The organism is Henriciella aquimarina (assembly GCF_002088975.1).
GTDB classification, from domain to species: Bacteria; Pseudomonadota; Alphaproteobacteria; order Caulobacterales; family Hyphomonadaceae; genus Henriciella; species Henriciella aquimarina.
In genome coordinates, this window is record NZ_NCST01000041.1 from 1 (window position 1) to 55,512 (window position 55,512).

59 protein-coding genes (1 of these 59 only partly in view) are annotated in these 55,512 nt (G+C 62.7%); 36 read left to right on the forward strand and 23 right to left on the reverse strand.

Features of this window, described 5'->3' with window-relative positions:
• From B8784_RS06330 to aat, 3 genes are all read left to right on the forward strand, one after another.
• Positions 1-162: acetyl-CoA carboxylase biotin carboxyl carrier protein (locus B8784_RS06330; protein ID WP_407646472.1), on the forward strand; the 162-nt coding region annotated here is incomplete at its 5' end.
• A gap of 10 nt (positions 163-172) precedes the next feature.
• Positions 173-1,513, forward strand: coding sequence for an acetyl-CoA carboxylase biotin carboxylase subunit (accC, locus tag B8784_RS06335; RefSeq protein ID WP_084396758.1), 1,341 nt, complete (start codon positions 173-175; stop codon positions 1,511-1,513).
• A 12-nt stretch (positions 1,514-1,525) separates the two neighbouring features.
• Positions 1,526-2,194 (forward strand): leucyl/phenylalanyl-tRNA--protein transferase, encoded by a 669-nt coding sequence (aat, locus tag B8784_RS06340; RefSeq protein ID WP_084396759.1) that lies wholly within the window; start codon positions 1,526-1,528, stop codon positions 2,192-2,194.
• On the opposite strand, the gene B8784_RS21870 is transcribed toward aat, so the two are convergent.
• The 3 genes from B8784_RS21870 to B8784_RS06355 are packed head-to-tail and all read right to left on the reverse strand — an operon-like array spanning position 2,119 to position 3,906.
• Positions 2,119-2,808 carry a DUF2155 domain-containing protein gene (locus tag B8784_RS21870; RefSeq protein WP_233356001.1) on the reverse strand — a complete coding sequence of 230 codons (690 nt, stop codon included), beginning with the start codon at positions 2,806-2,808 and terminating at the stop codon, positions 2,119-2,121. The genes aat and B8784_RS21870 overlap by 76 nt on opposite strands.
• On the reverse strand, positions 2,805-3,524 hold the full coding sequence (mlaD, locus tag B8784_RS06350) for an outer membrane lipid asymmetry maintenance protein MlaD (protein WP_084396760.1): 720 nt from the start codon (positions 3,522-3,524) through the stop codon (positions 2,805-2,807). The genes B8784_RS21870 and mlaD overlap by 4 nt, the downstream gene beginning before the upstream one ends.
• On the reverse strand, positions 3,517-3,906 hold the full coding sequence (locus tag B8784_RS06355) for an NADH:ubiquinone oxidoreductase subunit NDUFA12 (RefSeq protein ID WP_084396761.1): 390 nt from the start codon (positions 3,904-3,906) through the stop codon (positions 3,517-3,519). Before B8784_RS06355 ends, mlaD begins: the two co-directional genes overlap by 8 nt.
• Positions 3,907-4,070: 164 nt before the next feature.
• On the opposite strand from B8784_RS06355, the gene B8784_RS21875 reads away from it, so the two are divergent.
• The 3 genes from B8784_RS21875 (at position 4,071) to B8784_RS06370 (ending at position 7,750) form a co-directional block, all read left to right on the forward strand.
• Positions 4,071-6,338 carry a TSCPD domain-containing protein gene (locus B8784_RS21875; protein WP_084396762.1) on the forward strand — a complete coding sequence of 756 codons (2,268 nt, stop codon included), beginning with the start codon at positions 4,071-4,073 and terminating at the stop codon, positions 6,336-6,338.
• 68 nt (positions 6,339-6,406) lie between these two features.
• A complete protein-coding gene (locus B8784_RS06365) occupies positions 6,407-6,895 on the forward strand; it encodes a pentapeptide repeat-containing protein (RefSeq protein ID WP_143435333.1) in 489 nt (162 codons plus the stop codon).
• A 117-nt stretch (positions 6,896-7,012) separates the two neighbouring features.
• Complete coding sequence (locus B8784_RS06370) at positions 7,013-7,750, forward strand: pentapeptide repeat-containing protein (protein ID WP_158085606.1); 738 nt, start codon at positions 7,013-7,015, stop codon at positions 7,748-7,750.
• 62 nt (positions 7,751-7,812) lie between these two features.
• On the opposite strand, the gene aspS is transcribed toward B8784_RS06370, so the two are convergent.
• On the reverse strand, positions 7,813-9,651 hold the full coding sequence (gene aspS, locus B8784_RS06375) for an aspartate--tRNA ligase (RefSeq protein WP_084396764.1): 1,839 nt from the start codon (positions 9,649-9,651) through the stop codon (positions 7,813-7,815).
• Positions 9,652-9,745: 94 nt separating this feature from the next.
• On the opposite strand from aspS, the gene rnd reads away from it, so the two are divergent.
• A complete protein-coding gene (gene rnd / locus B8784_RS06380; protein WP_084396765.1) occupies positions 9,746-10,918 on the forward strand; it encodes a ribonuclease D in 1,173 nt (390 codons plus the stop codon).
• Here rnd and B8784_RS06385 read toward each other — a convergent pair.
• Genes B8784_RS06385 through B8784_RS06400 form a run of 4 tightly spaced genes read right to left on the reverse strand, consistent with a single transcriptional unit; the run spans position 10,915 to position 16,480 of the window.
• Positions 10,915-12,414: a Ppx/GppA phosphatase family protein gene (locus tag B8784_RS06385; protein ID WP_158085607.1), complete on the reverse strand. Its 1,500-nt coding sequence runs from the start codon at positions 12,412-12,414 to the stop codon at positions 10,915-10,917. The genes rnd and B8784_RS06385 overlap by 4 nt on opposite strands.
• 12 nt (positions 12,415-12,426) lie before the next feature.
• The gene (locus B8784_RS06390) at positions 12,427-14,646 is read right to left on the reverse strand and encodes an RNA degradosome polyphosphate kinase (protein ID WP_084396767.1); all 2,220 of its coding nucleotides are present in this window, start codon (positions 14,644-14,646) and stop codon (positions 12,427-12,429) included.
• Complete coding sequence (locus B8784_RS06395) at positions 14,646-15,365, reverse strand: HdaA/DnaA family protein (protein WP_143435334.1); 720 nt, start codon at positions 15,363-15,365, stop codon at positions 14,646-14,648. Before B8784_RS06395 ends, B8784_RS06390 begins: the two co-directional genes overlap by 1 nt.
• Positions 15,362-16,480: a hypothetical protein gene (locus tag B8784_RS06400; protein WP_143435335.1), complete on the reverse strand. Its 1,119-nt coding sequence runs from the start codon at positions 16,478-16,480 to the stop codon at positions 15,362-15,364. The genes B8784_RS06395 and B8784_RS06400 overlap by 4 nt, the downstream gene beginning before the upstream one ends.
• 87 nt (positions 16,481-16,567) lie before the next feature.
• Here B8784_RS06400 and purM point away from each other — a divergent pair, with 87 nt between their 5' ends.
• The gene (gene purM, locus B8784_RS06405; protein WP_084396770.1) at positions 16,568-17,593 is read left to right on the forward strand and encodes a phosphoribosylformylglycinamidine cyclo-ligase; all 1,026 of its coding nucleotides are present in this window, start codon (positions 16,568-16,570) and stop codon (positions 17,591-17,593) included.
• Entirely contained in the window at positions 17,590-18,183 is a 594-nt protein-coding gene (gene purN, locus B8784_RS06410) for a phosphoribosylglycinamide formyltransferase (RefSeq protein WP_084396771.1), read from the forward strand. The genes purM and purN overlap by 4 nt, the downstream gene beginning before the upstream one ends.
• Before the next feature lie 40 nt (positions 18,184-18,223).
• Here purN and ndk read toward each other — a convergent pair whose 3' ends face one another.
• A complete protein-coding gene (gene ndk / locus B8784_RS06415) occupies positions 18,224-18,646 on the reverse strand; it encodes a nucleoside-diphosphate kinase (RefSeq protein WP_084396772.1) in 423 nt (140 codons plus the stop codon).
• A gap of 150 nt (positions 18,647-18,796) precedes the next feature.
• Between ndk and B8784_RS06420 the strand changes: the two genes are divergently transcribed.
• Positions 18,797-18,988, forward strand: coding sequence for a hypothetical protein (locus B8784_RS06420; protein WP_084396773.1), 192 nt, complete (start codon positions 18,797-18,799; stop codon positions 18,986-18,988).
• On the opposite strand, the gene B8784_RS06425 is transcribed toward B8784_RS06420, so the two are convergent.
• The 3 genes from B8784_RS06425 to B8784_RS06435 are packed head-to-tail and all read right to left on the reverse strand — an operon-like array spanning position 18,985 to position 21,358.
• Complete coding sequence (locus B8784_RS06425; RefSeq protein WP_158085608.1) at positions 18,985-19,407, reverse strand: GNAT family N-acetyltransferase; 423 nt, start codon at positions 19,405-19,407, stop codon at positions 18,985-18,987. The genes B8784_RS06420 and B8784_RS06425 overlap by 4 nt on opposite strands.
• Before the next feature lie 4 nt (positions 19,408-19,411).
• Complete coding sequence (locus tag B8784_RS06430) at positions 19,412-19,888, reverse strand: DNA polymerase III subunit chi (protein ID WP_084396775.1); 477 nt, start codon at positions 19,886-19,888, stop codon at positions 19,412-19,414.
• Between the two features lie 3 nt (positions 19,889-19,891).
• A complete protein-coding gene (locus B8784_RS06435) occupies positions 19,892-21,358 on the reverse strand; it encodes a leucyl aminopeptidase (RefSeq protein ID WP_084396776.1) in 1,467 nt (488 codons plus the stop codon).
• Positions 21,359-21,456: 98 nt separating this feature from the next.
• On the opposite strand from B8784_RS06435, the gene B8784_RS06440 reads away from it, so the two are divergent.
• From B8784_RS06440 to B8784_RS06475, 9 genes are all read left to right on the forward strand, one after another.
• Complete coding sequence (locus tag B8784_RS06440; RefSeq protein ID WP_084396777.1) at positions 21,457-22,566, forward strand: LptF/LptG family permease; 1,110 nt, start codon at positions 21,457-21,459, stop codon at positions 22,564-22,566.
• A complete protein-coding gene (locus tag B8784_RS06445) occupies positions 22,563-23,684 on the forward strand; it encodes an LptF/LptG family permease (protein WP_233356002.1) in 1,122 nt (373 codons plus the stop codon). Before B8784_RS06440 ends, B8784_RS06445 begins: the two co-directional genes overlap by 4 nt.
• A gap of 78 nt (positions 23,685-23,762) precedes the next feature.
• Complete coding sequence (gene topA / locus B8784_RS06450; RefSeq protein WP_084396778.1) at positions 23,763-26,363, forward strand: type I DNA topoisomerase; 2,601 nt, start codon at positions 23,763-23,765, stop codon at positions 26,361-26,363.
• A gap of 27 nt (positions 26,364-26,390) precedes the next feature.
• Positions 26,391-26,849: a GNAT family N-acetyltransferase gene (locus B8784_RS06455; RefSeq protein WP_084396779.1), complete on the forward strand. Its 459-nt coding sequence runs from the start codon at positions 26,391-26,393 to the stop codon at positions 26,847-26,849.
• An 89-nt stretch (positions 26,850-26,938) separates the two neighbouring features.
• A complete protein-coding gene (locus B8784_RS21565; RefSeq protein WP_158085609.1) occupies positions 26,939-27,091 on the forward strand; it encodes a hypothetical protein in 153 nt (50 codons plus the stop codon).
• A gap of 64 nt (positions 27,092-27,155) precedes the next feature.
• A complete protein-coding gene (rnr, locus tag B8784_RS06460; protein WP_084396780.1) occupies positions 27,156-29,405 on the forward strand; it encodes a ribonuclease R in 2,250 nt (749 codons plus the stop codon).
• Positions 29,405-30,133, forward strand: a complete 729-nt coding sequence (locus tag B8784_RS06465; protein WP_084396781.1) for an NUDIX hydrolase — start codon at positions 29,405-29,407, stop codon at positions 30,131-30,133. The genes rnr and B8784_RS06465 overlap by 1 nt, the downstream gene beginning before the upstream one ends.
• 96 nt (positions 30,134-30,229) lie before the next feature.
• Positions 30,230-30,397 (forward strand): 50S ribosomal protein L33, encoded by a 168-nt coding sequence (gene rpmG, locus B8784_RS06470; RefSeq protein WP_084396782.1) that lies wholly within the window; start codon positions 30,230-30,232, stop codon positions 30,395-30,397.
• 134 nt (positions 30,398-30,531) lie between these two features.
• The gene (locus tag B8784_RS06475) at positions 30,532-30,996 is read left to right on the forward strand and encodes a universal stress protein (RefSeq protein WP_084396783.1); all 465 of its coding nucleotides are present in this window, start codon (positions 30,532-30,534) and stop codon (positions 30,994-30,996) included.
• 18 nt (positions 30,997-31,014) lie between these two features.
• On the opposite strand, the gene B8784_RS06480 is transcribed toward B8784_RS06475, so the two are convergent.
• A complete protein-coding gene (locus tag B8784_RS06480) occupies positions 31,015-32,385 on the reverse strand; it encodes a PleD family two-component system response regulator (RefSeq protein WP_084396784.1) in 1,371 nt (456 codons plus the stop codon).
• A complete protein-coding gene (locus tag B8784_RS06485; RefSeq protein WP_084396785.1) occupies positions 32,382-32,774 on the reverse strand; it encodes a response regulator in 393 nt (130 codons plus the stop codon). Before B8784_RS06485 ends, B8784_RS06480 begins: the two co-directional genes overlap by 4 nt.
• A gap of 125 nt (positions 32,775-32,899) precedes the next feature.
• Between B8784_RS06485 and B8784_RS06490 the strand changes: the two genes are divergently transcribed.
• The 6 genes from B8784_RS06490 (at position 32,900) to B8784_RS06515 (ending at position 37,676) form a co-directional block, all read left to right on the forward strand.
• Positions 32,900-34,180 carry a DNA polymerase IV gene (locus B8784_RS06490; RefSeq protein WP_084396786.1) on the forward strand — a complete coding sequence of 427 codons (1,281 nt, stop codon included), beginning with the start codon at positions 32,900-32,902 and terminating at the stop codon, positions 34,178-34,180.
• Positions 34,181-34,255: 75 nt separating this feature from the next.
• Positions 34,256-34,717, forward strand: a complete 462-nt coding sequence (locus B8784_RS06495) for a RidA family protein (protein ID WP_084396787.1) — start codon at positions 34,256-34,258, stop codon at positions 34,715-34,717.
• Positions 34,718-34,724: 7 nt separating this feature from the next.
• Positions 34,725-35,453: a glycerophosphodiester phosphodiesterase family protein gene (locus tag B8784_RS06500; RefSeq protein WP_084396788.1), complete on the forward strand. Its 729-nt coding sequence runs from the start codon at positions 34,725-34,727 to the stop codon at positions 35,451-35,453.
• A gap of 15 nt (positions 35,454-35,468) precedes the next feature.
• Entirely contained in the window at positions 35,469-36,632 is a 1,164-nt protein-coding gene (locus tag B8784_RS06505; RefSeq protein WP_084396789.1) for a GNAT family N-acetyltransferase, read from the forward strand.
• A gap of 14 nt (positions 36,633-36,646) precedes the next feature.
• The gene (locus B8784_RS06510; RefSeq protein WP_084396790.1) at positions 36,647-37,081 is read left to right on the forward strand and encodes an HIT family protein; all 435 of its coding nucleotides are present in this window, start codon (positions 36,647-36,649) and stop codon (positions 37,079-37,081) included.
• A gap of 142 nt (positions 37,082-37,223) precedes the next feature.
• Positions 37,224-37,676 carry a hypothetical protein gene (locus tag B8784_RS06515; protein ID WP_084396791.1) on the forward strand — a complete coding sequence of 151 codons (453 nt, stop codon included), beginning with the start codon at positions 37,224-37,226 and terminating at the stop codon, positions 37,674-37,676.
• A gap of 44 nt (positions 37,677-37,720) precedes the next feature.
• On the opposite strand, the gene gatB is transcribed toward B8784_RS06515, so the two are convergent.
• The 4 genes from gatB to gatA form a co-directional block, all read right to left on the reverse strand.
• The gene (gatB, locus tag B8784_RS06520; protein ID WP_143435337.1) at positions 37,721-39,232 is read right to left on the reverse strand and encodes an Asp-tRNA(Asn)/Glu-tRNA(Gln) amidotransferase subunit GatB; all 1,512 of its coding nucleotides are present in this window, start codon (positions 39,230-39,232) and stop codon (positions 37,721-37,723) included.
• Between the two features lie 94 nt (positions 39,233-39,326).
• Positions 39,327-39,653 carry a hypothetical protein gene (locus B8784_RS06525; protein ID WP_084396793.1) on the reverse strand — a complete coding sequence of 109 codons (327 nt, stop codon included), beginning with the start codon at positions 39,651-39,653 and terminating at the stop codon, positions 39,327-39,329.
• 50 nt (positions 39,654-39,703) lie between these two features.
• A complete protein-coding gene (locus B8784_RS06530) occupies positions 39,704-39,973 on the reverse strand; it encodes a hypothetical protein (RefSeq protein WP_084396794.1) in 270 nt (89 codons plus the stop codon).
• A 10-nt stretch (positions 39,974-39,983) separates the two neighbouring features.
• Complete coding sequence (gene gatA, locus B8784_RS06535) at positions 39,984-41,456, reverse strand: Asp-tRNA(Asn)/Glu-tRNA(Gln) amidotransferase subunit GatA (RefSeq protein WP_084396795.1); 1,473 nt, start codon at positions 41,454-41,456, stop codon at positions 39,984-39,986.
• A gap of 176 nt (positions 41,457-41,632) precedes the next feature.
• Between gatA and B8784_RS06540 the strand changes: the two genes are divergently transcribed.
• On the forward strand, positions 41,633-42,085 hold the full coding sequence (locus B8784_RS06540; protein ID WP_084396796.1) for a DUF6491 family protein: 453 nt from the start codon (positions 41,633-41,635) through the stop codon (positions 42,083-42,085).
• Positions 42,086-42,140: 55 nt separating this feature from the next.
• Here B8784_RS06540 and B8784_RS06545 read toward each other — a convergent pair whose 3' ends face one another.
• Entirely contained in the window at positions 42,141-42,452 is a 312-nt protein-coding gene (locus B8784_RS06545; RefSeq protein WP_084396797.1) for a hypothetical protein, read from the reverse strand.
• A gap of 93 nt (positions 42,453-42,545) precedes the next feature.
• Complete coding sequence (gene gatC / locus B8784_RS06550; protein WP_084396798.1) at positions 42,546-42,833, reverse strand: Asp-tRNA(Asn)/Glu-tRNA(Gln) amidotransferase subunit GatC; 288 nt, start codon at positions 42,831-42,833, stop codon at positions 42,546-42,548.
• 87 nt (positions 42,834-42,920) lie between these two features.
• Here gatC and ruvX point away from each other — a divergent pair, with 87 nt between their 5' ends.
• From ruvX to B8784_RS06570, 4 genes are all read left to right on the forward strand, one after another.
• On the forward strand, positions 42,921-43,379 hold the full coding sequence (gene ruvX, locus B8784_RS06555; RefSeq protein ID WP_084396799.1) for a Holliday junction resolvase RuvX: 459 nt from the start codon (positions 42,921-42,923) through the stop codon (positions 43,377-43,379).
• Entirely contained in the window at positions 43,376-44,302 is a 927-nt protein-coding gene (locus tag B8784_RS06560; RefSeq protein ID WP_084396800.1) for an AEC family transporter, read from the forward strand. The genes ruvX and B8784_RS06560 overlap by 4 nt, the downstream gene beginning before the upstream one ends.
• A 63-nt stretch (positions 44,303-44,365) precedes the next feature.
• On the forward strand, positions 44,366-45,313 hold the full coding sequence (locus tag B8784_RS06565) for an aspartate carbamoyltransferase catalytic subunit (protein ID WP_084396801.1): 948 nt from the start codon (positions 44,366-44,368) through the stop codon (positions 45,311-45,313).
• Positions 45,310-46,578: a dihydroorotase gene (locus tag B8784_RS06570; protein WP_084396802.1), complete on the forward strand. Its 1,269-nt coding sequence runs from the start codon at positions 45,310-45,312 to the stop codon at positions 46,576-46,578. Before B8784_RS06565 ends, B8784_RS06570 begins: the two co-directional genes overlap by 4 nt.
• On the opposite strand, the gene B8784_RS06575 is transcribed toward B8784_RS06570, so the two are convergent.
• Positions 46,575-47,192, reverse strand: a complete 618-nt coding sequence (locus B8784_RS06575) for a TetR/AcrR family transcriptional regulator (protein ID WP_158085610.1) — start codon at positions 47,190-47,192, stop codon at positions 46,575-46,577. The genes B8784_RS06570 and B8784_RS06575 overlap by 4 nt on opposite strands.
• Positions 47,193-47,582: 390 nt before the next feature.
• Here B8784_RS06575 and plsY point away from each other — a divergent pair, with 390 nt between their 5' ends.
• The 6 genes from plsY (at position 47,583) to rsmA (ending at position 54,809) form a co-directional block, all read left to right on the forward strand.
• On the forward strand, positions 47,583-48,197 hold the full coding sequence (plsY, locus tag B8784_RS06580; RefSeq protein ID WP_084396889.1) for a glycerol-3-phosphate 1-O-acyltransferase PlsY: 615 nt from the start codon (positions 47,583-47,585) through the stop codon (positions 48,195-48,197).
• A complete protein-coding gene (gene dprA, locus B8784_RS06585) occupies positions 48,194-49,267 on the forward strand; it encodes a DNA-processing protein DprA (protein ID WP_084396804.1) in 1,074 nt (357 codons plus the stop codon). The genes plsY and dprA overlap by 4 nt, the downstream gene beginning before the upstream one ends.
• 112 nt (positions 49,268-49,379) lie before the next feature.
• Positions 49,380-51,569, forward strand: a complete 2,190-nt coding sequence (locus B8784_RS06590; RefSeq protein WP_158085611.1) for an LPS-assembly protein LptD — start codon at positions 49,380-49,382, stop codon at positions 51,567-51,569.
• A gap of 129 nt (positions 51,570-51,698) precedes the next feature.
• On the forward strand, positions 51,699-52,976 hold the full coding sequence (locus tag B8784_RS06595) for a peptidylprolyl isomerase (protein WP_143435338.1): 1,278 nt from the start codon (positions 51,699-51,701) through the stop codon (positions 52,974-52,976).
• 8 nt (positions 52,977-52,984) lie between these two features.
• Positions 52,985-53,974 (forward strand): 4-hydroxythreonine-4-phosphate dehydrogenase PdxA, encoded by a 990-nt coding sequence (gene pdxA / locus B8784_RS06600; RefSeq protein WP_084396806.1) that lies wholly within the window; start codon positions 52,985-52,987, stop codon positions 53,972-53,974.
• A complete protein-coding gene (rsmA, locus tag B8784_RS06605) occupies positions 53,967-54,809 on the forward strand; it encodes a 16S rRNA (adenine(1518)-N(6)/adenine(1519)-N(6))-dimethyltransferase RsmA (protein WP_084396807.1) in 843 nt (280 codons plus the stop codon). The genes pdxA and rsmA overlap by 8 nt, the downstream gene beginning before the upstream one ends.
• Here rsmA and gmk read toward each other — a convergent pair whose 3' ends face one another.
• Positions 54,810-55,463 (reverse strand): guanylate kinase, encoded by a 654-nt coding sequence (gene gmk, locus B8784_RS06610; RefSeq protein WP_084396808.1) that lies wholly within the window; start codon positions 55,461-55,463, stop codon positions 54,810-54,812.
• Positions 55,453-55,512, reverse strand: partial view of a YicC/YloC family endoribonuclease gene (locus B8784_RS06615; RefSeq protein WP_084396809.1) — the 3' end only. The gene runs 834 nt beyond the window's last position; only the last 60 of its 894 coding nucleotides appear in the window; its start codon lies beyond the right edge, outside the window — the gene reads right to left on this strand; it ends in the stop codon at positions 55,453-55,455. The genes gmk and B8784_RS06615 overlap by 11 nt, the downstream gene beginning before the upstream one ends.

The window sequence follows — 55,512 nt, forward strand, 5'->3', positions numbered from 1 at the left end:
GCCGTCGGCGACAAGGTGAAGAAGGGCGATACGCTGATGCTGGTCGAAGCCATGAAGACCTTCAACCCGGTCGAGGCCACGGCCGCCGGCACCGTGAAGGAAATCATCGTGGAAGATGCCCAGCCCGTCGAGTTTGGCGAACCGCTGATCGTCATCGAGTGAGGTCGGTCGTATGATTGAGAAAGTCCTGATCGCCAATCGCGGCGAAATTGCCCTGCGCATCCACCGCGCCTGCAAGGAAATGGGCATCTCGACCGTCGTCGTGCACTCCGAAGCCGACCGCGATGCCATGGCTGTGCGTCTGGCCGACGAAAGCGTCTGCATCGGCCCGGCCCCGTCTTCGGAGAGCTATCTGAAGAAGTCCCGCATCCTGGCGGCCGCCGAGATCACCAATGCCGATGCCATCCATCCCGGCTATGGCTTCCTGTCGGAGAATGCACAATTCGCCGAAATGGTCGAAGCCCACGACATCAAGTTCATCGGCCCCAAGGCCGAGCATATCCGTACCATGGGCGACAAGATCGCGGCCAAGAAGGCCATGATCGATGCCGGCGTGCCCTGCGTGCCGGGCTCCGATGGCGGCGTGACCAGCACCAGCGAAGCTAAGAAGATCGCCAAGAAGATCGGCTATCCCGTCCTGGTAAAAGCTGCTTCAGGCGGCGGCGGCCGCGGCATGAAGGTCGCCAAGACGGAGAAGGAACTCGAGAACGCAATTCGTACCGCCAAGACAGAAGCCAAGGCGGCTTTTGGCGATGATGCGGTCTATCTCGAGAAATACCTTACCACGCCACGTCACATTGAAATTCAGGTGATTGCCGACAGCCATGGCAATGTCGCCCATCTCTGGGAGCGCGACTGCTCGCTGCAGCGCCGCCACCAGAAGGTGTTCGAGGAAGCCCCCTCCCCGGCCCTCAACCAGGCCCAGCGCGAGGAGATTGGCACGATCGTCGCCAAGGCGGTCGCCAAGCTCGGCTATCTCGGCGCGGGTACGATGGAGTTCCTGTACGAAGACGGGAACTTCTACTTCATCGAAATGAACACCCGCCTGCAGGTCGAACACCCGGTTACAGAGATGATCACGGGCATTGATCTTGTGCGTGAACAAATCCGCATAGCCGACGGAAAGAAACTCTCTTTCAGCCAGGAAGATGTCATGCTGGTCGGGCATGCGATCGAGTGCCGGATCAATGCCGAACACCCGGAAACCTTCATGCCGTCTCCCGGCACAATCACCGAGTTTCACGCCCCGGGTGGCCCGGATGTGCGCCTCGACAGCGCGGCTTATGCCGGATACCGCATCCCGCCGCACTATGACAGCCTGATCGGCAAGCTCATAGTGCATGGGCGCACGCGCAATGAATGCGTCATGCGCCTGCGCCGTGCGCTCGACGAGATGGTGATCGGGGGTATCGAGACCACGCTGCCCCTGCACCAGCGCCTTGTGGATGAAAAGGACGTCGTCGACGGCTCCTATGACATCCACTGGCTGGAGCGTTTCCTCAGCAAGGAGTAGGCTGGTCCGGCCATGTCCGACCGCTTCGATACAGAGAGACTACTCGACTGCTACCGGCAGGGCGTGTTTCCCATGGCGGATTCGCGCGACGACATGAATCTGTTCCTCATCTCACCCGAGATGCGGGGCATCCTGCCCCTGGACCATTTTCACATCCCCCGACGCCTGAAACGCACGGTCAAGCAGCAGCCCTTCAATGTCACGGTCGATCTGGCCTTCAACCGCGTCCTGGAAGCCTGTGCGGAAGAAACTCCGGAGCGGCCGACCACCTGGATCAACCCGACCATCCTGAACCTGTATGGCGCACTGCATCATCAGGGCTACGCCCATTCCATCGAATGCTGGAACGAAGACGGCTGGCTGGTCGGCGGCGTCTATGGCGTGGCGCTCGGCGGGGCCTTTTTCGGGGAAAGCATGTTCTCGCGAGAGACAGACGCCTCAAAGGTTGCGCTGGTGCATCTCGTCGCCCGCCTGATCCATGGCGGCTTCACCCTGCTCGACGCACAGTTTCACAATCCGCACCTCGAACAGTTCGGCCTGGAAGAGCTTCCGAAGAAGGAATTCATGAAACGGCTGGATGCCGCCCTAGCCGTGAAGGCGGACTTTTATTCCGCCGGCTCAGCCGGGGTCGATTCCTTGACCGGCGTACGCTCGGTGCACCTGATCACCCAGACGTCGTAGACCGGATGCTCAAGCGCGTTGAGGCCCGGTGAGGACGCAAACATCCAGCCGGAAAAGAGCAGCTCTTCGTCCTTTTCGTCGGCTTCTTTCTCTTCTTCATCGCGGCTGGCCAGCGCCTTGGCATCCACGCCGGAACCTTCCACGCCCTCGACGTCACTCGCCAGGCGCGGAACCGTCATCGACTGCATGCGCACCGCCTCCGCGGTCTCGATCTGCAGGAAGGCCGCGCTTTCCGGCGGCTCTTCAGGCGGACTCTGGAAGCACACCTCCAGATCGATCTTCAGGGAGCCGTAAACGACCGGCTCACCGACCTCGATCTCGAAATCGGTCGACCGGCCCGTAATCTTGTCGAGGGCGCGCAGCGTTGCTGTCTTTTCCTCAGACATGGACCCGTGACGGCCGGGCGTCTTGTTTTCGCCTGAGCTTGAAAACGACCCCAGGCCGAAATCATCGGCCGCATCGCCCTCATCCGTGCCGTCCTGCGACGGCGTTGACGTATCCGGGGCATCCTGCTCTGCCGGTGCAGGGGCGGGATCATCCTGGAATTGCGCCATGGCGCACGGGCTCACCAGAGCAAGGGCCGCCGATGCGCACAATAATTTGGCAAGTGTCACTGATCGTCTCCCGGAGCAGCCGTATCTGGATAAGGCTCTCCGAATGAAGTCGATGAATCGGTCGATTCTGTGTCGCTTTCCGCACCGTCTGCAGGGGCACTGTCATTGCCGGACGCGGGGGCCTCGGTCTCTGTGCCGGAGTTCGCTGCAGGCTCGCTTGCAGCCGAGGCGCCGCCGGCACTTCCGCTGGAGGCTGCGCTGCTGCCCGAACTGCTGTCGCCGGAGCCGTCACCGCCGCCATTGGCGAAGGAGGCAAACAGGGTCAGCAGGTCGACGCTGCCCTGCGTGTACATGATCTCACCACAGCCCGTCTCGCCGAACAGCTCCTCGCCTTCCGGGCAAGGCTCGATCGTGCCAAAGCCGGCGGCCGGTTCGAGGTTGATGTAGTTGCCACCAAGCAGCCCCTCGGTCTGGATCCGGGCACTCGTGCCGTCATCGAGCGGCATCAGGTCTTTTGAGATCGCCATGGTGACCAGCGCTTCGGCGCGTTCGACATCAAGGCTGATATTACGCACCGTGCCGATTTTCACGCCTGCCAGGCGCACATCTGTGCCGCGCTCGATTCCGCTGACGCTGTTAAAGCGCGCGCCGATCTCGACACTGTCAGAGGGGGATGTGCCCGCTTCTCCGCCACGCGCCAGCGCAAACCAGAGGAAAACGCCGGCAACGCCCAGAACGACCGCGCCGACCAGGGTCTCGAAAATTGATTCACGCATCGGGGGTCCATGCCTCGTAATCGGAGTCTGACTTCTGCCGCTGGCCGGATTCCTTCAAGGACCCGTCCGGGCGATAGGCGAACAGCGTCCCCGTCATGTTCGGCTTGTGATCGGCTTCCCAGTCACGCCGGTTGAGCGGTGCTTCCGTCGGCGGCTTGTCGAGGGTGTGGTGCAGCCAGCCATACCAGTCGGCCGGCACCTTGGACGGTTCGGCCAGGCCCCTGTAGATCACATAGCGGCGATGGCGGTGTTCCACCGACTCCTTGCGATCCTCATAATACTTGTTTCCATACTCATCCGTCCCGACGAGCTTGCTGCGGCGGGTAATGTCGAACAAACCGCCGAGTGTGACGCCGTTCCACCAGGTGAAGAGCTTGAGCATATTCGAATCCTGATCTTCCTGTGAGCTGGAATATGGGGCATGCCTTGCCGCGAATCCAGTTAGGCTAGGGCTCACAATATCTCAAGCGTACCGTCAAGCTTTCGCCTCATCTTGTCGCGGTCGGCACAGCGGGTACGCAAGCCATCAAAACCGGGAGAGCAGCCATGCCCCGCACACAGAAAAGCGATGCCCTTCTGACAGCGGCGATCGAAGCAGGCCATATCAGCCCCGTCGTGCGGCTCGACCGGCTGGTCTCCCTGCCTGCCGCCATTTCGCACGCATCGGACGAGGCGCTGCAGCAGGCCATCAACGAGCGCGAGAACCTCGAACTGGCCAAGCGCACAACGCTCGGCCTGGCCGATCTGGTCGAACAGCTTGGCCCCGCACCCAAGAATGCCGAACTGGCCGAAGCGATCCTGTCCGGCCTGCCTGTGCCGCTGGTCGAAGCGGGCCTGCAGGACCCGGAAGGCTTTTCCGGGCTGGAGCGCCGGCTGCGCCAGAATGCGATGGCTGAAAGCCCCGCCCGGCCTGTGGCGGTGCCGCCCTCCGCTTTCGAGGCCGAAGCCGCTCTCGTCTCCGACGCCCGCCATACCGGTATTCCCGTGTGGGTCGGGGAGAGCCCGGCCTTCGCCCCGAATGCGCAAGCGATTGCTGTCGATCTGTCGAGCTTTGTAAGCGAGGACGGCTTCGACACCGACCTGCTCGCCAAGACCATCGGGGCGGCGGCCGCCACGCTGGACGAAGGCGAGACGCTGACTGTGCTCGCTCACGGCCTCATGGCCGGAGCCCTGTCCCTGGCTGCACAGGGCGAACCCAGTCTCGCCAAACGGGCCGCTGCGCTGCTCGCCTGCCTGTCGGCGATCTCCAGTGGCGAAGCCCTTACCAAGACCGATGCCGCACGCCTTGGCCTTGCGACCGAGACCGACCTTTCCCCCAACGGACCGTTCCACATCCTGATCGCTCCGCTGAACGCACATGCCGATCATGACTTCCTGCCCGCCAGTGACGGCCTCTCAGGCAAATGCACCATGACGCTCACCGATGAGGACGGCGCCCTGTCGCTGTCGCCCGCCGCCAGGCTGATGCTTGCCGGCACACCGGACGTGCTTGCCAGCATGGAAGACGGGCTGGCGTCGGTCTGCGATCTCGACCGCCTGCCGGCCATCAACACAGAGACCCTGCGCCTGCGCGGCTTCTCCGATGAAGCGATCGCGCGCGTCAGCAATGCGATTCGTGAAGGCCTGCCGCTCAGTGCCGCCTTTTCGCGCTGGGTGATCGGCGATGATGTTATTGGCGGTAATCTGAAGCTGTCCCCCGATGCCTTCGACACGAACGGCCATGCCCTGCTGAACGCGATCGGTTTTGGCCGGGATGCCATTGAAAGCGCGGAAGCCGCCCTGGCCGGCGCGGGCGAAGCGGCTGTGCGCGCCCATCTCGAACAGGAAGGCTTTGCCCTGCCCGACGATGCGAGCTTCGTGCTGGAAACCGCCCGGCTTGCCCGCAAGCACGTGTCCGGCGCCATCGTCGTGGACGGCAGCGACTGGGCCACCGACATGGCCAGCACCGCCGCCGAAGCCGGCCTGTCTGTCCTGCTCAGCGCCGCGCCGGACGGTCAGAGCGCAGAGACGAGTGACCGGATGGGCGCCATTCTTACCCTTGTCGAGGACATGGCCGAAGAGGTCTCCCAGGAAGAAGCGGCCACGGCGCCGTGGCCCGTGCAGCAGGGCGCCCAGCGCACCCGCCTGCCGGACCGGCGCAAGGGCTATATCCAGAAAGCCACCGTCGGCGGCCACAAGGTCTACCTGCACACGGGCGAATTCGATGACGGTGCGCTCGGCGAGATCTTCATCGACATGCACAAGGAAGGCGCGGCTTTCCGCTCGCTGATGAACAATTTCGCCATCGCCGTTTCGCTTGGCCTGCAATATGGCGTACCACTGGACGAATATGTCGATGCTTTCGTCTTCACCCGGTTCGAACCGGCCGGCGAAGTCACTGGAAATGACCGCATCACCAAGGCGACGTCCATTCTCGACTACCTCTTCCGTGAACTCGCCATCTCCTATCTCGCCCGCGAGGACCTCGCCGAGATCGGAGAGGATGTCAGCCATGACGGTCTCGGCCGCGGGCTTCAGGATGGCACGCGCCAGAGCCCTCAGCCGCTGCCGGAAGAGGCTGTCCAGTTCATCTCGCGCGGCTTCTCCCGGGGCCAGCTGCCGGACAATATCGTCATTCTCGACCGCAAACGCGCCGAACGCGAGGAAGCCGGAGCGGAATCAGATGAGACAGCGGCAGAAACAGACGACCCGGATTATCTGCCCCAGCCCTGCCCCAGCTGTTCCAGCTTCACCCTGATGAAGCTGCCGGAGGAAGACACCGTCCACTGCGAGACCTGCGGCGAAGAAACCGCACCGGAGAGCCTGTTCAACTAGGGCGCATTGGCAAGCCGATTGCGACGCCGGGAGCTGAGCCTCGCTCAGTGCACACAAGGTGTCCCATTATGAAACACGTCGTCATTGCTCTCGCCCTGATCACTGCCAGCCTCCCGGCAACCGCGCAGGATGCAACCGAGATTGCCCGCGTCCAGGGCGGCCAGTCCTGCCCCGGCTGCAATCTGTTCCAGGCCGAACTGGCCTATCGTGATCTCAAGGGCATCGATGTCTCCGGCGCCCGGCTGCGCCAGTCTGACATGCAGCTGTCGACCTTCGACGACTGGAACCTGTCCAACACCAATCTCTCCATTGCGAACATGTTCGGTGTCCGCTTCAACCGGTCGGATTTCACCGGCGCCAACCTTCAGCGGGCCACCATGGTCGGGGGTTATTTCGGCCGCTCGAGCTTCAAGAACGCCGATCTGACAGATGCCAACCTGTCTGGTGCCGACCTGTCGCTGGCCCGCGACCTGACTCAGGCCCAACTCGACACAGCTTGCGGCGATGAAGAGACCCGCCTGCCAAAAGGCCTGACGATTGCTCACTGCGCAGGCTAACCCTGCCCCGTGGTGCAGCGTTTTGGCAACACCTGTGACAAGACTGCAGTTATTACCGGGATTTCAGTTCTAGCGAGGCGGTGAGCGCCATACATTGGGCCCATGCTTGATAGAAGCTTGAAAAGACTTTTCGCAGCCTCAGCGCTGCTGGCTTGCCTCCCGGCGGGCCACGCCATGGCCCAGGACGGCTCTACCCGTGTCGCATGGGCGCCCTCTTATGGCGGCTCCTGCGAAGGATGCGACATGCGCGGGCGCAACATGTCCGGCTGGGATGTCTCCAGCGCCAATTATCCGCGTGTCAATCTGTCCGGCGCCCTGCTGCGCGGGACACGTGCACTTGAGGTCGATTTCTCCAACATCAAAGCCCGGCAGACCGACTTCCGTCAGGCTGTGCTCGATGGATCGAAATTCCCCGATGCCCAGATGCCTGACGCGCGCTTCGACAAGGCGAGCCTTCTGAACACCGACCTGTCGCGTACCATCATGACCGGCGCAAAGCTGCATGGCGCACGGCTCAACGGTGCCACACTGCGCCAGGCAGACCTGTCACAGGCCAGGGCCCGCGGAGCTGACTTTTCCGGGGCCAACGCCTCCGGCGTCATCTTTGACGGCGCGGATCTGACCCGGGCGCAATTCAACAATGCGGTCGTCAGCGGGGCTTCGTTCCGCCAGGCGGATCTCGATGACGCCAACTTCTCGCATGTCCGCCTGATGGCGGTAGACTTCACGCAGGCCGAAGGGCTGGAAACAGCCATTTTTGATGGCGCCTGCAAGGACACACTCACCATCCTACCGGAAAGCGTGACGGTCGAGAGCTGCACGCCGGAAGGCTCGCTGCTGTCCAAGCTGCAATAGGCTTTCCGCCGGCATCACCAGACCGAAATCAAAAGGGCGCCTCGTGAGGCGTCCTTTTCGTATCAGCTGTCTTTCTTGACCTGTGGCGCGAGCCTGATGTGCAGCTCCCGAAGCTGTTTCTCGTCGACCGGCGAAGGCGCGCCCATCATGAGGTCGCGGGCCTGCTGGTTCATCGGGAAGAGCGTCACATCACGCAGATTGTCGACTTCCGCCAGCAGCATGACGATCCGGTCAACGCCCGGCGCGATGCCACCGTGCGGCGGGGCGCCATAGCGGAAGGCGTTCAGCATACCGCCAAACTCCTCTTCCACGACATCCGCGCCATAGCCGGCGAGATCGAAGGCTTTCAGCATGATGTCCGGACGGTGGTTCCGGATTGCGCCGGAGGACAGCTCCACGCCATTGCAGACGATGTCGTACTGGAAGGCCTTGAGATCGAGCTGCTTTTCGACCGTATCGGCCTGCTCCAGCGCCTCGAGACCGCCTTGCGGCATCGAGAACGGGTTGTGGGAGAAGTCGATCTTCTTGTTGTCTTCGTCCCACTCATACATCGGGAAGTCGACAATCCAGCAGAAGCGGAACACGCCCTGCTGGATCAGCTCGAGCTCTTCGCCGACCTTGGTGCGGGCCGCACCCGCCAGCTTGTAAGCGTCGTCATACTTGCCGGCGGAGAAGAAGATGCCGTCACCGGCCCCGAGGCCGAGATGGTCGAGGAAGGCCTTGAGGTGATCGGGGTCGAAATTCTTCAGCACAGGGTCCTGGCTGTCGACACCGCCGCCATCGGCCTCTTTCAGGCGCGCATAGCCAAGGCCGGGCGCCTGCATCTCTTTCTTCGCCCACTTGTCGAGATCGTCGAAGAATTTACGCGACTTCTCAGCCGCCGCTTTCGGCGCCGGAATGGCGATGACCTTGCCGCCCCCGCCGATGATCTTGGCGAAGATGGAAAAGCCGGTCTTGCTGTCATCGGCAAAGAACTCGGTCACATCGGCCAGTTCGATCGGATTGCGAAGGTCCGGCTTGTCGGAGCCGTACTTCGCCATGGCTTCGGCATACGGGATTTGCGGGAACGGGCCTTCGGGCATGGTGCGGCCCTTACCCTGCCAGTCGCAAAATTCCTCGAAGACGCCGCGCATGACCGGTTCAATCGCCTGGAAGACATCTTCCTGGGTAACGAAGCTCATCTCGATATCGAGTTGGTAGAACTCGCCCGGCGAGCGGTCGGCGCGCGCATCCTCGTCACGGAAACACGGTGCGATCTGGAAGTAGCGGTCGAAGCCAGACATCATCAGCAGCTGCTTGAACTGCTGCGGCGCCTGCGGCAGCGCATAGAACTCGCCCGGGTGCAGACGGGACGGGACCAGGAAGTCCCGCGCGCCTTCCGGCGAAGAGGCCGTCAGGATCGGCGTCTGATATTCGGTGAAGCCCTGGGCGACCATACGCTGGCGAAGCGAGGTGATGACATCGCTGCGCAGCTTCATATTGGCGTGCAGCGTCTCACGGCGCAGGTCGAGATAGCGGTGCTTCAGGCGGATGTCTTCCGGATAGTCCGGCTCCCCGAAGACTGGCAGCGGCAGCTCCTCGGCCCGGGCCTGGACCTCGACCGCGCTCACCACAACCTCGATCTCGCCGGTGGAGAGATTCGGATTGATCAGTGATTCTTCGCGGGCGACGACCTTGCCCTCAATCGTGAGCACGCTTTCGGCGCGCAGATACTCGACCGTTTCAAAGCCCGGCGCACCGGGATTGAAGACGCACTGCGTCAGGCCATAATGGTCGCGCAGGTCGATGAACATCACACCGCCATGGTCGCGCCGGCGGTGCAGCCAGCCGGACAGCTTTACAGTTTCACCAACTTGAGACTTCGTAAGTTCGCCGCAAGTATGCGAGCGGTATGCATGCATTCTCTCGCTCCGAGGATTTGTTTTTGTGGGGCTGGCCAGCTTTCGTGTAGCAGCCCCTCGCCTTTGTTCTGCGGATGCGATACGCGTGCGCGCCATGACTGACAAGATACTGAAGCCGATTACTGCGCAGGAAGAACTGCAAAAGTTCTGCGCATCGCTCGCTGAGAGCGATTTTGTGTGTGTCGATACCGAATTCCATCGCGAAACGACGTTCTGGCCGGAACTCTGTCTGATCCAGGCATCCGCGCCCGGCACGGAAGGCCTGATAGACCCAATGGTCAAAGGGCTGGATTTGACGCCTTTCCTCGACCTGATGGCCGACCCGTCGCGCGTGAAGGTTTTTCACGCCGCGCGCCAGGACATGGAAATCTTCAATCGGCTTATCGGTGCGCCACCGGCTCCGGTCTTCGATACGCAGATCGCGGCCATGGCGCTCGGGCTCGGCGATTCGATCTCCTACGACAATCTCATCCAGCGCGTCCTGCGCCGGCATATCGACAAGTCCAGCCAGTTCACCGACTGGAAGCGCCGCCCGCTCTCGGACCGGCAGCTGAAATACGCGCTCGGGGACGTCACCCATCTGCGCGATGCCTATATCCAGATGCGCGATGAGCTGGACAAGCTTGATCGCACCAACTGGGTCAAAAGCGAAATGGCCGACATTTCAGACCCGGCCGTCTATGACACCGATCCGAAGAATGCCTGGCAGCGGCTAAAATTCCGCAAGACCCACAAGGATTATCTCGCCGTCTTCGCGGCTGTCGCGGAGTGGCGCGAGCGCCAGGCCCAGACCATCGACCGCCCGCGCCGGCGCATCCTCAAGGATGAGGCCATCCAGGAAATCGCCGACCAGAAACCGAAGAGCGAAGACCAGTTCGACCGCCTGCGCGCGGTGCCGAACGGCTTCATCCGCTCGCGCAATGCCGATGGCCTGGTCGAGACCGTCGAGGCCGCGCTTGCCGATCCCGACGCCTATGCGCCGAAACTGCCCAAGCGCCAGCACAACCCGCAAACGCCCGCGGGTGCCCCGGAAATGCTGAAAGTGCTGCTCAAGGCGGTCAGCGACGATATCAATGTCGTACCGCGCCTGATCGCGAACGCGGCCGATATCGAGCGCATCGCCCGGGGCGAGACCTCCAACGACATTCCGGCCCTGAGCGGGTGGCGTCACGATGTCTTCGGCCAGAAGGCCCGCGCCCTGCTGACCGGCAAGCTGGCGCTCTCCTTTGAGGATGGCCAGGTGCGTCTGTTCGAACCGAAAGGCTAGAGCCCGGCCTTCTCCTCGACGGAGATCTGTGCGTCGAGATCCATGAAAGTGGCGAGCTGGTTGAACCGCTTCTCGACAGTGGACGAGATCATGTCCTCGCAGCCTTCACGCACCTCCAGAACCAGCTTCGACTTGGTCGTGCGCAGCCGGATCTGCTGCAGGAGCAGCGAAGACCGGCCGGAATAGATCGCGCCGAGCCGCATGGCGGCCCCCATGATCCGGGCCAGCTGTTCGTCCGACTCCCGCCCGATCCGCGTAAAATCGCGCGGGCGCCTGAACTTGTGGGTATAGCGCGCCCCGATCGTGTGCGCGAGCAGTGCCCGATCCTCATGGGTCAGACAGCCAACCGGTGCACGCAGGACAAGGTAATACGCCATGTCGGCGCGGTGATCGGGATGGAAGCGCGCGCCGCAATCGGCCATCAGGCAGGCGGCCCGGAAGATCCGCTCACGGGTGACCGACCTTGGCAGGATCGGCTTGATGAAGCGGTAGAGCGTCTCGCCGAAATCATGCTGGAACCGGTCCAGCCGAAGATAGGCCACGATGCCGTCAATCAGCGGGTCGCCTGCCGGTGCGTCCATGGATCGGAAAAGCGTCTTGCCGCGCTGGTCGAACAGCACGCCGTCGCGCAGGCCATTGGCGGAAATCACGATTTCCTTGAAGCCGCCCATGTCGAACACTTCGTCCAGCACCAGCGCCGCATGGGTGATGGTGTCATAGCGCCGCCCGACGATGGAAGAGACGAGTGAGGCCTTTTCCTTGTCGCGCTGCGTCGACAGGATGTCCCGGGTGACATGGCGGATCGCCTGCCCGTTCATGCGGTAGCCATGCAAGATACCTAGCGGATAGGCCGTCAGCTCCATCTGCACACTCGCGAGCGCGCGCCAGGAGCCGCCCACGGCATAAAGCCGCCGCGCCCCGGTCTTGAGCAACGCGGACTCCTTCAGCACCTTGCGGATCGCTTTGCGCCGGTCGGCCGGTTTGGCATTGTCCGGCAGCGGCAGCGAAAACGGCCCGAGCGGATGGGTCTCGCCGAGTCCCTCCTGCCCCGCCGGCGTGATGCGATGAAACTCCAAGCTGGAGCCGCCAAGATCACCGACAATCCCGTCCGGCTGATCGAAGCCGACCCGTACGCCAAGCGCCGAGAGGCGGCCTTCATCGGAACCTGAGAGGATCTGCAGCTGGGCGCCGAGTTCGGTCGCGGCCTGGCGGGCAAAGTCCGGCCCGTCCTCGGCATCGCGCACAGCCGCCGTGGCCACGGCAATCACCTGCTCCACACCCAGCCCGCTGAGAATGGCCCGGTAGCGCCGCAACGCGCCGAGAGCCTGTTTCACACCCTCCGGCGAGAGACGGCCCGTCTCCGGCAGCCCCCGGCCCAGCCCGGCCAGCACTTTCTCATTGAAATAGGGAAGCGCCGCCGAGCCCGTCACTTCATAGATGACCAGCCGCACAGAGTTGGACCCGATGTCGACGACCGCCGACTTCTGGGGCAACATCGCCGGCCGCATCTAGCTTTTGCTCCGCTTTTTCGGGGCAAGCCGCGGTGGAATGCTGACGACCAGCGCATTGCCGCGTCCCGAGAGGCTCGGGTTTTCCATGAAATAGCGGTGCGCGCTGAAGCCCTCGCCGCGCTCCGGCGGGCGCAGTCTGTGGAAGTCGCCGTCGCCATCCATTTCCCAGCTCTGCTCGTCATCGTTCAGATTCGCAATCATGATCTGGTTGAGCACCTGCCTGTGAACCGTCGGGTTCTCGATCGGGACGAGCGCCTCGACCCGGCGCTTGAGGTTGCGCTGCATCCAGTCGGCAGAGGAAATGAAAACCTTTGCTTTGGGCGATGGCAGGGTTTCGCCATTGGCGAAGCAGACAATGCGCGAATGTTCGAGAAAGCGCCCGATCAGGCTTTTGACCTGGATGTTCTCAGACAATCCCTCCACGCCGGGACGCAGGCAGCAGATACCGCGCACGATGAGCACGATCGGCACACCGGCCTGGCTCGCCTTGTAGAGCGCATCGATCACATCACCATCGACCAGCGAGTTCATCTTCGCCCAGATCCCGCAGGGCTGACCGGCCTTGGCAGCTTCGGCTTCCTTGCCGATCAGTTCGACCAGCGTCTTTTCCAGCGTCCGCGGCGACATCGCGATCTTCTCAAAATCCGGAGAAATTTCAGGCGGTTCGCGATAGGCCGTGATGTAGTTGAACAGCTTGTTGGCATCGCGCCCGAGCGCCGGGTCGGCGGTAAACAGCGAAAGGTCGGTATAGATGCGCGCGGTGACCGGGTGGTAATTGCCGGTCCCGAAATGGGCATAGCTCTGCAGGCGCTCGCCCTCACGGCGGACCACGAGCGAAACCTTGGCGTGGGTCTTGTAGTCGATGAAGCCATAGACGACCTGCACACCGGCCCGCTCAAGATCGCGGGCGAGACGCAGATTGGTCTCTTCATCGAAACGGGCCTTGATCTCAACAAGCGCGGTGACGTTCTTGCCCATCTCGGCGGCTTCCATCAGCGCAGAGACTATCGGGGAATTCGGTGTTGTGCGGTAGAGCGTCTGCTTGATCGCGATGACATTCGGATCGATCGCGGCCTGCCGGATGAACTGCACCACCACGTCAAAGGCCTCATAGGGGTGGTGAACGATGAAGTCCTTCGCCCGGATCGCGGCGAAACAGTCCCCGCCCATTTCGCGGATGCGCTCGGGATAGCGCGGTTCATAGGGCTTGAACTGCAGGTCGGCCCGGTCCTCCACGATCAGCTCCGACAGGCTCTTCATGCCAAGCAGGCCATGCAGCACCATGATGTCGCGGTCTTCCGCGCCGATCTCGCGGGTAATGAAGTCCTGCAGCGCGTCCGGAGCATCGCCGTCGATGTGGATGCGCACGATCCGGCCGCGCCGACGCTGCTTCAGCAGGATCTCGAACTCGTGGATGAGATCCTCGGCCTCTTCCTCGATCTCGATATCGCTGTCGCGCACGATCCGGAACACGCAATGGCCCGAAGAGCTGAAACCCGGAAACAGCATGTCCATGAACTGCGCGATCACACTCTCCAGACGGACAAAGCGCGTCGCTTTCTTGTTGCCCTTTGCCGGCAGGCGGATGAAGCGCGGGGAGAAGGCCGGCATCGGCACCAGCCCCACCATGGCTTCGCCACCGGCGCGGTCCGGCACAAGCTGGAAGGCGACGGCAAAGCCGAGATTGGTAATGAACGGAAAGGGATGCGCCGGGTCGACAGCCTGCGGGGTCAGGATCGGGAAGACGTTCGCCTCGAAATGCTCTCGCAGCCATTTGATGTCGGCCTTGGAAAGCTCCGCCATGCGCAGCACGTCCATCTTCTGCTCGCCGAGCAGGGTCCGGAGTTCTTTCCAGCAGGCCTGCTGGGAATCCATCAGGCTGGCCGACTGCTTCTCGATGGCTTCGACCTGCTCGCCCGGTGTCATGCCTTCCTGGCTGACCCGTGTAACGCCAGCGCGCAACTGCTCGCGCAGGCCGGCATAGCGGACCATGAAGAATTCATCGAGATTGCTCGCCGAGATCGACAGGAAGCGGAGCCGTTCCAGGAGGGGGTGCGAAACATTGTGCGCCTCTTCCAGCACCCGTTCATTAAAGCGCAACCAGGACAGCTCCCGATTGAGGAACCGCTCCGGCGTTTTCATGAGATCGCTGGCCGTAACCGATGCGACCGCTTCGGTGCTTTTACCGGCCTTTGCCGCAGAGCCTGCAGACGCCATCAGTCTTCCCCGTCCTCAAAGAGCGCACGTGTGCCACCTTGCGCATCCATCACATCCCGCGCCAGCGGAACCGTGATCTCCCGGCCATCAGCCATTTCATGCAGGTTTTCAACAAAAGTCTCAATCGCAGGATAGTTCCGTTCAATGCGCGTCAGGACATAGGCTTCGACATCGTCCGGCAGTTTCAGGTAGCGCCGCTTCATCGCCGCGCGCAGTCGGATCTTCACCATCTCGTCGTCCGGGGGCCCAAGTTCGACCAGCGTCATCGACTTGAGCCGGGACTCCAGATCGCGCAGGCGCACCCGCCACCGTGCCGGAGAGACATGCCCTGTCACGAGAACCGATCCGCCAGCACGCGCCGAGAGATTGATGATGGAGAGCAGATTGTCCTCATTCTTCACCGCCTCCCCAAGATCGATGGCGACAGGCCGCGCAGCCAAGGCCTCGATCTTCTTGTGGCTCAGCCGGTCGAATGCTTTCGCCTCGATCAGCTCGCCATCGGCATGCGCCACCCAGGCCTTTGCTGCTGTGGTCAATCCGGATTTCGGGGCCCCGACAACGGCCAGGGACGGGGTGCGCCAGTCCGGCCACCGTTTGAGCACGGCGATGGCGGTGCGGTTGGCGGCCGTCACAGGGAGCTGGTCGAGCGTTAGGGTCGCTTCGGGAAAGGCTAAGGGCAGCTGACGGCTTCTTTGAGGCTTTTCGTCGTGTCCACTCACTGGTCGCTCAGATCGCTCAACTCTTCGGTATTATCGAGATCTCTCTGCATCTTCATCATGGCCGGCTCTTTGGGAAGGGTCTCGAAATTCGCCTGTGTGGAGCGCATGATCCAGCCTGTTTCGTTCTCTTCCAGCGCAATGCCGCGCTCTCTCAGATTGCTGGCCAGACGCTCGGCCTCACCAGCATAGACGAATTTCACCACGGCGCCCTTCCGCGAAAGCCCCTCAATGGCGAAATCCGACACCAGCGGTGAGCGCGACAGCGCTGTGCGCATGGAATTCCACTCCGACAATGACGTGAACAGGACCGAAGAGCGCGCCGGGGTGCGCTTGTCGCTACGGATGACCGATTGCTGTTTCCAGACATGATCCATGGTCTGCGCGGCGGCCTCGACCGCCTCTTCCAGCGTGGCGACGGAGCCGGTCGAGCCAAGCTGGGTTTCCCCGGCCGGCGTCACGGACATGAGGTCGACCCGGAAGGCACCGGGCGAACCGCGCAGCACGGCCTTGATGCCGCGCCGGGCGCCAGCGGCCTGAACATCGCTCTGCAGCTCGGCCCAGCCCGATTCAGGCGTTGCCATCGGGCTCAGCGATGTCTCGAACGACGCGAGCCGGCCTTGCGACTGTTCCGGCCAGACATCGGCCCAGACCGAGGGGGCGAACCGGTCGGAGACCGGAAAGAGAACCGCTTTCGGGGCCGGCTGGTCGACATAGGGGATCGCACGGTCCTCAAAAAACTGGCGCATCATCGACGGGTTATAGACGATGGCGAGCTTGCCGACATACCGGCCCCCGCCGCGGGTCTCTTCCTCGACATCGACGGCTGCTGCCAGACGGTTGGCCAGGGACGGGTCGATCGAGCCGCTCATCAGCTTGCCCTGCCGGTCCTCTGGCAGCGTCAGCCGGTTAATCAGCTCATAGGCGCCCTTGATTCGCGCCGAGGCAAAGGCCTGCTGCTGGGCGGCGATGACCGTATCGGCGGTCTCTTCCACCTCGATGCCGCGCACCGTGTAGATATCGCGCGTCTGCGCCTGGGCCAGTCCGGCAGTGCCGATGACCAGGGCAGCAAGAGCAAACACGAAACGAATCATCGGCATGGCCTTTCTCGACTTCAAGCCCTGCTGTCCTAGCAGGCCTCATTCACATCTGAAACCGCCAGACTGACTGGCTTCAACAGGAACCTCATGCTACGCGCTTTTTCCATGAGTTCCAAAGATCAAACGCCCCTTTCATACAAGGATGCCGGTGTCGATATTGAGGCAGGCGAGCGCCTTGTTGATGCCATATCTCCGCTGGCCAAGGCGACGACTCGCGCTGGTGTCATGGGCGGGCTCGGCGGCTTCGGCGCCCTGTTCGACCTGAAGAAGGAAGGCTGGAAGGATCCGGTCCTGGTGTCCGGCACCGATGGAGTCGGCACGAAGCTGATGCTCGCCTTCGAAACAGGCATCCACAATACGGTCGGCATCGACCTTGTGGCCATGTGCGCCAATGACGTGCTCGCTCAGGGGGCCGAACCGCTCTTCTTTCTCGACTATTTCGCCTGCGGCAAGCTCGAGGGCGGCATTGCCGAAGGCGTCATTGCCGGCATCGCCGAAGGCTGCAAACAGGCCGGTTGTGCGCTGGTCGGCGGGGAAACCGCCGAGATGCCGGGCATGTATCCGCCCGGCCATTATGATCTCGCCGGGTTTGTCGTCGGCGCTGTCGAGCGCGACCGCATCCTGCCGCGCATGGACGAGATGGCTGCCGGCGACGTGCTGATCGGCATCGCCTCGTCCGGGCCGCACTCGAACGGCTATTCACTGATCCGCCGCATCGTCGAACGCTCAGGCCTTGCCTGGGACGCCGCCTCGCCCTTCTCCAACACCACGCTCGGCGAAGCCCTGCTGCAACCGACCCGGCTTTATTCCACGGCGGCCCTGCCGCTTATCCGCAAGGGCGCGGTGAAAGGCCTGGCTCACATCACCGGCGGCGGGCTGACCGAGAACGTCCCGCGCATGCTGCCGGACGGCCTCACCCCCCGCTTCGACCGGGCTGCCTGGCCGGTGCCGGAAGTGTTCCGCTGGCTGCAGGCTGAAGGCCATGTCGCCGAGGACGAGATGCACCGCACCTTCAATATGGGCATCGGCCTCGTCTTTGCGGCCGCGCCCGATCAGGTGGACGGTGTCATTGAAGCCCTTCGCGCAACAGGCGAATCCCCGGTCATCATCGGAGACATCGTTCCGGAATGAGCCGGCTGCGCCTTGCCATCCTGATTTCCGGACGCGGCACGAATATGGAGCGTCTGCTGCAGGCCGCCGCGGATGAGACCTATCCGGCGCGCGCCTGCCTCGTCCTGTCGAACAGGGCTAATGCGGCCGGTCTGGACACTGCCCGCGCCTATGGCGTCGAGGCACTCGCCATTCCTCACAAGGATTTCGAGGACCGCGAAAGATTCGAGCACGCCATGGACGCGGCTCTGCGTGAGCATGGCATCGAAATTCTCGCGCTGGCCGGATTCATGCGCGTGCTGACGCCCTGGTTCGTGCGCCAGTGGGAAGGCCGGATGATCAATATCCATCCGTCCCTCTTGCCGAAATATCCAGGACTCGACACCCACAAGCGCGCCATCGAAGCCGGCGACGCCGAAGCCGGCTGCTCGGTCCACTGGGTCAGTGAAAGCGTCGATGCCGGTGATGTGATCGCGCAGGCGCGGGTCCCTGTGAAAGCGGGTGACACGCCGGAGGAGCTGGCTGACCGCGTGCTCGTCGAGGAGCATGTCCTCTATCCCCACGCCCTCGCCCAGGCCTGTGAGCAGATACAGAAAAAGCCCTCATCCTGAGGATGAGGGCTTCCTGAAGTCTGTTGAAACCGTGTGGCGCTTAGCCGACAATCTCGGCTTCAGAGAAGAACTGTCGGATTTCCAGATCGGCATTCTCTTCGCTGTCGGAACCGTGGACGGAGTTCTCACCGATCGACTTCGCATAGAGCTTGCGGATCGTGCCTTCGGCGGCCTCTTCCGGGTTCGTGGCGCCCATGACGTCGCGATGCGCCTTCACGGCATTCTCGCCTTCCAGAACCTGCACGACGACCGGGCCGGAGGTCATGAATTCAACCAGTTCGCCGAAGAAGGGGCGTTCCTTGTGGACTGCGTAGAAACGCTCGGCCTGTTCCTGGGTCATCTTGATGCGGCGCTGGCCGATGATGCGCAGGCCGGCCTTCTCGATGACGGCATTGATCGCGCCGGTCAGATTGCGCGCGGTCGCGTCCGGCTTGATGATCGAAAAGGTGCGTTGGGTCGCCATGAAAGGCTCCTTTGAAAACTTTTGTGGAAACTCTCGCGCGGCCTATAGCGGGGCTTTGGGGTCGGAGCAACCGCTGCTGACACGCCGCCGCACCTGGCTTACACTGCTGGCATCCGCCCTATGGGCGAAACCGTGAGAGGGCATGGCGCCATGCTTGGACTTGTCAGACTGATGTTCGCCTTCTCACTCCTGATCGGGGGCGTCTATGGCCTGATCTGGCTGTGGACCGGCACCCTGCCCGAACATGGGCTGAAAGTGCTGGCGACCATCGGCATCATCACCGTCTTGTCTCTGGCTGTCATGGCCCTGTCGAAGCCCGTGGGCGGACGGGGAGAAGGCTAACCAGCCCCCAAGATCCTGATCATGCCCGGACCGAAGGAAGAATTCGGGCGCGATATGAACCCGAATGATTTATAGAAATCTTGATGGCCCTTGGCGGCCATTAATCCAAGTGTCGCCCCTTCAGGATAAATGCCTTCCAGTTGCGCGAGGAGCGCATGCATCATGGCGCGGCCGATGCCCTGACCCCGCCAGCGTGGATGCACAATCACATCCTGAACATATCCATAAATCGCACCATCCCCGACAGCGCGCGCAAAGCCGACAAGTGTGTCATCGCAATAAGCGCAAACAGATGCCACGCCCGCTTCCAGCGCAGCTTGTGCTGTCGCGTGAGAGACTTTGCCCCAGCCTTCGTCAGCTCTCCACGCACAATAAAGATCTATGGGCGGGAGTTCATTCGAGATTTGAAACGCCGGCAATGACCTATCCCTTGCCCGCTTCCTTCCAGCCGCCCTGCTCGGTCTGCTGGAAATAGCGTGTCGTGAGCCCCGCATCGGAGGCGGCCTTGTACAGGCTCCGCGCCTTGTTGCGCACCGGCGCATCGCCATCGTCGAACATCACCATGCAACGCTCATAAGGCGCATCGACGGGCACCTCCGCGCCATCCATCAGAAGCGCCACAGCCGCCGCATTCAGATTGTTGCCGGTCTCCGCGATGAGGACGGGCTGGCGCGCCGGATCGAGCCCGGCAGCTTCGGCCTGGCCGTGCGGCAGGAAGCTTTGGTCGTCATAGGTCCAGAGCGCGGCATCGAGCGCGCCGCGCCGACGGACATCGGGGCTGACTGCGAGCACGCGCCAGCCCCGCTCCAGGCATTTCTCGAGCAAAGGACCGGCTGCCTGTTCAAGCGTCGTGCGCTTGAGGTGATAGAACCACCATTCAGGCTTGCCGGTCTCGCTCAAGGTCTAGCCCTCGTAATTGTCCGCAATCCAGCGGTCGAGCAGGCGCGGGCCGAAGCCGGACGCCCAGCTCGGATCGAGCGGGGATTTCTCGCCATCGACCCAGGCCACGCCCGCAATGTCGATATGGGCCCATTTCTGCCCCTCATTGACGAAGCGCTTGAGGAATTGCGCCGCCGTGATGGAGCCGGCTGCCCGGCCGCCAATATTGCGCATATCGGCAAATTTCGATTTGAGCAGCGAGTCGTATTCAGACCCGAGCGGCAGGCGCCAGACACGCTCGCCCTCGGTCAGGCCAGCCTTGGTCAGCCCGTCTGCCACACCGTCATCATTGGTGAACAGGCCGGCATGGTGATGGCCGAGCGAGATGACGATGGCGCCCGTCAGCGTCGCGAGGTCGACAATCGACTGCGGCTTGAAATGCTGCTGCGCATACCAGAGCACATCGGCCAGGACGAGACGGCCCTCGGCATCGGTGTTCTGGACCTCGATGGTCTGGCCAGACGCCGACGTGAGGATGTCACTCGGCTTGATCGCATTGCCGTCCGGCATGTTCTCGACCAGCCCGACCAGGCCAACGACATTCGCCTTCGCCTTGCGCTTGGCGAGCGAAAGCATGGCGCCCGTCACGGCCGCCGCGCCGCCCATATCGCCGCGCATGTCTTCCATGCCCGGTCCGGGTTTGATCGAAATGCCGCCGGCATCGAAGCAGACGCCCTTGCCGCACAGTGCGACCGGCGCGTCGCCATCCTTGCCGCCCATCCATTTCATGATGGCCAGACGGGATTCGCGCCGCGAGCCCTGGCCGACGCCGAGCAGCGCACCCATGCCGAGCTTTTCCATGTCGTCTTCGTCGAGAATCTCGACTTCCAGGCCGAACTCTTCCAGCTCCTTGATGCGCTTGGCGAAGGTCTCCGGATAGAGAACGTTCGGCGGCAGGTTCATCAGGTCACGGGCGAGTTTCGTGCCTTCGGTTGCGGCTTCATAGTGGCCCCAGTCGGCCTTGGCCGCATCGGCTTCAGACGTCACCAGCGTGAGCGCCTCGAGGCTCGGCTTCTGGTCGTCCTTCAGCTTGGTGAAGAACTGGTCGAACCGGTAGGAAGCCAGCTCGGCCCCGATCGCGGCACGGTTGGCAAAGGCCGCATCGTCGACATGCAGCGCCATCGTCTTGAAGCCGCTGCCGCCCTGCTGCTTGAACAGAAGCGCACCGATTTTCTCCTGGGCGCGGGCATCGCGCTCATTGAGTTTGCCGCCGCCGATCAGGACGGCCCGGCGCGACGGGGCCGACTTGGGCAGGACCACGGTTTCCTGCTGGCCATGCTTGCCGGTAAAGCGATCCTGCGAGAGCGCTTCGCTCAGAAGCCCGCCCGTTGCTTCGTCCAGAGCCTTGGCCGCTGGCGGCAGTCCGCCATCTTCATCAACAACAAAGGCAGCGATTTCTGCGTCTGCCTGTTCAGCGAATGTGATTTTCATGAATAAACTCCGTTTGTTGCCGAAACTAAGCATCGACGCGCGCCAATCAACTCGCTAGGCACGGGCGCACAGCAAAAAACTGCACGCACCGCTCAACGATGAATCGAATCCAGAGCTATCTCTTCAGACAGGTCTTCCGCTCTGTCATCGTCATTGTTGGCGGGCTCACGCTCCTTGCCATTCTGGCGCAGGGGCTGTCACAGACCGACCTGATTGTCGAGAACCGTCAGTCAGCGCTCGTTTTCTTCTATGTTGTCGCCCTCGGGGCGCCGCAAGTGATCGCGCTGCTAACCCCGCTCGCCATTTTCGTGGCGACAGTCTGGTCTATGAACAAGCTGCACCGCGAGAACGAGATCGTCGTCGCCGGGGCCTCCGGTATGACGCGCTGGGATATCGCCTCCCCGATCATTCGGCTTGCGGTTCTCGCCGCCATCGCTCATCTCGCGGTGAATCTCTGGGTCCAGCCGACCGCCCAACGCACCCTGCGCGAAACCGTCCGGGAAGCGCGCGCCGACCTCGCCACTTCGCTCGTCCGCCCCGGCCAGTTCACCCAGGCCGGCGAGAACCTCACCGTCTATGCCCGCGAATCACGCGGCGGGGACCTGATCGGGGTGATGATTTCCGACAACCGGGCCGAAGCGCGGGACTATATCGCCCAGCGCGGACGGTTTGTCGAAGTCGATGGCGTGCCCAGCATCGTGATGTGGGAAGGCCAGATCCACCAGATCGATTCGAATGGCGCGCTCAGCATCCTCGACTTCGACCAGTCGACCTTCGACCTCTCACCCTTCATCGAGGATACCGATGCCGTCGTGCTTAAGGCCTCGGACCGATACCTTCACGAACTCGTCTGGATCGACACGACCAATTACCAGGAATTGCAGGACCGGAAGAAGTTCCTGGCCGAAGCCCATACGCGCCTGACGACACCGCTGGTCAGCATTGCCATGGCGCTCATCGCCATCATGGCCGTGCTGGGCGGGGACTTTAACCGGCGCGGCTATTCACGCCGGATCGCCTATGCGACGGGCGGCGCGCTCGGCCTCATCATGGTGCAGTTGACGGTGCAGTCGATCAGCGCCGACACCGTCGCGGCAAATGCCGGCCAGTGGCTGGTCCCGATCGGGACGATCCTCATCATCTCCACCATCTTCTTCAACTGGGGTGTTGCGCCGGCGCCTCGCCGGGCGGCGGGGGCCACGACATGATCGGGCTCAACCGCATCCAGCGCTACATCCTGCTGCAATGCGTGCTCGGCCTGGCGATGGTCATGGCGATCTTCATCGTCACGATCCTGCTCGTCGATGTGGTCGAACAGCTGCGCACCGTTGGCGGCGATGTGGAGCTCTCGCCGGTCACCGCCGTCAGCCTGTCCCTGATGAAGCTGCCGGGCCTGGCCGAGCAGACCCTCCCATTCGCCATCCTCGTCGCAGCCATGATTGCCTATAGCCGGCTCAATGCCCGCTCGGAGCTTTCCGTGATCCGGGCCTCCGGCCTGTCGGCCTGGCAATTCCTCACCCCGGTTACCGTGATGTGCGTCGTGGTCGGCCTGTTCGCGATGATGGTGCTGAATCCACTCGGTGCGCGTCTCTCAGACCGTTTCGAGTCTCTGCGTAACGATCTCCTCATTGCCGGCGGTGTGCGCGTCGACTCCAGCGAGAGCGATGTCTGGATGCGCCAGGGCGACGGCAATACGCAGATCGTCATCCATGCCGAAAGCGTCGATGAGACCGGCCAGGTCTTCAGGGGTGTGAAGATGCTCGAGCAGGGCCGTGTCTATCAGGGCGGCCGTCCGACCGACCGGTTCGAATTCGTGCGCCGTATCGATGCCGAGAAAGCCCGCATTATCGAGGGGTTCTGGCAAATGGAAAGCCTGATCGAGAACATTCCCGGCTCGCCACCCCAGCAGATGGACAGCCTGGCCATCCCGACCGATCTCGATCCGGATACGCTGCTCGACCGGTTCACATCGCCGAACACAATCGGCTTCTGGTCGCTGCCGGCCTTTATTAAGCAAACGCGTGAAGCCGGCCTCGACTCTTCGCGCTTTGCCGTGCGCCTCTATAGCCTGACGGCGATCCCCGTCTTTTATACCGCGATGGGCCTGATCGGGGCGATCGTCTGCCTGCGCCTGTCGCGTCTGGGCGGCACAAGTCGCCTGATTGCAGCCGGAGGGCTGGCTGCCACAGGCGTCTTTTTCATCATGCAGTTCTCTGCGAGCCTTGGCGCGTCCGGCGCCCTCCCCCCGATCATCGCGGCCTGGTCACCGGCTCTGTTTGCCCTCTTCGCAAGCCTGGCCGTTCTGTCCTACCGCGAGGACGGCTGACACCCGAACACATCCATGCCGGGTTGACAGCTCACCCCGCGCCAACCAAGTTCCGCCGCTCTCCGGAGGATCCATTATATGAAAGTTGTTGTTGTTGAGTCGCCTGCCAAAGCCAAGACGATCAACAAGTATCTCGGCAAGGATTACAAGGTACTGGCCTCTTATGGCCACGTCCGTGACCTGCCGTCGAAGGACGGGTCTGTCGATCCGGACAATGATTTTGAGATGGTCTGGCAAGCCGATTCCAAATCGGCCAGCCGCATCCGTGAAATCGCAGATGCGACCAAGTCCGCCGACAAGCTGATCCTCGCGACCGACCCGGATCGCGAGGGCGAAGCGATTTCCTGGCACCTTCTGGAAGCCCTCGAAAAGCGCAAGGCGCTGAAGGGCATCCCGGTCGAGCGCGTCGTTTTCAACGCGATCACCAAGAATGCCGTGACGAATGCGATGGAACAGCCGCGCGAGATCGACCAGGAGCTGGTCGATGCCTATCTCGCCCGCCGGGCCCTCGACTATCTGGTCGGCTTCAACCTCTCGCCTGTGCTCTGGCGCAAGCTGCCGGGCTCGCGCTCGGCCGGCCGGGTGCAGTCCGTTGCCCTGCGCCTGATTTGCCAGCGCGAACTGGAGATTGAGACCTTTGTCGCGCAGGAATACTGGTCGATCGAGGCCGATCTGCGCGCCAGCGACGGGACAGATTTCAAGGCCCGGCTGCATGCGCTCGACGGGAAGAACCTGAAGAAATTCGACCTGCCGGACGAAAAGGCCGCCACGGCCGCGCTCGAAGCGGTGAAGGTCGGCGGCTATTCCGTTACCTCCGTGGAATCGAAGCCGGTCAAGCGCAATCCGCCACCGCCCTTCATTACCTCCACCCTGCAGCAGGAAGCCTCCCGCAAGCTCGGCTTTGCAGCCAAGCGCACCATGCAGGCCGCCCAAAAGCTCTATGAGGAAGGCCGCATCACCTATATGCGGACCGACGGCGTCAACATGGCCGAAGAGGCCTATCACGCCTCGCGCAAGCAGATCGAAAGTGATTACGGCGCCCGCTACCTGCCGGAGAAACCGCGGCGCTATTCTTCCAAGGCCAAGAACGCCCAGGAAGCCCACGAAGCCGTGCGCCCGACCGATTTCAGCGTCCGCCCCGAAGCTTATCGCGGCGATGGCGACCTGAAGAAGCTTTATACGCTGATCTGGCGCCGGGCCGTCGCGTCGCAGATGGAAGCGGCCGAATTCGAACGGACGACGCTGGACTTCCTCTCCAAGGACAAGCGCGCCCAGCTGCGCGCCAGCGGCCAGGTCATCGTCTTTGACGGCTTCATCAAGCTCTATACCGAGGGCCGCGATGATGGCGACGATGACGAGGACAGCCCGGACCGCCTGCCGAAGATGAAGGAAGGCGAGCATGCCGACCTGAAGGAGGCCAAGTCCGAGCAGCACTTTACCCAACCGCCCCCACGCTACACCGAAGCTTCCCTGGTCAAGCGCTTGGAAGAACTCGGCATCGGGCGCCCGTCGACCTATGCCTCGACGCTGTCGACGCTGGAGGATCGCGACTATGTCCGCCTCGAGCAGAAGAAGCTGATCCCCGAGGACAAGGGCCGGCTGGTCACGGCCTTCCTGGAGAATTTCTTTGCCCGCTATGTCGAATACGACTTCACGGCAGAGCTGGAGGAAAAGCTCGACGTCATTTCAGATGGCAAGCTCGACTGGAAAGCCTTCCTGCGGGACTTCTGGGTCCAGTTCCAGGCCGCTGTTGCCGATACGAAAGAACTGCGTGTTTCCGACGTTCTCGACGCGCTGAACGAAGCGCTTGGCCCCTATGTCTTCCCGGCGAAGGACGCGGATGGCAACGAGAAAGCCAATCCGCGTGAATGCCCATTGTGTGGCGAGGGCGAGCTGTCGCTGAAGCTCGGCCGCCACGGCGCCTTTGTCGGCTGCTCTCGCTATCCCGAGTGCAAGTTCACCCGGCCCTTCTCGGTCGACAATGAGAAGGAACATGCGATCAATCCGGAAGGCGAGGAGCTTGGCCTGCATCCCGATACGGGCGAGCCGGTCCTGCTGAAGACCGGACGGTTCGGCCCCTATGTCGAAACCTCGAACGGCGAAGGCGAAAAGCCCAGACGCACCAGCCTGCCCAAGGGCTGGGATCCGCAGTCGCTGACGCTGGAAAACGCGCTGAAACTGCTGTCCCTGCCCCGTGAAGTCGGCAAGCATCCGGAGGATGGCGAGCCGATCCTCGCCAATCTCGGGCGCTATGGCCCCTATGTGCAACACCAGCGCACCTTCGCGAACGTGCCGAATATCGAGGAACTGTTCGAGATCGGCCTGAACCGGGCCGTCACGCTTATCGCCGAGAAGAAGGCGAGCCGGGGCGGTGGACGGGCAGCGGTCAAGCCGCTGAAGGAGCTTGGCAAGCATCCGGGCGACGACGAGCCGATCCATGTCTATGAGGGCCGCTACGGGCCTTACGTCAAACACGGCAAGACCAATGCGACCCTGCCAAAGGAGACGACACCGGATACGGTGACGCTCGAGCAGGCCATCGAACTGATCGATGCCAAGGCGAAGAAGCCCGCCAAGAAGAAAAAGGCGCCGGCGAAAAAGAAGACCACCGCCAAGAAGACGACGGCCAAAAAGACCTCGACAGCGAAGAAGACCTCGACGGCGAAAGCCAAGGACTAACCGACGGACTTGTGAGGGCCGGTAGCAATGAAAGTCAGGCCAGCCACGCTGGACGACCTGCCGGTCCTGCTTGAGTTCGAGCAGGGCATCATCGCCGCCGAACGGCCTTACGATCCGCTGCTGAAGCCCGATCCGATCAGCTATTACGATATCGGCGAGATGATCGAGGCAGACGATGCCGAGGTCATGGTCGTCGAAATAGGCGGCGAACTTGTCGCTTCGGGCTATGCGAAGACCCGGCGGTCGCGCCACTACACCTCGCCGGACTGGCATGCCTTTCTTGGCTTCATGTTCGTGAAGGAGGGTTTTCGCGGCCGCGGTCTCAACCGCGTCCTACTCGATGCCCTGCTGGGCTGGGCCCGCCGACACGACCTGACGGAAGTCCGCCTCACGGTCTATCCCGGCAATGAGCCGGCCATACGCGCCTATGAAAAGGCGGGTTTTTCCCCCTATCTCACAGAAATGCGTCTCGGTCTGGACGATTAGGCCCCTTCCACCTTGCTTTCATGGTAAACTGAACCAGATCGGCTGGGAGACGTTGAATAGCTTTGTGAAATAAAAACAAGGCATTTCAAATGACGACGGAAGGACAGACCATGACCGACCCGAAACTTCAGACAGACGAAGCCCGCCAGGGCGAAACCGGCTATGGCGTACGCTGGATCCTGGGTATCTCGGTAATTGCCGCCATCTTCGCGATGGGCATCCTCATCGGGACGATGATTTGAGGCAGACGCCAGCCTGCCTGAATGAATCCGAGCATATGAACGCAGAATCCCTTATATCGTGGCCATGAGTTTTCCCGACCGCGAGACAGTACTCGACTTCATCTCCAATAATCCCTCGCTCACGACGAAGCAGGAGATTGCGCGCGGCCTGAAGGTCAAGGGCCGCGAACGCCAGGCCCTGCGCGCCATCCTGAAAGAGCTTGAAGCCGACGGGACGCTGGAACGCACCGGCAAGCGCGCTTGGGCCAAGGCGGACACACCGCCGCCCACCGGCGTCGTGGTTTTCGAAGAAATCGACAAGGATGGCGATCTGATCGCCCGTGCTGTCGGGCGTGAGGGCACATTCGGCCCACCTATCCGCTATGCCGGCTATCAGGGCAAGTCGCGTGGGCCGGCCCCCGGCGTCGGAGACCGCGGCCTTGCCAAGGTCAATGAGAGCAATGGCGAATACCACGCCAAACTGATCAAGCTGTTCGAACAGCGTGACGAAGACAGCCCGATGACCGGGCGCTTCGAACGCAATCCGAAGGGCGGGCGCGTTATCCCGGCCAGCCGCAAGGACAAGCGCACGCTGCTGATCGACAGAAGTGACAGTAAGGGCGCCGAGGATGGCGACCTGGTCACTGCCATACCGAAGCCAGGCAAGCCGAACGGCCCGGCCTTTGGCGTCGTGACCGAAATTCTCGGGCGCATGGACGATCCGCGCGCGGCCTCCCTGCTCGCCATTCACGGCCACGACATCCCGGTCGAGTTCCCCAACGATGTCCTCAACGAAGCTGAATCGATCAAGCCGCTGCCGACCGAGCGCGAGGACCTCACTCATCTCGACCTGATCACTATCGACCCGGCCGATGCACGCGACCATGACGATGCCGTCTATGCCGAAAAACTGGACGATGGGTGGAAGGTGATTGTCGCGATTGCCGATGTGGCGGCCTATGTCCGGCCCGGCACCGCGCTCGACCGCGAGGCGCAGAAGCGCGGCAACTCCACCTACTTCCCCGACCGCGTCGTACCGATGTTGCCCTTCGAGCTTTCGGCGGATGCCTGCTCGCTAGTCGATAATGAGGATCGGCCCTGCATGGCCGTCGAGATGATCTTCGACCAATCCGGTACGAAACGCTCTCACCGGTTCATTCGCGGCACGATGCGCTCCAAGGCCAAGCTTGCCTATGAGGACGCCCAGGCCGCCATTGACGGCAAGACGGGCGGACCGGGCGAACCTTGGCTGGAACCAGTCCTGAAACCGCTCTGGGGCGCGTATGAAGCGCTCGGCAAGGCACGGGCGAAACGCGCCCCGCTCGATCTCGACATGCCGGAAAAGAAGGTCGAGATCGACGAGGACGGCAAGGTCACAGCCATTGTCGAAAAGGAACGCTTCGATGCCCACCGGCTGATCGAGGAGTTCATGATCCAGGCCAATGTGGCCGCCGCCGAGACACTGGAAAAGCTCGGTGCGCCCATGCTCTACCGCGTCCACGACCAGCCTTCCGACGCCAAGATCGCCGCACTGGCGGACTTCCTGCAGACGCTCGACATCAAATGGGCGCTGGGCGAACGCCCGCAAACCCACCGCTTCAACAAGCTGCTCGGCGAGACGCGCGACACAGATCATTCGGAAGCCGTCTCCGAGATTGTCCTGCGCTCACAGGCCCAGGCCATCTACGATCCGGACAATGTCGGCCATTTCGGGCTCAATCTGACGCGCTATGCCCACTTCACCTCGCCCATCCGGCGCTATAGCGACCTCGTCATTCACCGCGCCCTGATCAGCGCGCTGAAGCTTGGCGATGATGGGCTGACCAAGGAAATGGGCGCGCAGCTGCACGATCTCGCCAGTCATCTCGTCGACACCGAGCGCCGCTCCATGGCGGCCGAGCGCGAGGCGACCGACCGCTATCTCGCCCTCTACCTGCAGGACCGGGTCGGCGCGGAATTCGAAGGCCGGATCACCGGCGTGACGCCCGCCGGCCTCTTCATCCGCATGGCCGGAACCGGGGCAGACGGGTTCTCCCCGATCTCGCGGCTGTCGGATGACTACTGGGTCCATAATGAGCAATCGATGGCGCTCATCGCCCGCGGGTCGGGTAAGCGGTTCGAGCTTGGCCAGACGGTGAAGGTACGCCTGCAGGAAGTGACCCCGCTCCAGGGCGGGCTTCTGCTCGAGGTCCTCTCGCCGCCCAAACCGAAAAAGCCCGGCGAAAAACCGCCCCCCTCGCGTGGCGGCAGGTCTGGCCCGCGTGGAAAGAACCGTGGCAAGCTTTCTTCCAAGCCCCGCCACAAGGGGAAGAAGAAAAAGGGAGGAAAGCGCTGATGACCGTCAAACTCGGCAGCGCTTATGACAAGGAAGGCGACGGCGACATCATCCAGAAGGATAAACCGACACCGCGTCCGCGCGATGCCGCCACCCTGATCCTGATACGCCGCGACCAGGCCCAACCGCGCCTGCTGCTTGGCAAGCGCTCCGGGCGTCATGACTTCATGCCGGATAAATACGTCTTTCCTGGCGGACGCGTCGACGCCGCCGATGGGCGCGTCCCCAGCTTGTCGGAACTGCGCGGCCCCGTCGAACGGATGCTGGCCCACAAGACGCGGCGCAAACCCCGTGCTTTCGGCCTGACGGCGATCCGCGAGACATTCGAGGAAACCGGCCTGATCGTCGGACGTCCGGGCGATTTCCCGGGCACCCCGGCGGCAGACTGGACGAAGTACGCCGCACAAGGCGCCGCGCCCTGCCTCAAGGGCTTCACCTTTATTGGCCGGGCGATCACCCCGCCCTACCGCCCGAAACGGTTCGATGCGCGCTTCTTCATGGCCGAAGCCGAGGATGTGCTGATCGACGAGCGCCCCGCCATAGACGGCGCCGAGTTGCACGACCTGCAATGGGTAACGTTGAAAGATGCCATGGGGCTCGACCTGCCCAATGTGACCCGCTTCATGATTGGCGAAATCGATGAGCGCCTGAAACAGAAAGATCCTGAAGGCTTGCGCCCGCCCTTCCTGCGCTGGACGCCCGGCGGGCATTCCCGCGACAGGATCTGAGTTTCAGTGCTATGCGCACAGCCGCTTGACTTTGGGCACCTGCCCCTTCATTAAGCGCCCTTCGAATTCCAGAAACACCCGAAACGAGCTTTTGTCATGGCCAAGCCGACAACCATCAAGATTCGCCTGAACTCGACTGCCGGGACGGGCTTTTTCTATGTGACCAAGAAGAACCCGCGCAACCTCACCGAAAAGCTGGTGATGCGCAAATACGACCCGATTGCGAAAAAGCATGTCGAGTTCAAGGAAGGCAAGATCAAGTAAAGGTCTTCTCCTTCGAGACGTCTTTGAAGAGCCGGGCCGAAAAGCCCGGCTTTTTCTATGCTTTCTCCGTAATACCCCCTATGGAGTCCGGCACATGCTGGTTATGATATTGCCGCTAGCAATAGGAGGTTTTTATGGCTCTGGAATTCAATAAGGTTGTTGCTGTGATTGATGTCGATGACAGTCTGGCAGAGACCGTCTTCGATATCGCAAAGCAGATGACGGCCGCCTCCGGTGAGCTGCACGCCATCGATTCCAATCCTTACATAACGACCTTCGAATCTCCTTATGCGAGCGGCGCGCTGGAAGCCGATGCCAAGGCGCATGAGGCGGATGGCAAGCGGCGCATGGACAAGCTCAAGGAACTGGCTGACACAAAGGGCGGAGCCGCGAAACTCGCTGTGCTGGAAGGTAATCCCTCCCGCGATGCGGCCAGCTATGCCAAGAAGAACAATGTCGACCTGATCGTCATCGGCTCACACCAGAAGAACTGGTGGAAGCGGCTTCTGGAAGGCTCCGAAAGCTCCGACATGATCCGCGAAGCCCCTTGCGCGGTCTTCGTCGTGACCACGGCCCATCAGAAGCGCGCCAAGGCCTGACAGGCCCCCTAGCCTGCCTCAGGCGGCAAGATTACTGACACGGTTCCGTCCGGCCGTCTTGGCGCGGTAAAGCGCTTCGTCGGCCCGTTTCAGAATGGCGGCAACCGTGTCGTTCTCGCCCTCGAATGCGGCAACCCCCGCGCTCACCGTAACGCTGAGCGTCTGATGCCCTTCTGAATCGAGCTCGAAAGGCCCGGCCGCAATCGCCCGGCGGATACGCTCGGCCGCCTTGCAGGCGAGCTGACCGCTTGTCTCCGGCATGATGATGAGAAACTCTTCCCCGCCCGGACGGCAGACAATGTCCTTCGGGCGGACATGGGTGAGGATGCGTTCGGCAAATTGCTGCAGCACCCGGTCGCCTGCTTCGTGGCCATACTTGTCGTTGACCTGTTTGAAGTGGTCGATATCGGCCGCGATCACCGACATGGACTGACCGCCGGAGGCGGCGCGCTTCATCCACAGCGCCAGCTGATTGGTCATGTAACGGCGATTGTAGAGCCCGGTCAGCTGGTCGACCACGGACAGTTCCAGGCCCCGGTCGACCCGCCGGCGCAGGATCTCCATGTACCGGGTCCGCTTGGTCTGCGTCGACACACGTGCCGTAAGCTCTTCGGAAATGATCGGCGTCAGGATGACATCGTTTGCCCCAAGCTCCAGCGCCTGGGCCGCCATATCCTGGTCCTGCGGATCGGCGACCACGATGATCGAAAGCCCGCGCGTGACCTCGCTCGTGCGAAAATGCGCACAAAGACGCAGCGGGTCATAGGTCTGATGGCTGAGCGAGAGCAGGACAATGTCGAGATTGCTGCTGCGGCGATCGCCGGGGCTGCCGGCCTCGTCCAGCGAGAGGACCCGGTGCCCGGCCTCCTCGAGAGGCTGGCGGATCGCCTTGCTGCCACGCGGATTCGTGTCGACGAGAAGGACATTGGCCTTGCGGTCGAGCGAGAGCGTTTCTTCCTCGCTCAGCGCCCCGGCGCGCACGCCGCTCGCCTCGCGTTTTCTGAGTTCGCCGGCCACGGCATTGTAGCGGTTGAGCGCATTGATCCGCGCCATCAGCGCGAAATCGTCCACGGGCTTGGTCAGGAAATCGTCTGCACCGGCCTGCAGGCCGCGCACGCGGTCTGCTGTTTCGCTGAGCGCGGTGAGCATGACGATCGGAATATGTGCCGTCTCGGCGTCTTCCTTGAGCCGGCGGCAGACCTCGTAACCGTCCATGCCTGGCATCATGATATCGAGCAGGATGATATCGGGCTCTTCGGTCCGCGTGAGTTCAATGGCCTGCTGCCCGTTTTCGGCCAGCAGGACACTGTAATACTTCGCCTCCAGCTTCGCCTGCATCAGACGCCGGTTGGCGAGGATGTCGTCGACAACAAGGATGCGGGCGCTCATGCAGCCTGCCTGTCAGAAACCAGTTCTTCGACGGTTGAAAGGAAGGAGCGCATCTGGATCGGCTTGGAGAGATAGCCTTCGCAGCCGGCCTCGCGCACCCGCTGTTCATCAGCGCGCATCGCGAACGCCGTCACGGCGAGGACCGGGATGTGACGAATCGCTTCGTCATCCTTGATCCAGCGGGTGATATCGAGGCCGGAAACTTCCGGCAGCTGGATATCCATGACGATCAGATCCGGCATGTGCTGGCGAGTCAGTTCGACGGCTTTGGCGCCATCACGGCATTGCAACGTCTCGAAGCCGAAGGCATCCAGCAGGTCGCAGAAGAGCCGCATATTCAGCTCATTGTCTTCCACGACCAGGACGGTTTTCTTGTCGCCTGTTGCCATTACTGCGATCTCAACTGTGCGCGTGATTCCCTCAACCAACAAATTTCTAGCACGGAGAGTCTTAATCTTTGTTTGAACCGGCCATTTGAACTTGTCCCGATCCCGGGAACATGAGATGAACAAACATGCATAGTCTGTGCAGGACCTGCTCGCATATCTTTGCCGGACAGGCGGATGCCTGCCCGCAATGCAGCAGTGCCCGTCTCATATCCCATCCCCGGCTACCCCACCTCTCCGTCGCCCACATCGACTGTGATGCATTCTACGCAGCAATCGAGAAGCGCGACAATCCCGAACTGCGCAACAAGCCCGTCATTGTTGGCGGGGGCACGCGCGGCGTGGTCTCGACATGCTGTTATATTGCCCGGCTGGACGGGGTGCATTCGGCGATGCCGATGTTCAAGGCGCTGAAAGCCTGTCCGAACGCCGTTGTCCTTCGTCCGGATTTCCAGAAGTATTCAGCCGTCTCGCGCAATATCCGGGCGAGGCTCGAAGCATTGACCCCGCTTGTTCAGATGGTCTCCATCGATGAAGGCTACGTCGACCTTTCCGGCACAGCGCGCCTGCATGCCCATCCGCCGGCGGCCCTGCTGGCGACACTGGCGCGTGAGATCGAGGAGGATCTCGGCATCACCATCTCGATCGGCCTCTCCGCCAACCGCTTTCTCGCAAAGATGGCCAGCGAGATGGACAAGCCGCGCGGCTTCGCCGTGATTGCGCCCGAAGAGGTTGGCGACATTCTGGGCCCGATGCCGATCAGCACCATTCACGGCGTCGGCCCCACCTTCTCGAAGCGGCTTGCGGGCGATGGCTACCGGCTGATCAGCGATGTCCGCCGGGCGGATCGAAAGACGCTGCTGCTGCGATATGGCGAGAGCGGCCAGCATCTCTGGGAACGCGCCCACGGGATCGACCACAGGACAGTGTCGCCCAAGCACGAGCGCAAATCCGTCTCTGCCGAACGGACCTTCAGCGAGGACATTTCAGACCGGGCCATCCTGGAAGACCGGCTCTGGTCTGTCTGCGAGGAAACCGCCACCCGCGCCAAGAAGCACGGCATTGCGGGCTATGTCGTCACGCTGAAGCTCAAGCGGAAGGATTTCCGCACCCTCACCCGCAGCGTCACGCTGAGCGATCCGACCCAGCTCGCCCAGACATTGTTCCGCACCGCCCGGCCGCTGCTCGAACGCGAGACGACGGGGCGCACGGCCTACCGCCTCATCGGGATTGGCCTCTCCGACCTCTGCCCGTCCGGCGAGGATCATGCAGACCTTGTCGACCCTGGCGTCGCCAAGCGCGCGGCGGCCGAACGGGCCGCCGACAAGGCCCGTCACCGCTTCGGTCTTGCCGCCGTCCAGACGGGTCGCGGCGTGCGGCTGGAAAAGCGCAATTCACCCCGCGACTGATCTGCACCTTGCCCGGCAGCGGCGCATGTGTCTAAACCGCCTCAAATCCAACATGACGTAGGAGCATCCTCTCACATGAGCCCCCCTGAAGCCCGTCTTGCCGACCTCGGCATCTCCCTGCCCGAACCGATGAATGCTGTTGCGAACTATGTTCCCTTCGTGATCAGCGGCAACCAGCTTTTCATCTCTGGCCAGATCAGCGCCACGCCGGACGGGCGAATCACGGGGCGGCTCGGCGAGACGATGGACCTGCCGGCCGGCCAGCAGGCAGCCCGTCAGTGCGGCATCAACCTCATTGCCCAGTGCAAGGCCGCCGTCGGCGACCTGTCCAGGATTTCGCGGGTCGTGAAACTTGGCGGCTTCGTGAACTCGCACCCGCTCTTCACCGACATCCCGCAGGTCATCAATGGCTGCTCCGACCTCATGGTCGAGGTCTTCGGCGACAAGGGCCGCCATGCCCGCTCGGCCGTGGCCTGCCCCACCCTGCCGCTAGGTGTTGCCGTGGAAATCGACGGAATATTCGAGATCGAGGGCTGATACAGATATGGCGGAGCGGTTCCCGCTGCTCGATTATGCTTATGCCCATCGTGGCCTCTGGCGCGAGGATGGCCGGCCTGAAAACAGCCTGGAAGCCATTCTCGCCGCCGCAGATGCGGGGCTTGGCTGCGAAATCGACGTCCGCCCCGCCGCCTGCGGAACCCCTGTCGTCTTCCACGATCCGGTGCTCGACCGGATGACGGACCAGGCCGGCCTGGTTTCACATTACCCGGCCGACTATCTCGAAACGCTCTACCTGAAGGGGCGCGGCACCTTTGCCAGGCTGTCCAAAGTGCTGGACGCCTGGCCGGGAGAGACGCCCCTTCTCATAGAGATGAAGATCGACGGCAGCACCGATGCCTTCGGCTTTGCCAGGCTCGTCTCAGAGCGAGTGGCGGCCCACAAGGGGCCGGCGGCGCTCATGAGCTTCAGCCCGCGGGCCGTCAGTTCTGTCGAGGCCGGCCTGATGAAGGGCGCGCTCGTCATGCCGAGCCTGATGACGTCCGACGATCTTCCGCTGGACGCGCTGATCAGCAGCGCCGCCGGTCTGACGCCGGATTATCTTGCCTGCCACGTCACGGATGCCGAAGCGGCTGCCCGCATGGCGAGCGATTACGGTTTGCCCATGGCGGTCTGGACGGTCCCCAGCGCGGACATCGCCAAAAAAATGGCGCGTCTGCCTGTGGCCCAGATCTTCGAAGGCTTCGATCCGGCCTTTGCGCGGCCGGGCACATGACCTACCTTTGACGGTATGGACGAAGCGAGTTTCCAGATCCGGCTGATTCACGGTCTCAACGAAATCGATCCAGATGACTGGAATGCCATCGCCAATCCCCCCGGTCTGCCATACGACCCTTTTCTGAGCTGGGAATTCCTAGAAGCCCTCGAACAGACACGCGCCGCCTGTCCCGAGACCGGCTGGGCCCCGCATCATATCCTTCTTGAAGCGCCAGGCCGCGGCCTCATCGGCGCGATGCCGCTCTATCTCAAGGCACACTCGCAGGGCGAATTCGTCTTCGACCATGGCTGGGCGGATGCCTATGAACGCGCGGGCGGACGTTATTATCCCAAACTGCTATCTGCTGTGCCCTTCACGCCTGTGACCGGCCGGCGGCGCCTCGTCAAACCAGGCCCGGACGAGACGCGGATCGCCAATGCCCTGCTGTCCGGCGCCGTCCAGATCGCCCACCAGAACGACCTCTCCTCGCTGCACGTGAACTTCATCTCGAAAGACGAAGCCGACGCGATGGAAGAGACCGGGCTGATGATCCGCACCGACCAGCAATTCCACTGGCACAATCGCGGCTATGAAAGCTTTGACGATTTCCTCGCCGAGCTTTCCTCGGCCAAGCGAAAGAACCTCCGCAAGGAGCGCCGCAAGGCGCAGGAGGGGCTCGATTTCGTCCACCTTACCGGCGATGAGATCACCGAGGCCCACTGGGATACTTTCTACGAATTCTACATGGACACCGGCGCGCGCAAATGGGGCTCGCCCTATCTCAACCGCGAGACCTTCTCGCTGCTGGGCGAGCGGCTGCGCGACCATATCCTGCTTGTCTTCGCCATGGAGGACGGCACCCCGATTGCCGGCGCGCTCAACATGATCGGGGGCGAACGCCTCTTCGGGCGCTACTGGGGCACGATCGACCCGCGCCCCATGCTGCATTTCGAGACCTGCTACTATCAGGCCATCGATTTCGCCATCGACCACGGGCTGAAAGTGGTCGAGGCCGGCGCCCAGGGCGGTCACAAGCTGGCGCGCGGCTATGTGCCGGAGACGACCTACTCAGCGCACTGGATCGCGCATGAAGGCCTTGCCATGGCCATCGAGGACTATCTCGAGCGCGAACGCGTCGCGGTTGACCGGGATGCGGCTTTCCTTCGCGAGCGCACACCCTTTAAGAAAGACAGATGAAAGGGGCCTGATTCATGACACTTCACGACCAATACGATCCCGACAATATCTTCGCCAAGATGCTGCGCGGCGAGGTGCCGTGCGTGAAAGTGCTCGACGACGATGTCGCGCTCGCCTTCATGGACATCTTTCCGCAGGCCGAGGGTCATACCCTCGTCGTGCCGAAAGATGTCGAGGCGCGCAATCTGCTGGAGATGCCCGCCGAGAAGCTCGGGCCATATATGGAGCGTGTGCAAAAGGTTGCCGTCGCGGTGGAAAAGGCCCTCAAACCCGACGGCCTCGTCGTCACGCAATTCAATGGCGCGCCCGCCGGCCAGACGGTCTATCATCTGCACTTTCACATCATTCCGCGCAATGAAGGTGAGTCGCTCAGGCGGCATGCTGGCGGAGACCCGGCTGACACGGAAACCCTCAAAGGGCTCGCCGACCGGATTGCTGCTTACATCTGAAGTTTGGAACTGAAACGCCCCATAGACGTTCTATATCGTCCATAGCCTTATTGCATGTTTTTGCAGCTTGAGGCGCAACCACGTGACAGACGTCATGGAGCGACTGAATTATAGCCACGCCTCTCCATCAGGAGCGGCAGTTATGCAGTATCAGAACGGGTCCCGTCTTCGGGACAAGGCCGCAGAAAGCGGCGCGCCGCAAACCCGCGCGGAAGTTGATTCCATGATTGCGCAGGCCAACAAGTCGGACATCCTGGTCTTCGTGCAACGCTGGCTCGGTCTGGACGACGAACTCCTGCAACTTTCTCAGCAAGCTGACCATGTCGAGACGGTTCTCGGCGACAAGCTGCTTGGCGGCATGCTGAAGCAGCGTGCCCAGGACGTGATTTTCACCATGCAACGCCGGGCCAGGGATCTGGCTCGTCTGGTGGCCCAACAGCCCGAAGACATTGGCGCGAAATGCTATGTCCGCGCCCGGCTTCTGGAGATCAGTCCGGACGACGCCGAGACGCCCGAAAAGCTCTGTGAAGGCATCCTCAAGGATGTCGAGCGGCTCGGCATCGACGTGCCTGGTCTGAGACGGCCGTCCCACTGATGAGCTTGCGCGAACGCGCCGGCCCAGCCAGACCCGTAACGCCTCTAAAGCCCCAGTTTCTGTTTCAGGATCTGATTGACGGCCTGCGGATTGGCCTTGCCGCCGGAGGCTTTCATCACCTGCCCGACAAACCATCCCATCGCTTTCGGCTTTTCCTTCACCGATTCGGCCTGTTCCGGATTGGCCGCGATGATCTCGTCGACAATCGCTTCGATGGCACCGGTATCGGTGACCTGTTTCAGCCCATGCTTCTCGACAATCTCGCCCGGGTCGCCCTCGCCGTCGATCATGCGTGCGAAGACGTCCTTGCCAATCTTGCCGGAAATGGTGTCGTCGGAAATGAGATCGATCAGCGCGCCCAGCTGCACGGCTGAAACCGGGCTGTCGGCAAGCTCCAGGTCTTCCCGGTTGAGATAGCCGAACAGCTCCTGGCTGACCCAGTTGGCCGCAAGTTTTGCGTCCCGGTTATGGGCGACGACCTCGAAGAATTCCGCCCGCTCGGCATCGGCCGTCAGCACGCCGGCATCATAGCGCGACAGGCCATAATCCTTTTCGAAGCGGGCCCGTTTCTCATCGGGCAGCTCCGGCAGACTTTCGCGGATATTGTCGATGAAGAGGTCATCGATTTCCAGCGGCAACAGATCCGGGTCCGGGAAATAGCGATAGTCGTGCGCATCTTCCTTGTTGCGCATCGACCGCGTCTCGCCCTTGTTCGGGTCGAACAGCCGCGTCTCCTGGATGACCTTGCCCCCGCCCTCGAGGATCTCGATCTGGCGGCGGGCCTCATACTCGATGGCCGCCTGGATGAAGCGGAACGAGTTCATGTTCTTGATCTCGCAGCGCGTGCCGAGATGAGAGAAGTCGCCCGTCTCGCGGAACTTCTCATAGTCGCCCGGACGGCAGACCGAGACGTTCACATCGGCGCGCAGATTGCCCTTCTCCATGTCACCGTCACAGGTGCCGAGCGCGACGACGATCGACTTCAGCTTCTTCACATAGGAAGACGCTTCCAGCGGGCTTCTCACATCCGGCTTGGAGACGATCTCCATCAGCGCAACGCCGGAGCGGTTGAGGTCCACATAGGTCGCCGTCGGATCCATGTCGTGTATCGACTTGCCGGCATCCTGTTCCAGGTGCAGCCGCTCGATGCGGACCGGGAAGGCATAGGCCGGATCGCCATGCGCAGGCTCGACATCGACCTCGATTTCCCCCTCGCCGACAATCGGATGGTCGAACTGGGAAATCTGATAGCCCTGCGGCAGATCGGGATAGAAATAGTTCTTGCGGTCGAAGCGGGAGTATTTGTTGATCTTCGCCTTCAGGCCGAGGCCCGTGCGCACTGCCTGCTCGACGCACTTCTCGTTGATGACCGGCAGCATGCCCGGCATCGCCGCATCCACGAGCGAGACATTACAGTTCGGATCGGCCCCGAACCGGGTCGACGCGCCGGAAAAGAGCTTGGCCTCCGAGGCGACCTGGGCATGGACTTCCAGGCCCATCACCAGTTCCCAGTCTCCAGTCTCGCCTTTCAGCGTGTAGGTCGGGCGTTCACTCATGTCTGAATCATCCAGCAGTCAAATTTCGGTCGAGCCGCGTTTAAGCATAGCTGCCGCGGCCATGCCATAGGCCAAAACGCCCCCGGCGCAGCGATCAGCTGTCCTCGCGCCCCTCGGCTTTCTTCTGAGCCGCAGCCACGCGTGCCTTGCGGGCGGCCATGCGGTCCTTGATGTTCGCGCTGAGCCGGCTCGGCGCCTCTTCCTCGGCGGCCTTCTGGCTGCGGCGGTACTGAATGCGCTCGACGAAGATCGATCCGCGGATCGACACATAGAGTGCCACCACGACCGCGAGCAGCCAGTACATGCGCGTGCGCGGATGCAGCGGATTGACCCCCTGCTGCCACGCCATGAGGAAAATCATCAGCAGGAGGACCAGAAAGGCCCCGGTGGCATAGAGCGCGGTTTTCGTCTTTCTCGACATGTTTTCCATCCTAGCACCGCAGATAAAGCGCCGTCACGAGTCCAGATGCGCTAATCCTGGCCATCTCTTTCTTCCCAAAGGTCAGCCAGCGGCAGGAGCGGCAGAACGACCAGAAAGACGGCGAAGAGGAACAGCAGAGCCGGGATAGCAGCGCTCTTGTCCTGGGCCTCGACCGCGGCCCCCGAGACCATCCAGTGGACCGCCAGACCGGCCAGCATGGCCGCAAGCGGCCAGCGGATCCAGCGGTGGCGGAAGACCGGCGCACCAAAGACCCAGCTCACAGCCCCTTCGAGAAACTTGCGGTGGCCTCTGGTCGACATGACCGTCAGTCTACCACCACTTCTCCGGTCTGGCCACGAAGCCGGCGGCCTCTTCCAGCGCACCGGCAACCCGGAAACAGGTCGTCTCGTCGAGCGCCTTGCCGATGATCTGCAGACCAAGCGGCAGGCCCTGCTTGTCGAGCGCGGCCGGCACCGAAATGCCCGGCAGACCGGCCAGGTTCGCCGTCACGGTGAAGATGTCATTGAGGTACATCTGAACCGGATCGGCCTTCTCGCCATAGGCGAAGGCCGCCGACGGGCAGGTCGGTGTCAGCAGCGCGTCGCACTGGCCGAAGGCGGTGACGAAGTCGTTGAGGATCTTCTTGCGGACCTTCTGCGCGCGCAGATAGTAGGCATCGTAATAGCCGGACGAGAGCACATAGGTGCCGATCATCAGGCGGCGCTGGACTTCATCCCCGAACCCCTTCGAGCGCGTGCCCTCATAGGTGTTGACGAGATTGTCGCCATCGACACGGGCGCCATAGCGCATGCCGTCATAGCGCGCGAGGTTGGAGGAGGCTTCGGCCGGCGCAACAATGTAATAGGCCGGCAGGGCGTATTTGGTGTGCGGCAGCGTCACGTCGACAATCTCCGCACCCTGCTCCTTCAGCCATTCAATCCCCTGCGCCCACAGCGCCTCGATCTCTTCGGGCATGTCGTCGACACGGTATTCTTTCGGGATACCGATCTTCATACCCTGGACGCCACGATGAACCGCATCGCGCCACTCCGGCACCGGTTCCGGCAGCGAAGTGGAATCCTTCTCGTCATGCCCGCACATGGCTTCCAGCATGATCGCGCTGTCTTCCACCGTCTTGGCAATCGGGCCGGCCTGGTCGAGCGAAGAGGCAAAGGCGACGATGCCATAACGGCTGGCGCGCCCATAGGTTGGCTTGATCCCAACCGTGCCGGTAAAGCTTGCCGGCTGGCGGATCGAACCGCCTGTGTCGGACGCCGTCGCCCCGAGGCAGAGATCGGCCGACACCGCCGTCGCAGAGCCACCCGACGAGCCGCCAGGCGTCAGCGTCTGGTTCGAGCCTTGCCGGCGCCATGGATTGGCCGGCGGGCCAAAGCGCGAGGTCTCGTTCGACGAGCCCATGGCGAACTCATCCATATTGAGCTTGCCGAGCATGACGGCCCCGGCATCCCAGAGCTGCTGGGTCACCGTCGACTCATAGGTCGGGGTGAACTCGCCGAGGATGTTGGAACAAGCCGTCGTGCGCACGCCCTTGGTGCAATAGAGATCCTTCACGCCGATCGGCGCGCCTTCCAAGGCTCCGGCCTCGCCGGAAGCGATGCGCTTGTCGGAAGCGGCCGCCATCTCCAACGCCTTTTCCGGCGTCTTCACGACATAGGCATTCAGCGTCTCGTTCGAGGCTTCGATCTGGTCGATGAAAGCCTGAGTAATCTCGGTCGAGGAGAAAGCCTTGCGTTTGAGCCCGTCCAGGGCCGCAGCGAGCGTCAGTTTGGTCAGTTCGGTCATGTCGCGTTCAGATGTCCGGAAGTAAGCTTGCGCCTTCGTATGCAGTCCGGCCGCGAAAGTTCAAGCCCCGATAACGGATGAAGCTGATTTGAAACCCCGTGCCGTAAACGTCATTTAACGTGTAGACTGCGCGCATTCATGACGCGCGAGTTGTGAAAAATGATCTGGAGGACCCCATGACACACCTGATTCGCTCCCTCGCCGTGGCGACGGCAGCCTCCGCCATGCTGGCCGCCTGCTCCTCGGCACCGGCCGACTCGGAAAATGAGAATGAGTGGATGCAGGATGCCCGCCTTGGCGAGAAGGTCGACCGCATCTGTTTCAGAAGCAATATCGACAGTTTCCGCCAGAACACCCGTAACACGGTGATTGTCGAGAAAGGCGTGAATGACGAATACCTGCTCCAGACGATGGGAAACTGTTACGATCTGGACCACGCTCAGTCTCTCAGCTTCGACACGTCCATGGGCTCCAGCTGCCTGACCAAGGGCGACTCGATCTACGCTTTTGACAGCGTCTTCGGCCCGGATCGCACCGATCCCCCGTCCATCCGCTGCCCCATCGCAGCGATCTATGAGTGGAATGAGGATGCCGCTGAAGACGAAGAGGCCGACGCATCGGAAGACTAGCGCTTAGTCTGCCCTTGAAACGATAACGCGGCCGGCTCGATGTCGGCCGCGTTTTTTAGGTCGCGGCCTGGAAAAGCAGGATGAAGATACGGGCCAGAACGACAATCGCCGCCTGAACCACCATCGCAATTGTCCATGCGTTCGACAGCTTGAACAGCCAGCCCGCCGCCAGACCTGCGACAAACATGATGATGAGCGCCCCGAGCCAGTTCATGCCGATGGCGAAGACGAGGGTCAGATAGCCAACCACGACGAGGATGTGCAGGCCGGTCCACGCGCAAAATCGAAGAAAGCCCCCGAACATGGCTTCGCGCTTGTCCACATCGACTTTCGGCGGAATGTCGGGGTTCGTGTCGTACTCGACCATAACGACCTCCCATTTTCTGCTCCCGCCCTGACAGATTAAATCAATCAGGCAGTGTTGGGTTCCAGACCGGGACGTCGATTGTGTGGGAGGGGGCTATTCGACCGATTTCGGCACGACGAAGAAGCCATCTTCGCTCTTCGGTGCATTGGCCAGCACCTGGTCCTGGATGTTGCCGTCTGTGACGACATCCTCGCGCATCGGCAGGGTCGCATCGACAACCGACGTCATCGGCTCCACACCCTCGACATCGACTTCGGTCAGCTGCTCGATCCAGCCCATGATGGCAGAGAGTTCCTCGGCCAGCGGCTCGAGACGGTCTTCCGGCACGGCAATACGCGTCAGGCGGGCAACCTTGAGGACATCGTCTTTCGTCACGCTCATGGGCTTCAGGCTCTCTCCAATCGACAAGTGGCTGCGATACGCGCTAGGCAGGGCAAATTCAAGAGATGAGCCCAGAGTCAGCCACACATGCCCGTCACAGACCTCTCCGCCCTGCCCGCTTTCGGGCCGCTGATCGGTATTGACCCCGGCACAAAAACGCTGGGGATTGCCGCCTGTGACGCCGCCCGGCTGATCGCCTCACCGGTCGAGACGATCAGGAAAGGCCGCAAGCTTGGCCCCTCGCTCGACCGGCTGTTTGCCCTCATCGACGAGCGCGCAACCGTCGGCCTTGTCATCGGCCTGCCACTCAACATGGACGGCAGCGAAGGCCCGCGCGCCCAGTCGGCCCGCGCGCTCGCCCGTAACATTATCGCCCGGCGCGATCTTCCCATTGCCTTCCAGGACGAACGCCTCTCAAGCGCCGAAGCCGAGCGCGCCATGATTGCCGGCGATCTTTCGCGAGCCCGCCGCGCCGAACTCATTGACGCCTCGGCCGCCGCTATCATCCTGCAGACCGCCATCGACCGTCTGGCCAACACCTCATGAGCGCCTTCCTATCTGCGCTCGTCCCCATCATGCTGCTTGTGACGCTCGGCCGGTTTCTCGGCTGGCGCAAGGTGCTGCCCGACGATGGCTGGCGCGCCGTGGAACGGCTCACTTATGTCCTGCTCCTGCCGGCCCTCATCATCCGGGCGCTTGCCCGGGCCCCGTTCGAGACAGCCCCCTGGAAACTCGTCGTCGTCCTGATCGCCGCGCAATGCCTGCTCGGCCTGGTCGGGCTCCTGGCACGCGCCTGGCCCGGCATCCGGCGCCCGGAAGTGGGGTCGATCATCCAGTCGAACGTGCGCTGGAACACCTTTGTCGGCCTGTCGCTCGGCAGTGCGCTCTTCGGCGATGAGGGCCTCGCGCTCGTCTCGATCGCCGCGGCCGCCATGATCCCGACAGCCAACATTTTGAGCGTCGCCGCCCTGACCGCCCATGCCGAGCGTGAAACCGTGGTGCGCCGTCACCCGGCCGCCGAACTGATCCGCAATCCTTTGCTCATTGCCTGCGCCATCGGAGGTGGGCTTGCCGCGCTTGGCATTGACATTCCGCCGCTGATCGACAGCACGCTCGACCTTATCGGGCGCGGTACCATCGCGCTCGGCCTGCTCTGTGCCGGGGCCGGCATGGACATCTCCGCGCTGGGCCGGGCCGGCCTGAAAGCGCTCACCTGGTCGCTGGTGCGCCTGCTCGGCATGCCGGCGCTCGCCATCGCCGCGGCTCTCGCCATCGGGCTCACAGGGACGCCTTTCGCTGTCGCCGTTATCAGCGCCTCGACCTCGACGGCGACCACCTCCTACATCCTCGCGCGCCAGCTCGGCGGCGACGCGCCTCTGTCGGCCAATCTCATCGCGCTGCAGACCGTCCTCTCACTGATTACCATGCCGGTGATCTGGTTTGCCTGCACGGCGGCAGGCCTGTTCTGACATTTCGCCCTCTTGCCCCGATCCGGAATCGCGCATAAACCGCCGAAAATCGAAAGGTAAGGCATGGCCATTCCGGGCTACAGCTACGAATTCAAGCACACTCACCTGTTGAGCATTGAAGACCTTTCCCGTCTCGACATCGAGCATATTCTTGATCTTGCCGAAGAGTTCGCGGAAGCCACACGGCGCAAGGAGCGGCCCGAGCCGCACCTGAAGAACAACACCGTCATCAACCTCTTCTTCGAAAATTCGACGCGGACCATGTCCAGCTTCGAAATCGCCGCGAAACGCCTCGGCGCCGATGTCGTGACCATGCCGGTCGCCCAGTCCTCGGTGAAGAAGGGCGAGACGCTGATCGATACGGCGATGACGCTCAACGCCATGGCGCCGGATGCCATTGTCATCCGGCATTCGGCCTCAGGCGGGGTGAAGCTCTTGTCCCGCAAGGTCGACTGCGCCGTGATCAATGCCGGCGACGGGACACACCAGCACCCGACCCAAGGCCTGCTCGACACCCTCACCATTCGCCGCGCCAAGGGCCGCATCGAAGGCCTCAAGGTCACGATCTGCGGTGACATCCTGCATTCGCGCGTCGCCCGCTCGACCACCATGGCGCTGCACATGCTGGGCGCGGAGGTCACCCTTTGCGGGCCGGCCACGTTGATGCCGAAAGGCACCGACACCTGGGGCGCAGCCCGTGCCCTCAATGATTTCGACACGGCCATCGACGGCGCCGACGTGGTGATGATGCTGCGACTGCAGCTCGAACGCATGAATGGTGCCTACCTGCCGAGCCAGCGCGAATATTTCCGCAGCTTCGGGCTCACCGCCGAACGGCTGAAACGCGCCGCCAGTGACGCCACCATCATGCACCCCGGCCCGATGAATCGCGGCGTCGAGATCGAGAGCGCCATTGCCGATGGCGACCAGTCCGTCATCACCGAACAGGTCGAGATGGGGGTCGCGGTCCGCGAAGCTGTCCTCAAACTCCTTTCGGGGAGGCGCACATGAAAACCCTGATCCGCAATGCCCGCCTGCTCTGCCCGGCCAATGGCTGGGACGAGGAAGGCGCTCTTCTGGTCGAAGACGGCGTCATCGCTGAAATCGGCAAGGTCTCCGGCAAGGCCGACGAGACCATCGACGCTGACGGCCTCTGCCTCGCGCCGGGCCTGATCGACCTCCGGGTCAAGATCGGCGAACCGGGCGCCGAGCAGAAGGAAACGCTGGCCACAGCCTCGCGCGCAGCCGTTTCGGGCGGTGTGACCAGCATGGTCGTCATGCCTGACACCAATCCGGTCATCGACGATGTGGCGCTGGTCCAGTTCATCGCCAATCGCGGGCGGGAAACCTCGGATGTGCGTATCTACCCTGCCGGGGCCCTGACCAAGGGGCTGAAGGGCGAGGCCATGGCCGAGATCGGCCTGATGTCGGATTCGGGCGCGGTCTTCTTCACAAATGGCGACCTGCCTGTTGCAGACCCCTCCGTCCTGCGCCGGACCATGGGTTATGCCGCCAGCTGTGGTGCGCTCGTCGCCAGCCGGGCAGACGAGCATTCGCTGGGCAAGAACGGCGTCATGAATGCCGGCGCGCTTGCGGCCCGGATGGGCCTGTCCGGCCTGCCCAGAGAAGCTGAATGGATCGGCCTCGCCCGGGACCTGCTGATCGCGGAAGCCACGAAGTGCCCGCTGATCATCGACCAGATCTCGACGGCACGAAGCATGGAGATGATCAAGGCAGCCCGCACGCGCGGCGTGAAAGCGTATGCCAGCGTCGCCGCCCATCACCTCTTCTTCAATGATCTCGATGTCGGGGACTATCTGACCTACTGCAAGGTCAATCCGCCCTTCCGCGCCGAGGAAGACCGCCAGGCCCTGATCGAAGCGCTGGCGCATGGCGATATCGATGCCGTCGTCTCGGCCCATGACCCGCAACCGCCCGAGGAGAAGCGCCTACCCTTCGCCGAAGCGAGCTTCGGGGCCGCCGGTCTTGAGACGGTGCTCTCGGCGCTGCTGGTTCTGGTGCAGGATGAGCGGCTTTCCATGCTGGATGCCCTCAGGCCCGTGACCACAAGCCCGGCCGATATCATTGGCCTGCCGCAGGGCCGGCTGGCCGAAGGCGCGCCAGCCGACCTCATCCTGTTCGATCCGGAAAAGCCATGGCTCTGTGAACGCGAGCACCTGCGCTCGCGCTCGGTGAACTCGCCCTTTGACGGGCGGCGCATGGTCGGACAGGTCATGCAGACCTTTGTCGGCGGCAAGAACGTCTTCGCGCGCTAGAGCGGGCTTTCGAGCACACTCAGCAGACGGGCCTGAAAGGCTTCTGGCGAGACCTCGACGCCGCGCGTCAGCACATCGATCTCGGTGCCCCGGCAGATCGCGATCAACAGCTCAGCGGCCGCGCGGGCATCGCCAATACCCTGACCTTCAAGCACTGCGGAAATCCGGGCTGGTAAAAGGCCCGCCCAACCGGCCACGTCATCCCGAAGGCCGTCATCGCGCTGGGCATGGGTGATCATCTCATATTCGATCCGGGCCAGTTCGGCAGCGTCCGGTGACAGCGTCGTGAGCGTCGCCAGGAAACGCGTAACGTCCTCAAGCGAGGTGAGTGGGCGCGCGTCAAGCGCGCCCTCGAGGCCGATTTCATAGTCCTCGATATACAGACCGAACGCCTGACGGATGAGGTCTTCGCGGGTCTCGAAATGATAGGTCACGGTGCCTGGTGACACTCCTGCCGCCTCGGCGGCCATCCGGTGGGTCAGCCGGTCGGCGCCATGGCGAGCGATGAGATCAATGGCCGCGCGAAGCACATTTTCGCGCGCCGTCCCCTGCCCGTGTGGCCCCTCAACATCCATGCCCGTACAATGATACGAAATCGCCTGGGCTGCAATCATATGCTTCTGACAGGCGACTCGCCGAAGGCAGAGACAGGCCTTCAGCCCGGCTCCACTTCCACCTCGTATGATCATACGAACGCCGCTGTCCGGCGAAACCTGCCGGAGCCTCACCGGGCAAAGAACAACCCTTGATTAATGAGTATGGCGATCTGTCTATTTCGCGTGACACGCGAACAAGATCGACTGATCTGCAATGATCTCGGGTATGCCGTCCGACCATCAGCTGCGGGCACAATACGTCGTTCATTTGTACAGACCTTTGCCCGAACCGCATTCTTGCACCAGAAATTGCACGCCGACCTGTGCCCCGCCTGCTTGACCGCCCTGCCAATCGAATGGACAAGAGTCGCAACAATGTCCGGGGAGAAAAGGCCGGGGGCTGAGCCGATGACCTATCTACCATTCGCCATTGCCGCGCTTGGCGGCTATCTCATGGGGTCGATCCCGTTCGGCCTGATCATCACGCGCGCCGCCGGACTGGGCGACATTCGCCAGATCGGCTCGGGCAATATCGGCGCGACGAATGTCCTTCGCACCGGGCGCAAGGATCTCGCCCTTCTCACCCTGCTGCTCGACAGCTTCAAGGCCGGGCTGGCCGTGCTCATCTTCTGGCTGGTTTTTGGCAACCGCAATGTCGGCCTCATTGCCGGGGCCGTCGCCTTTCTCGGCCATTGCTATCCTGTCTGGCTCGGCTTCAAGGGCGGCAAGGGCGTGGCGACCTATGCGGGGCTCCTGGTCTTCGCCTCACCGAAAGGGCTCCTGATCGGCGCGCCTGTCTGGCTCGGCCTGTTCGCATTGACCCGCATTTCCTCGCTGGCCGCGCTCGCAGCGGCTGCTCTGGTTCCCATTGGCGCCTTCCTGCTTGGCGAAACGGTCTTCGCCACGATCACCCTTGCCGCACTCAGCCTGCTCGTCTTCTGGACGCACCGGGCCAATCTCGCCCGTCTCCTGAAAGGGACCGAGCCGAAATTCGGCAAGAAGAAAACACCGGACGCGGGATGATCGCGCCAGCAGACGATGCCGCGCGGACTAACTGGATCGCGCTTGCCCGCGCGCCGCGCATCGGCCCGGTCAGCTTCTTCCAGCTCCTGGCGAGGTTCGGAACGCCAGGCGAAGCCATAAAGGCCATGCCCTCCATCGACGCAGACCGGGAGGCCGCCGCGCGCGAGCTGGACGCCACGCGCCAATTCGGTGCCGAGATCCTGGTCGCGGCGGATCCTGACTATCCCCTCGCGCTGGGCGAGCTTTCGCCTCCGCCACCCGTCCTGTCGGTCACCGGCCAGCAGGCGCTTTTTACCCGGCCGGCCATCGCCCTTGTCGGAGTACGCGATGCCTCTGCTGCCGGGCGCCGGCTGACCCGAGACATCGCACGCGGTCTGGGCGAAAGCGGCTTTGTCACCGTCTCCGGCCTCGCCCGCGGCATCGATGGCGAAGCACATGCCGCCAGCCTCGAGACCGGCACCATCGCCGTGCTTGCCGGCGGGGTGGATCAGATCTACCCGCCACAACACCGCGACCTGTATGAGGCCATCCGTGAGCAGGGCCTGATCGTCTCGGAACGCCGGCTTGGCCACAGGGCCACGGCCAAGGACTTCCCCCGCCGCAACCGGATCATCACGGGGCTGGCCATCGGCACCGTCGTCATCGAGGCCGCCGAACGCTCCGGCTCGCTGATCTCCGCGCGCATGGCCGGCGAGCAGGGCCGCGAAGTCATGGCCGTGCCCGGTTCCCCCCTCGACCCGCGCTCGGCCGGAACGAATCGGCTCATCCGAAACGGTGCTCTCCTTGTGCGCCATGCTGGCGATATTGCGGAAGCCGTCTCCTACCAGCTCGGCCCGGAGGGGGTACGCCTGCAGCCAACCCTGCCGCTGGAGCCATCAGAAACCGGCCAGCCGGTGCCGGAAGGCCTGGCGGCCCGCATCTTCGAAGCGCTTTCGCCCACGCCCATGCCAATCGCGGAAATCGCCCGCACCAGTCAGTGTACGGCGCGTCAGTGCGCGGCCATCCTGATGGAGCTCGAGATCGAGGGAACCGCGCTGACCCATGCAGGCGGGCTTGCCTCGCGCGCCTGACCCGAAGACCACAGGTGCAGTGAATTCCCTGCAAGGAACAGCCGCAATGTCTGGACGGGCTAAGCCGTGCCGCTTATGCGGAACCTCTAGAGTAAATGGAATGGGAGGGCGCATGGCCGTCTGGAAAAGTGCTTTTGCCGCTCTGGTCCTCGGCGCGCTCTGCCAGCCCGCCCTTGCGCAGGATTCCGGCACCGGCACCAGCGACAAGCAAGCCTCGCAGGTCACCCTGACGGCCGACAATGTGAACGTCCTTCAGGACGACAACCTCGTCATCGCCGAAGGCAATGTGAAAGCCGAGCATGAAGGCCGCGTGATGACGGCTGACAAGCTGACCTATAACCGCGCCACAGGAAAGGTACGCGCCGAAGGCAATGTCGTCATCGTCGACCCGGACGGCACGCAGCGCTTCGCCGACGAGATGGAGACCAATGCGGATCTCGCGACCGGCTATGCCTCGGACTTCTCGATGCGAATGGCGGATGGGTCGACGGCATCGGCCAATCTGGTGCAGCGCGAGAGCGAGACGCGCAGCCGGCTCGACCGCGTCGTCTACACCTCATGTCAGATCTGCGAAGGCGAAACCACGCCGACCTGGTCAATCCGAGCGCGCAAGGCCGTCTTCGATGATGATGAGGGGATGTATACCTATCGCGATGCGGTCTTCGAGGTTGCGGGAATTCCCGTCCTTTATCTCCCCTGGTTCGCCCACCCGGACCCGGACGCCGAGCGGCGCTCCGGCTTCATGGTCCCGATGGTCGGCAGCTCATCCAAGACCGGTGTGATCTATCAACAGCCCTACTACTGGGCGATCTCGCCCTATCAGGACCTGACCATCTCGCCGCGCGTCAATTCCAAGGTCAATCCGCTGCTCGAACTCGATTACCGCAAGCGGTTCTATTCCGGGCAGGTGAACTTCAATATGAGTTTCACCAATGAGCGGGACTTTGACAGCGACGGCGAAAAGTTCGGCGACAAGGAATGGCGCGGCCACCTGTTCGGTCAGGGCCGGTTCGCCATCAACAAGCAATGGCAATGGGGCTTCGGCGTGGAGAAGGCGACCGATGACCTCTACACCAAGCGCTATGACATTGACGGCGAAAACGAACAGCGCGGGCTCTATACCAACCAGCCGCGCTTCCTGCTGTCGCAGGTCTACACGCAAGGCCAGGCGAACAACTGGTACGCCGATGCTTCCGTCCTGACGTTCGACAGCCTGCGCTTCGACGACACGCGGGAAGACAATATCGCCGACGTGCTGCCGATCGGCTTTGCCGAACGCAGCTTTGATCTCGGCGGCTATGGTTTCGCCCGGGCCAATGCCTCAACGGCTTTCCTGGACAGGGCCACGGGCACCGACAGTCAACGCGCCTCCTTCGGGGCCGACTGGTCGGTTCAGAAGGTCCTGCCCGGCGGCTTCCTGGCCGAGCCTTTCGCCGAGACCCGGTACGACCACTACGAACTCGATGACTACCCTTCGACAGGTCAGGGCAACTCCGTCGACCGCGCCTTCGCGACCGGCGGCGTGAAACTGTCCTATCCGCTCTACCGGCCCGGCAAGTCGGTCGACCTGCTCGTCGAACCGATCGTGATGGGTGCGATCGGCACCAACAGCCCGAATCAGGACGACATTCCGGTCGAGGACGGCCTCTTCTACGAGCTTGACGTCTCTTCCCTGTTCGAAGCGAACGCCCAGGTCGGCTACGACCTCTATGAAGGCGACAACAAGGTCGCCGCCGGCATCTCCACCGTGGCGCGCTGGAAATCCGGCGTTCAGATTTCCGCCCTCGCCGGCCGGCGCTGGCGCAGCCGCAGCGACCCGAATTTCGACAAGGCTAGTAATCTGAATGGCACCTCCAGCGACTGGATCGGGGCCTTCGGCGTCGATTTCGGCGGGCCTTTGAAACTCAAGACCAAGGTTCGCCTCGACGAGGACAGCATGGAATTGAGCCGGATCGACACCAGCATCGACCTCAATTTCAACCGGGTGCGTGCCAGCGCGCAGTACTACCAGATCGACGCCGCCGTTTCGCAGTCCAATGCCCGCCAGGAAGGCATCCTGCTGAACTCGGAAGTGAAGGTGACCGACAACTACTTCCTGATCTATGGCCTGCGGCGCGACATGGAAGGCAAGCGTGATATTCGCCACGAGATCGGGGTCGGCTACACCGACGACTGTTCGCGCTTCGAACTGATTTTCCAGCGGTCCGAACAGGTCGACCGGACGCTCGGGCCATCGGATTCCATCCTCTTCCGCTTTACCCTCGCCTCCTTGGGCAATCTGGGCACCGACACCTTCGATTAGGCCTGAGGATTAAACCACGGACACACAGGCGCCCGACTGGATTCAAGACGTTGCGTCGCGTTCCCGTCACGCTATGGTTCGCCACAATTTCAGCGACTTGTCGTGCCAAAACGGCAAGCGGAGGTTCGTATGATGAGATTTGCTCTGGCCGCTTTCGCATTCGCCGCGTCAGCCCCTGCCCTGCCCGCACTGGCTCAGGCGCAGACCCAAAGCCCGTCGCCGAGCGTGACGCCTGGCGAGAATGCCCAGACCATTGAAGGCATTCTCGCTATCGTTAACGACCAGCCGATTTCCTATAGCGACGTGCGTGAGCGCGCGAGCCTGCTGCTCCTGACGCTCGGCGTCGAACAACCGAACCAGCAGCAGATCCAGCAGATCACCTCGCAGGCCCTCGACGAACTCATCGATGAGAAGCTGCAGCTGCAGGAAGCCGCCGAATACGAGGTCGAGGTGACGGAGGAAGACGTCGCCAACGCCGTCAGCGACATGGCGCGCCAGTCCGGTCTCGACCGGGACGGTCTGATGGGCGTGCTGCGCCAGTCCGGCGTCGATCCGCAAAGTCTCGAAGCCCAGATGCGCGCCGAGATCGCCTGGCGCCGCATCATGGGCGGCCTTTACGGGTCGCGGATCCGGATCTCGGAAAACCAGATCGACGAGCGCCTCGCCCAGCTCACCGCCGCCGCTCAGGAAACCCGCTACAATCTCAGCGAGATCTTCCTCTACACCGCCAATGAGCAGGAAAAACAGCAGGCGCTGGATGGGGCCCAGACGATCATCGACCAGCTGAATGCCGGCGCGCCTTTCAGCGTCGCCGCCCAACGCTTCTCCTCCGCGCCGACATCGGCAGCAGGCGGTGAAATGGGGCTTGTCAGCCTGGACGATGTGGACCCGGCTGTGGCCGAGGCCGTGCGGAATATGGATGAGCCGGGCCTGACCGATCCGATCGTTGTCGAGGACGGCATCTATATCATCGCCTTCCGTGGCAAGCAGGACCCGGCTGAAACCGTCGAGGTCGTCGACCTTGTCCGGCTGGCCGTCGAAAATGGCTCGGAAGATGACCTGATCGCCGCGAACGCCGCAGCCGATGGCTGCGAAGGCGCTGTGGAACTGGCCGAAAACGACCCGAACCTGACCGCGACCAATCTCGACGATGTACGGCTCAGCGATCTCGGTCCGGAAGCCCAGACCATGATCAACAACACCGAGGTCGGCCAGGCCACGGATATCTTCGCCATGTCCGGCTCGATCGGCGTTATGTATCTCTGCAATCGCAGCGACGATGGCAGCAACCTGCCGTCGCGCGAGGAAGTCGAGGACCAGCTTTATGGCCGCGAGCTCGCCATGATCTCGCGCCGCGAGCTGCGCGACCTGCGCCGTGAGGCCACCATCATCCAGCGGGGAAGCTGATCAACACCATGCGCCCCCTCGCCCTGACAATGGGGGATCCCGCCGGCTGCGGGCCACAGATCACCGAGGCAGCCTGGGCTGCCCTGCGCGACACGCAGGACACGCCCTTCTATGTCATTGCCGATCCGTCCCTGTTCGATGGCCCGGTCGAGACAATCTCGTCACCTGAAAAGGCCGCCGGTGTCTTCTCAAGCGCGCTGCCGGTGCTTCCCGTGAAAGCCCGCCTGCCCGATATCGAGACCGGCACACCCGATGCCGGCGCGGCGGCCGCGATCCTCGAAAGCATCGAACAGGCGGTCCGCCATACCCTGGCCGGAGAAGCGGCCGGCGTCGTCACCAATCCGATCTCGAAAGCGGTGCTTTATTCTGCCGGCTTTGCGCATCCCGGCCATACCGAATTCCTGGCAGACCTCTGCGAGGAGGCGACCGGCACACCCTCTCCACCGGTGATGATGCTGGTCGGTGGCGGCTTGCGCGTCTCTCTGGCGACCATCCACGTCCCGCTGATGAAGGTGCCGCGCTATCTGACCCCCGATCATCTGGCGCAGACGGCGCGCACGACCGAAGCCGCCCTCAAGCGGGACTTCGGCATCGACACACCCCGGCTCGCCTTTACCGGCGTGAACCCGCATGCCGGCGAGAGCGGCACAATCGGGTCGGAAGAGCGCGACATCATCAATCCGCTGGCGGCCAAGCTGCGCGCGGACGGGCTGGACATCTCCGACGCCCGGCCCGGCGACACGGTCTTTACCGAAATGCTGGACGGGCGTTTCGATGCGGTCATCGCCATGACACACGATCAGGGGCTCATCCCTGTGAAGGTGCTGGACTTCTGGGGTGGAGTGAACACGACACTCGGCCTGCCCATCATCCGCACCAGCCCCGACCATGGCACCGCCTATGACGCGGCCCGCGAGCAGAAGGCACGGCCCGACAGTCTTGTCAGCGCGATCAAGCTTGCGGCCGGCATGGCCGCCAACCGGCAATCCCATGGCTGAGAACGGCGCCGATCCCGAGCTGACGAAAGGCCGTGCCCGCAAGGCCCTCGGCCAGCACTTCCTGCACGATCCCGACATCCTGCGCCGCACAGCGCTTGCTGCCGGGCCAGTGGAGGGGCGCACCGTCATTGAGGTCGGCCCCGGCCCCGGCGGCCTGACGCGCGCGCTGCTGCGCGAAGGCGTCGACAAGCTCATCGCCGTGGAGGCCGATCCCCGCTTTGCCTCCGCGCTGGAAGACTGGCCCGAAGCCGCAACCGGACGGCTGACCGTGCACCAGGGCGATGCCCGCAAGGTGAACTGGCCGGAGCTGATCGCGACGGCTGGCGGCACTACGCCGGCCATGATCATCGCCAACCTGCCCTATAATGTCGGCACCCCCCTCGCCGTCGACTGGCTGAAGGCCGGCGACTGGCGTGGCGAGATGGCCCTGATGTTCCAGAAGGAAGTCGCCGAGCGCCTCGCCGCCGGGCCGGGCAGCCCGCATTATGGCCGCCTTGCGGTGCTCGCTCATGCCGTCACCAATCCGCACATCGCCTTCACCCTTCCGCCCGGCGCCTTCAAACCGCCGCCAAAGGTCGACAGCGCCGTGGCCGTGCTGGTGCCCCTGCAGCCGGAACAGCGCTTCGACGATCTTGCCACGCTGGAGAAAGTCGCGGCCGCGGCCTTCGGCCAACGCCGCAAGATGCTGCGCGCCGCCCTCAAGCCGCTGGCGAAGACGAAGGGCCTCGACGCCATCGCCTGGCTGGAAAGCTGCGGCATCGATCCGACGGCACGGGCTGAGACGCTGACGCAGGATGAATTCAGGAAATTGGCGACAGCCTTCGCTGAAGCCTGATCACGCTTCACCCATCAATTCCCGGACATGATCTTCCAGGCTGAGCTGGCGCAGGCGCTTCAGCCGCTCGACCAGCAGGATGCGTTTGAGGCGCTGATAGGCGACGTCAAGATCATCATTGACGATGGCATAGTCATAGCGCCGCCAGTGGCGCATTTCCGCCTTGGCGTCGCGCATACGGCGTTCGACGATCTCGTCGGTCGATCCAGGCCGGGCCGCGAGGCGCGACTTGAGCGATTCGATGCTCGGCGGCAGGACAAAGACAGACACCACATCGCGCGGCATCTGGTCATGCAGCGCATCGGCGCCCTGCCAGTCGACATCGAACAGGACATCCTTGCCGGCTTCCAGCATGGCCACCGTGTCGGCCCGCGGGGTGCCGTAGAGATGATCGAAGACGCGCGCCCATTCGAGGAATTCGCGCCGCCGGATCATGCCGCGAAACTCATCCTCGGTCTTGAAGTGATAATCGACGCCGTCGGTCTCACCGGGCCGTGGCGGACGCGTCGTCACCGAGATCGACAGGGCAATATCGTCGAACTCTTCCATCAGCTTGCGCGCAAGCGTCGTCTTGCCCGCTCCCGACGGCGAGGAAATGACAAGCATCAGCCCACGGCGATCGCCCTGGTCCTTGGGGTGTCCGCTATTCGACATTGGCGGCCTGCTCCTTGACCTGATCTACCAGCCCTTTGAGCGCGAGTCC

Coding starts and splice junctions, on each gene's coding strand:
- B8784_RS06505 (WP_084396789.1), top strand. CDS start 35,469: ATGGACGAAGCGAGTTTCCAGATCCGGCTGATTCACGGTCTCAACGAA.
- purN (WP_084396771.1), top strand. CDS start 17,590: ATGAGCCGGCTGCGCCTTGCCATCCTGATTTCCGGACGCGGCACGAAT.
- B8784_RS06390 (WP_084396767.1), bottom strand. CDS start 14,646: ATGGCGTCTGCAGGCTCTGCGGCAAAGGCCGGTAAAAGCACCGAAGCG.
- B8784_RS06510 (WP_084396790.1), top strand. CDS start 36,647: ATGACACTTCACGACCAATACGATCCCGACAATATCTTCGCCAAGATG.
- B8784_RS06365 (WP_143435333.1), top strand. CDS start 6,407: ATGAAACACGTCGTCATTGCTCTCGCCCTGATCACTGCCAGCCTCCCG.
- B8784_RS06440 (WP_084396777.1), top strand. CDS start 21,457: ATGAATCGAATCCAGAGCTATCTCTTCAGACAGGTCTTCCGCTCTGTC.
- B8784_RS06385 (WP_158085607.1), bottom strand. CDS start 12,414: ATGTTGCCCCAGAAGTCGGCGGTCGTCGACATCGGGTCCAACTCTGTG.
- rnd (WP_084396765.1), top strand. CDS start 9,746: ATGACTGACAAGATACTGAAGCCGATTACTGCGCAGGAAGAACTGCAA.
- ruvX (WP_084396799.1), top strand. CDS start 42,921: ATGCCCGTCACAGACCTCTCCGCCCTGCCCGCTTTCGGGCCGCTGATC.
- B8784_RS06515 (WP_084396791.1), top strand. CDS start 37,224: ATGCAGTATCAGAACGGGTCCCGTCTTCGGGACAAGGCCGCAGAAAGC.
- aat (WP_084396759.1), top strand. CDS start 1,526: ATGTCCGACCGCTTCGATACAGAGAGACTACTCGACTGCTACCGGCAG.
- B8784_RS06525 (WP_084396793.1), bottom strand. CDS start 39,653: ATGTCGAGAAAGACGAAAACCGCGCTCTATGCCACCGGGGCCTTTCTG.
- B8784_RS06590 (WP_158085611.1), top strand. CDS start 49,380: ATGGCCGTCTGGAAAAGTGCTTTTGCCGCTCTGGTCCTCGGCGCGCTC.
- B8784_RS06420 (WP_084396773.1), top strand. CDS start 18,797: ATGCTTGGACTTGTCAGACTGATGTTCGCCTTCTCACTCCTGATCGGG.
- aspS (WP_084396764.1), bottom strand. CDS start 9,651: ATGCATGCATACCGCTCGCATACTTGCGGCGAACTTACGAAGTCTCAA.
- B8784_RS06540 (WP_084396796.1), top strand. CDS start 41,633: ATGACACACCTGATTCGCTCCCTCGCCGTGGCGACGGCAGCCTCCGCC.
- B8784_RS06485 (WP_084396785.1), bottom strand. CDS start 32,774: ATGGCAACAGGCGACAAGAAAACCGTCCTGGTCGTGGAAGACAATGAG.
- gatC (WP_084396798.1), bottom strand. CDS start 42,833: ATGAGCGTGACGAAAGACGATGTCCTCAAGGTTGCCCGCCTGACGCGT.
- B8784_RS06575 (WP_158085610.1), bottom strand. CDS start 47,192: ATGATTGCAGCCCAGGCGATTTCGTATCATTGTACGGGCATGGATGTT.
- B8784_RS06500 (WP_084396788.1), top strand. CDS start 34,725: ATGGCGGAGCGGTTCCCGCTGCTCGATTATGCTTATGCCCATCGTGGC.
- B8784_RS06475 (WP_084396783.1), top strand. CDS start 30,532: ATGGCTCTGGAATTCAATAAGGTTGTTGCTGTGATTGATGTCGATGAC.
- accC (WP_084396758.1), top strand. CDS start 173: ATGATTGAGAAAGTCCTGATCGCCAATCGCGGCGAAATTGCCCTGCGC.
- ndk (WP_084396772.1), bottom strand. CDS start 18,646: ATGGCGACCCAACGCACCTTTTCGATCATCAAGCCGGACGCGACCGCG.
- B8784_RS06435 (WP_084396776.1), bottom strand. CDS start 21,358: ATGAAAATCACATTCGCTGAACAGGCAGACGCAGAAATCGCTGCCTTT.
- B8784_RS06445 (WP_233356002.1), top strand. CDS start 22,563: ATGATCGGGCTCAACCGCATCCAGCGCTACATCCTGCTGCAATGCGTG.
- gatA (WP_084396795.1), bottom strand. CDS start 41,456: ATGACCGAACTGACCAAACTGACGCTCGCTGCGGCCCTGGACGGGCTC.
- plsY (WP_084396889.1), top strand. CDS start 47,583: ATGACCTATCTACCATTCGCCATTGCCGCGCTTGGCGGCTATCTCATG.
- pdxA (WP_084396806.1), top strand. CDS start 52,985: ATGCGCCCCCTCGCCCTGACAATGGGGGATCCCGCCGGCTGCGGGCCA.
- B8784_RS06545 (WP_084396797.1), bottom strand. CDS start 42,452: ATGGTCGAGTACGACACGAACCCCGACATTCCGCCGAAAGTCGATGTG.
- B8784_RS06565 (WP_084396801.1), top strand. CDS start 44,366: ATGGCCATTCCGGGCTACAGCTACGAATTCAAGCACACTCACCTGTTG.
- B8784_RS06560 (WP_084396800.1), top strand. CDS start 43,376: ATGAGCGCCTTCCTATCTGCGCTCGTCCCCATCATGCTGCTTGTGACG.
- B8784_RS06595 (WP_143435338.1), top strand. CDS start 51,699: ATGATGAGATTTGCTCTGGCCGCTTTCGCATTCGCCGCGTCAGCCCCT.
- B8784_RS06495 (WP_084396787.1), top strand. CDS start 34,256: ATGAGCCCCCCTGAAGCCCGTCTTGCCGACCTCGGCATCTCCCTGCCC.
- B8784_RS06465 (WP_084396781.1), top strand. CDS start 29,405: ATGACCGTCAAACTCGGCAGCGCTTATGACAAGGAAGGCGACGGCGAC.
- B8784_RS21565 (WP_158085609.1), top strand. CDS start 26,939: ATGACGACGGAAGGACAGACCATGACCGACCCGAAACTTCAGACAGAC.
- B8784_RS06490 (WP_084396786.1), top strand. CDS start 32,900: ATGCATAGTCTGTGCAGGACCTGCTCGCATATCTTTGCCGGACAGGCG.
- rnr (WP_084396780.1), top strand. CDS start 27,156: ATGAGTTTTCCCGACCGCGAGACAGTACTCGACTTCATCTCCAATAAT.
- topA (WP_084396778.1), top strand. CDS start 23,763: ATGAAAGTTGTTGTTGTTGAGTCGCCTGCCAAAGCCAAGACGATCAAC.
- B8784_RS06530 (WP_084396794.1), bottom strand. CDS start 39,973: ATGTCGACCAGAGGCCACCGCAAGTTTCTCGAAGGGGCTGTGAGCTGG.
- purM (WP_084396770.1), top strand. CDS start 16,568: ATGAGTTCCAAAGATCAAACGCCCCTTTCATACAAGGATGCCGGTGTC.
- dprA (WP_084396804.1), top strand. CDS start 48,194: ATGATCGCGCCAGCAGACGATGCCGCGCGGACTAACTGGATCGCGCTT.
- mlaD (WP_084396760.1), bottom strand. CDS start 3,524: ATGCGTGAATCAATTTTCGAGACCCTGGTCGGCGCGGTCGTTCTGGGC.
- gmk (WP_084396808.1), bottom strand. CDS start 55,463: ATGTCGAATAGCGGACACCCCAAGGACCAGGGCGATCGCCGTGGGCTG.
- B8784_RS06480 (WP_084396784.1), bottom strand. CDS start 32,385: ATGAGCGCCCGCATCCTTGTTGTCGACGACATCCTCGCCAACCGGCGT.
- rpmG (WP_084396782.1), top strand. CDS start 30,230: ATGGCCAAGCCGACAACCATCAAGATTCGCCTGAACTCGACTGCCGGG.
- B8784_RS06455 (WP_084396779.1), top strand. CDS start 26,391: ATGAAAGTCAGGCCAGCCACGCTGGACGACCTGCCGGTCCTGCTTGAG.
- gatB (WP_143435337.1), bottom strand. CDS start 39,232: ATGAGTGAACGCCCGACCTACACGCTGAAAGGCGAGACTGGAGACTGG.
- rsmA (WP_084396807.1), top strand. CDS start 53,967: ATGGCTGAGAACGGCGCCGATCCCGAGCTGACGAAAGGCCGTGCCCGC.
- B8784_RS06355 (WP_084396761.1), bottom strand. CDS start 3,906: ATGCTCAAGCTCTTCACCTGGTGGAACGGCGTCACACTCGGCGGTTTG.
- B8784_RS06570 (WP_084396802.1), top strand. CDS start 45,310: ATGAAAACCCTGATCCGCAATGCCCGCCTGCTCTGCCCGGCCAATGGC.
- B8784_RS21875 (WP_084396762.1), top strand. CDS start 4,071: ATGCCCCGCACACAGAAAAGCGATGCCCTTCTGACAGCGGCGATCGAA.